The organism is candidate division KSB1 bacterium, assembly GCA_034521575.1.
Lineage (GTDB): Bacteria > Zhuqueibacterota > Zhuqueibacteria > Residuimicrobiales > Krinioviventaceae > JAXHMJ01.
Map to the genome: position 1 here is coordinate 1,441,786 of JAXHMJ010000005.1, position 57,671 is coordinate 1,499,456.

At 47.3% G+C, this 57,671-nt stretch carries 51 protein-coding genes (1 of these 51 running past the window's edge); 24 read left to right on the top strand and 27 right to left on the bottom strand.

The genetic code is table 11. From position 1 onward, the window contains the following. Window positions 1–39 precede the first annotated feature (39 nt). The 5 genes from U5R06_19530 to U5R06_19550 all read left to right on the top strand — a co-directional run bounded on the left by U5R06_19530 (window position 40) and on the right by U5R06_19550 (window position 3,730). Entirely contained in the window at window positions 40–510 is a 471-nt protein-coding gene (locus U5R06_19530) for a PTS sugar transporter subunit IIA (GenBank protein MDZ7724935.1), read from the top strand. A gap of 66 nt (window positions 511–576) precedes the next feature. After that, window positions 577–906, top strand: coding sequence for a DUF2007 domain-containing protein (locus U5R06_19535; protein ID MDZ7724936.1), 330 nt, complete (start codon window positions 577–579; stop codon window positions 904–906). Between the two features lie 15 nt (window positions 907–921). Next, window positions 922–2,175 carry a histidine--tRNA ligase gene (gene hisS, locus U5R06_19540; GenBank protein ID MDZ7724937.1) on the top strand — a complete coding sequence of 418 codons (1,254 nt, stop codon included), beginning with the start codon at window positions 922–924 and terminating at the stop codon, window positions 2,173–2,175. After that, window positions 2,172–2,966: an RNA methyltransferase gene (locus tag U5R06_19545; protein ID MDZ7724938.1), complete on the top strand. Its 795-nt coding sequence runs from the start codon at window positions 2,172–2,174 to the stop codon at window positions 2,964–2,966. The genes hisS and U5R06_19545 overlap by 4 nt, the downstream gene beginning before the upstream one ends. After that, on the top strand, window positions 2,963–3,730 hold the full coding sequence (locus U5R06_19550) for a type II CAAX endopeptidase family protein (protein MDZ7724939.1): 768 nt from the start codon (window positions 2,963–2,965) through the stop codon (window positions 3,728–3,730). The genes U5R06_19545 and U5R06_19550 overlap by 4 nt, the downstream gene beginning before the upstream one ends. Here U5R06_19550 and U5R06_19555 read toward each other — a convergent pair. Then, the gene (locus tag U5R06_19555) at window positions 3,720–4,892 is read right to left on the bottom strand and encodes a nicotinate phosphoribosyltransferase (protein MDZ7724940.1); all 1,173 of its coding nucleotides are present in this window, start codon (window positions 4,890–4,892) and stop codon (window positions 3,720–3,722) included. The genes U5R06_19550 and U5R06_19555 overlap by 11 nt on opposite strands. A gap of 188 nt (window positions 4,893–5,080) precedes the next feature. Between U5R06_19555 and U5R06_19560 the strand changes: the two genes are divergently transcribed. Together U5R06_19560 and U5R06_19565 are read left to right on the top strand one after the other, a co-directional pair. Further along, window positions 5,081–6,406 carry a cobalamin-dependent protein gene (locus tag U5R06_19560; protein ID MDZ7724941.1) on the top strand — a complete coding sequence of 442 codons (1,326 nt, stop codon included), beginning with the start codon at window positions 5,081–5,083 and terminating at the stop codon, window positions 6,404–6,406. Continuing rightward, the gene (locus U5R06_19565; protein ID MDZ7724942.1) at window positions 6,396–6,797 is read left to right on the top strand and encodes a ParB N-terminal domain-containing protein; all 402 of its coding nucleotides are present in this window, start codon (window positions 6,396–6,398) and stop codon (window positions 6,795–6,797) included. Before U5R06_19560 ends, U5R06_19565 begins: the two co-directional genes overlap by 11 nt. Here the strand turns inward: U5R06_19565 and U5R06_19570 are convergent, their stop codons facing one another. The 4 genes from U5R06_19570 to secD form a co-directional block, all read right to left on the bottom strand. Then, window positions 6,798–8,078: an adenylosuccinate synthase gene (locus U5R06_19570; GenBank protein ID MDZ7724943.1), complete on the bottom strand. Its 1,281-nt coding sequence runs from the start codon at window positions 8,076–8,078 to the stop codon at window positions 6,798–6,800. A gap of 75 nt (window positions 8,079–8,153) precedes the next feature. Next, complete coding sequence (locus U5R06_19575) at window positions 8,154–8,489, bottom strand: STAS domain-containing protein (GenBank protein ID MDZ7724944.1); 336 nt, start codon at window positions 8,487–8,489, stop codon at window positions 8,154–8,156. Window positions 8,490–8,497: 8 nt separating this feature from the next. Continuing rightward, window positions 8,498–9,421, bottom strand: coding sequence for a protein translocase subunit SecF (gene secF, locus U5R06_19580; protein ID MDZ7724945.1), 924 nt, complete (start codon window positions 9,419–9,421; stop codon window positions 8,498–8,500). Between the two features lie 14 nt (window positions 9,422–9,435). Further along, on the bottom strand, window positions 9,436–11,481 hold the full coding sequence (gene secD / locus U5R06_19585) for a protein translocase subunit SecD (protein MDZ7724946.1): 2,046 nt from the start codon (window positions 11,479–11,481) through the stop codon (window positions 9,436–9,438). Window positions 11,482–11,721: 240 nt separating this feature from the next. On the opposite strand from secD, the gene U5R06_19590 reads away from it, so the two are divergent. Together U5R06_19590 and selA are read left to right on the top strand one after the other, a co-directional pair. Then, window positions 11,722–12,426 carry a hypothetical protein gene (locus tag U5R06_19590; protein ID MDZ7724947.1) on the top strand — a complete coding sequence of 235 codons (705 nt, stop codon included), beginning with the start codon at window positions 11,722–11,724 and terminating at the stop codon, window positions 12,424–12,426. A gap of 76 nt (window positions 12,427–12,502) precedes the next feature. Further along, on the top strand, window positions 12,503–13,879 hold the full coding sequence (gene selA, locus U5R06_19595; GenBank protein MDZ7724948.1) for an L-seryl-tRNA(Sec) selenium transferase: 1,377 nt from the start codon (window positions 12,503–12,505) through the stop codon (window positions 13,877–13,879). Between the two features lie 90 nt (window positions 13,880–13,969). On the opposite strand, the gene U5R06_19600 is transcribed toward selA, so the two are convergent. The 4 genes from U5R06_19600 to U5R06_19615 form a co-directional block, all read right to left on the bottom strand. Next, window positions 13,970–15,307, bottom strand: coding sequence for a T9SS type A sorting domain-containing protein (locus tag U5R06_19600; protein ID MDZ7724949.1), 1,338 nt, complete (start codon window positions 15,305–15,307; stop codon window positions 13,970–13,972). A gap of 106 nt (window positions 15,308–15,413) precedes the next feature. Continuing rightward, a complete protein-coding gene (locus tag U5R06_19605) occupies window positions 15,414–16,178 on the bottom strand; it encodes a FlgD immunoglobulin-like domain containing protein (protein ID MDZ7724950.1) in 765 nt (254 codons plus the stop codon). Between the two features lie 56 nt (window positions 16,179–16,234). Then, window positions 16,235–18,139, bottom strand: a complete 1,905-nt coding sequence (locus tag U5R06_19610; GenBank protein ID MDZ7724951.1) for a FlgD immunoglobulin-like domain containing protein — start codon at window positions 18,137–18,139, stop codon at window positions 16,235–16,237. Next, entirely contained in the window at window positions 18,102–22,910 is a 4,809-nt protein-coding gene (locus U5R06_19615) for a hypothetical protein (GenBank protein MDZ7724952.1), read from the bottom strand. The genes U5R06_19610 and U5R06_19615 overlap by 38 nt, the downstream gene beginning before the upstream one ends. A 475-nt stretch (window positions 22,911–23,385) precedes the next feature. On the opposite strand from U5R06_19615, the gene U5R06_19620 reads away from it, so the two are divergent. Together U5R06_19620 and U5R06_19625 are read left to right on the top strand one after the other, a co-directional pair. Then, entirely contained in the window at window positions 23,386–24,018 is a 633-nt protein-coding gene (locus U5R06_19620) for a hypothetical protein (GenBank protein ID MDZ7724953.1), read from the top strand. A 13-nt stretch (window positions 24,019–24,031) separates the two neighbouring features. Then, on the top strand, window positions 24,032–24,817 hold the full coding sequence (locus tag U5R06_19625) for an HD domain-containing protein (protein MDZ7724954.1): 786 nt from the start codon (window positions 24,032–24,034) through the stop codon (window positions 24,815–24,817). On the opposite strand, the gene U5R06_19630 is transcribed toward U5R06_19625, so the two are convergent. From U5R06_19630 to U5R06_19665, 8 genes are all read right to left on the bottom strand, one after another. Further along, a complete protein-coding gene (locus U5R06_19630) occupies window positions 24,805–25,122 on the bottom strand; it encodes a MauE/DoxX family redox-associated membrane protein (GenBank protein ID MDZ7724955.1) in 318 nt (105 codons plus the stop codon). The two genes, U5R06_19625 and U5R06_19630, sit on opposite strands and share 13 nt — an antisense overlap. A 95-nt stretch (window positions 25,123–25,217) precedes the next feature. After that, window positions 25,218–25,679 (bottom strand): rhodanese-like domain-containing protein, encoded by a 462-nt coding sequence (locus U5R06_19635; GenBank protein MDZ7724956.1) that lies wholly within the window; start codon window positions 25,677–25,679, stop codon window positions 25,218–25,220. 9 nt (window positions 25,680–25,688) lie between these two features. After that, on the bottom strand, window positions 25,689–26,939 hold the full coding sequence (locus tag U5R06_19640) for a hypothetical protein (GenBank protein ID MDZ7724957.1): 1,251 nt from the start codon (window positions 26,937–26,939) through the stop codon (window positions 25,689–25,691). Next, window positions 26,939–29,959 (bottom strand): acyl-CoA dehydratase activase, encoded by a 3,021-nt coding sequence (locus U5R06_19645; GenBank protein ID MDZ7724958.1) that lies wholly within the window; start codon window positions 29,957–29,959, stop codon window positions 26,939–26,941. The genes U5R06_19640 and U5R06_19645 overlap by 1 nt, the downstream gene beginning before the upstream one ends. 212 nt (window positions 29,960–30,171) lie before the next feature. Beyond that, window positions 30,172–30,783 (bottom strand): FAD-dependent oxidoreductase, encoded by a 612-nt coding sequence (locus U5R06_19650; GenBank protein ID MDZ7724959.1) that lies wholly within the window; start codon window positions 30,781–30,783, stop codon window positions 30,172–30,174. A 107-nt stretch (window positions 30,784–30,890) separates the two neighbouring features. Next, complete coding sequence (locus U5R06_19655; protein ID MDZ7724960.1) at window positions 30,891–31,259, bottom strand: ATP-binding protein; 369 nt, start codon at window positions 31,257–31,259, stop codon at window positions 30,891–30,893. Next, on the bottom strand, window positions 31,240–31,860 hold the full coding sequence (locus tag U5R06_19660; protein MDZ7724961.1) for a hypothetical protein: 621 nt from the start codon (window positions 31,858–31,860) through the stop codon (window positions 31,240–31,242). The genes U5R06_19655 and U5R06_19660 overlap by 20 nt, the downstream gene beginning before the upstream one ends. A 71-nt stretch (window positions 31,861–31,931) precedes the next feature. Further along, a complete protein-coding gene (locus U5R06_19665; GenBank protein MDZ7724962.1) occupies window positions 31,932–33,134 on the bottom strand; it encodes an acetate kinase in 1,203 nt (400 codons plus the stop codon). A gap of 141 nt (window positions 33,135–33,275) precedes the next feature. Here U5R06_19665 and U5R06_19670 point away from each other — a divergent pair, with 141 nt between their 5' ends. After that, window positions 33,276–34,862 (top strand): C69 family dipeptidase, encoded by a 1,587-nt coding sequence (locus U5R06_19670; GenBank protein MDZ7724963.1) that lies wholly within the window; start codon window positions 33,276–33,278, stop codon window positions 34,860–34,862. Between the two features lie 227 nt (window positions 34,863–35,089). Here the strand turns inward: U5R06_19670 and U5R06_19675 are convergent, their stop codons facing one another. From U5R06_19675 to U5R06_19695, 5 genes are all read right to left on the bottom strand, one after another. Beyond that, window positions 35,090–35,443 carry a hypothetical protein gene (locus U5R06_19675; GenBank protein ID MDZ7724964.1) on the bottom strand — a complete coding sequence of 118 codons (354 nt, stop codon included), beginning with the start codon at window positions 35,441–35,443 and terminating at the stop codon, window positions 35,090–35,092. Between the two features lie 161 nt (window positions 35,444–35,604). Next, window positions 35,605–36,282: an SH3 domain-containing protein gene (locus tag U5R06_19680; protein ID MDZ7724965.1), complete on the bottom strand. Its 678-nt coding sequence runs from the start codon at window positions 36,280–36,282 to the stop codon at window positions 35,605–35,607. A gap of 84 nt (window positions 36,283–36,366) precedes the next feature. Next, the gene (locus U5R06_19685; GenBank protein MDZ7724966.1) at window positions 36,367–36,519 is read right to left on the bottom strand and encodes a hypothetical protein; all 153 of its coding nucleotides are present in this window, start codon (window positions 36,517–36,519) and stop codon (window positions 36,367–36,369) included. A 123-nt stretch (window positions 36,520–36,642) separates the two neighbouring features. Further along, entirely contained in the window at window positions 36,643–38,286 is a 1,644-nt protein-coding gene (locus tag U5R06_19690) for an arylsulfatase (protein ID MDZ7724967.1), read from the bottom strand. Further along, window positions 38,283–39,581 (bottom strand): cellulase family glycosylhydrolase, encoded by a 1,299-nt coding sequence (locus U5R06_19695; protein ID MDZ7724968.1) that lies wholly within the window; start codon window positions 39,579–39,581, stop codon window positions 38,283–38,285. Before U5R06_19695 ends, U5R06_19690 begins: the two co-directional genes overlap by 4 nt. A gap of 111 nt (window positions 39,582–39,692) precedes the next feature. Here U5R06_19695 and U5R06_19700 point away from each other — a divergent pair, with 111 nt between their 5' ends. Then, window positions 39,693–40,760 (top strand): DNA methyltransferase, encoded by a 1,068-nt coding sequence (locus U5R06_19700; GenBank protein ID MDZ7724969.1) that lies wholly within the window; start codon window positions 39,693–39,695, stop codon window positions 40,758–40,760. A 90-nt stretch (window positions 40,761–40,850) separates the two neighbouring features. Here U5R06_19700 and U5R06_19705 read toward each other — a convergent pair whose 3' ends face one another. The 3 genes from U5R06_19705 to U5R06_19715 form a co-directional block, all read right to left on the bottom strand. Then, window positions 40,851–41,054 carry a hypothetical protein gene (locus tag U5R06_19705; GenBank protein ID MDZ7724970.1) on the bottom strand — a complete coding sequence of 68 codons (204 nt, stop codon included), beginning with the start codon at window positions 41,052–41,054 and terminating at the stop codon, window positions 40,851–40,853. A gap of 42 nt (window positions 41,055–41,096) precedes the next feature. Further along, entirely contained in the window at window positions 41,097–41,552 is a 456-nt protein-coding gene (locus tag U5R06_19710) for a UPF0158 family protein (protein MDZ7724971.1), read from the bottom strand. Between the two features lie 537 nt (window positions 41,553–42,089). Continuing rightward, a complete protein-coding gene (locus U5R06_19715) occupies window positions 42,090–44,690 on the bottom strand; it encodes a hypothetical protein (protein MDZ7724972.1) in 2,601 nt (866 codons plus the stop codon). Between the two features lie 903 nt (window positions 44,691–45,593). On the opposite strand from U5R06_19715, the gene U5R06_19720 reads away from it, so the two are divergent. The 9 genes from U5R06_19720 (at window position 45,594) to U5R06_19760 (ending at window position 54,620) form a co-directional block, all read left to right on the top strand. Beyond that, entirely contained in the window at window positions 45,594–47,891 is a 2,298-nt protein-coding gene (locus U5R06_19720) for a GH92 family glycosyl hydrolase (GenBank protein ID MDZ7724973.1), read from the top strand. 26 nt (window positions 47,892–47,917) lie between these two features. Continuing rightward, on the top strand, window positions 47,918–48,862 hold the full coding sequence (locus U5R06_19725) for a nucleoside hydrolase (protein ID MDZ7724974.1): 945 nt from the start codon (window positions 47,918–47,920) through the stop codon (window positions 48,860–48,862). A 22-nt stretch (window positions 48,863–48,884) separates the two neighbouring features. Beyond that, window positions 48,885–50,681 carry a hypothetical protein gene (locus U5R06_19730; GenBank protein ID MDZ7724975.1) on the top strand — a complete coding sequence of 599 codons (1,797 nt, stop codon included), beginning with the start codon at window positions 48,885–48,887 and terminating at the stop codon, window positions 50,679–50,681. Window positions 50,682–50,899: 218 nt separating this feature from the next. Further along, window positions 50,900–51,181: a hypothetical protein gene (locus tag U5R06_19735; protein MDZ7724976.1), complete on the top strand. Its 282-nt coding sequence runs from the start codon at window positions 50,900–50,902 to the stop codon at window positions 51,179–51,181. Beyond that, window positions 51,178–51,573 (top strand): type II toxin-antitoxin system VapC family toxin, encoded by a 396-nt coding sequence (locus U5R06_19740; protein MDZ7724977.1) that lies wholly within the window; start codon window positions 51,178–51,180, stop codon window positions 51,571–51,573. Before U5R06_19735 ends, U5R06_19740 begins: the two co-directional genes overlap by 4 nt. 333 nt (window positions 51,574–51,906) lie before the next feature. Further along, the gene (locus U5R06_19745) at window positions 51,907–52,011 is read left to right on the top strand and encodes a DUF2283 domain-containing protein (protein MDZ7724978.1); all 105 of its coding nucleotides are present in this window, start codon (window positions 51,907–51,909) and stop codon (window positions 52,009–52,011) included. Window positions 52,012–52,352: 341 nt separating this feature from the next. Continuing rightward, window positions 52,353–53,942, top strand: coding sequence for an alginate lyase family protein (locus U5R06_19750; protein MDZ7724979.1), 1,590 nt, complete (start codon window positions 52,353–52,355; stop codon window positions 53,940–53,942). 17 nt (window positions 53,943–53,959) lie between these two features. Then, window positions 53,960–54,352 carry a CoA pyrophosphatase gene (locus U5R06_19755; GenBank protein ID MDZ7724980.1) on the top strand — a complete coding sequence of 131 codons (393 nt, stop codon included), beginning with the start codon at window positions 53,960–53,962 and terminating at the stop codon, window positions 54,350–54,352. A 1-nt stretch (window position 54,353) separates the two neighbouring features. Beyond that, window positions 54,354–54,620, top strand: coding sequence for a hypothetical protein (locus tag U5R06_19760; GenBank protein MDZ7724981.1), 267 nt, complete (start codon window positions 54,354–54,356; stop codon window positions 54,618–54,620). Window positions 54,621–54,678: 58 nt separating this feature from the next. Here U5R06_19760 and U5R06_19765 read toward each other — a convergent pair whose 3' ends face one another. Both U5R06_19765 and U5R06_19770 read right to left on the bottom strand, forming a co-directional pair. Next, the gene (locus U5R06_19765; GenBank protein ID MDZ7724982.1) at window positions 54,679–55,644 is read right to left on the bottom strand and encodes an alpha-L-fucosidase; all 966 of its coding nucleotides are present in this window, start codon (window positions 55,642–55,644) and stop codon (window positions 54,679–54,681) included. Between the two features lie 36 nt (window positions 55,645–55,680). Continuing rightward, window positions 55,681–56,316 (bottom strand): alpha-L-fucosidase, encoded by a 636-nt coding sequence (locus tag U5R06_19770; GenBank protein ID MDZ7724983.1) that lies wholly within the window; start codon window positions 56,314–56,316, stop codon window positions 55,681–55,683. A 354-nt stretch (window positions 56,317–56,670) separates the two neighbouring features. Here U5R06_19770 and U5R06_19775 point away from each other — a divergent pair, with 354 nt between their 5' ends. Together U5R06_19775 and U5R06_19780 are read left to right on the top strand one after the other, a co-directional pair. Continuing rightward, window positions 56,671–57,414: a carbon-nitrogen hydrolase family protein gene (locus tag U5R06_19775; protein ID MDZ7724984.1), complete on the top strand. Its 744-nt coding sequence runs from the start codon at window positions 56,671–56,673 to the stop codon at window positions 57,412–57,414. A 244-nt stretch (window positions 57,415–57,658) separates the two neighbouring features. Then, window positions 57,659–57,671, top strand: partial view of a CPBP family glutamic-type intramembrane protease gene (locus U5R06_19780; GenBank protein ID MDZ7724985.1) — the 5' portion only. Its footprint extends 722 nt past the window's final position; 13 of the gene's 735 nt are visible here — the first part of the coding sequence; it begins with the start codon at window positions 57,659–57,661; its stop codon lies off the right edge, out of view.

The following is a 57,671-nucleotide window of genomic DNA, read 5'->3' on the forward strand; positions in this document are numbered from 1 at the left end:
CTTTTTTTTATATATTTCCCTTTATATCAAGGAGACAGAATGAATTTAACCGACATTTTATCGCCCGATGTCATAAAAATCCCTCTTAAAGGTGCAGAAAAAAACGCAGTCCTCGAAGAAATGGTCGATATTCTGCACCAGGCTCAAAAAACCGACAAAAGAGATGATGTTCTTCAGGCGGTCCAGCAGCGGGAACGGATTATGAGTACCGGTATGGGAGATGGTGTCGCCATTCCGCATGCAAAATCAGATGGTGTTGAAACATTAACCGCTGCATTGGGGATCACCAAACAGGGCGTGGATTTTCAGGCCATAGACGGAAAACCTGTAAGAATCGTTTTTTTACTGGTAGGACCCAACGATCAGGCGGGGCCGCATCTAAAAGCACTCAGTCGCATATCGAGACTCATGCACCGAAAAGAGTTCAGACAGCGTCTGGCCAAAGCCCGGAATGCGGAGCAAATATTATCAGCGATCGAAAAGGAAGAACAAAAGCACTTTTCTTCCTGAGATTCTGTTTCTTTGCAATGTGTAGCCAGGGCTGTAAAAGCCCTTTTTTTATTTAAGGAGGTGCGTATGAAACAATGTCCGGATTGTCAGCGCTTGTTTGCAAAAGAGATAAAAGAGTGTCCGCATTGTCATAAAAAACTCGAATCTTCATCTGCCGATGACACACAAGAAACATTCATCGGCCTCTATTCCTTACCCGGAGAGGTGTATGCGAAAATGGTCAAAGAAGTTCTGGAAAATGAAGGCATTACCTGTATATTAAAACAGGATGTCGTCGGAAGCAGTCTGTTGGTAAAAGGCACCAATATATCAGGCGGGTCTTATCAGCTTTTTGTAAAAAGAAAAGACCGAGATCGGGCACAGAATATTCTACATGGAATGATGGATCACATATAAGGAGCAACCAGACGAATGAAATACAAATCAGTCACCGGTGTTCGAGATGTTTTACCGGAAGAACAGCCGTATTGGCGGTTGATTGAACAGAAAATTGCAAAGATCACACAGCTTTACGGATATTTACGGGTAGACCCCCCGATATTTGAAGAAACCCGTTTGTTTGAACGCGGTGTAGGGGATACCACGGATATTGTCGAAAAGGAAATGTACACCTTTCAGGACAAGGGGGATCACAGTTTGACCCTGCGCCCTGAATTTACAGCCGGGGTGATGCGGCTTTATATTGAAAACGGATTACACAAACAGCCCAAACCGGTTAAGCTTTACAGTCAGGGACCGGTGTTCCGATACGAACGTCCCCAGGCCGGACGCTTTCGCCAGCATAACCAGTTTAATGTTGAAGCATTGGGCGAACAGGACCCGGCCCTGGATTTTGAGGTCATGTCCATCGCCTGGCAGATCTACAGCGAACTTGGCTTTACCGGACTGAAATTTCAGCTCAATTCTACCGGATGCCCGACATGCCGGCCCGCTTATATTGGTAAATTAAAAGAATATTATCGCAAACACTACGACAGCATTTGCAAAAACTGTGTAAACCGTCTGGATCGCAATGCCTTGCGTTTATTGGACTGCAAGGAAGAGCAGTGCCAGCCTATTATAGCCAGCGCGCCGGTGATCAGTGAACATCTTTGTTCAGAGTGCGAGGAGCATTTCACCAGATTGCAATCCTATTTAGCAGAAACCGGGCGAACATTTGAAATCAACCACAAACTGGTGCGCGGACTTGATTATTACACTAAAACGGTATTCGAAGTCTGGATTCAGGGCATCGGTTCACAGAATGCCATGTGCGGAGGCGGAAGATATGACGGATTGATCGAGCAGCTGGGTGGCGAACCGACGCCCGGCATTGGATTTGGTTCCGGAATCGAACGTATTATTCTCAGTATGAAGGAACAAGGCATTACACCTCCTGACCTGCCGTCACCTTCCGTTTATCTTTGTCCGCTGGGAGATAAAGTCAGAAATACAGCCGTTCAACTGACGGCATCACTGCGTGAATCAAATATTGGTGTATATCTTGCCTTTGGACAAAAAAGTATGAAAGCCATGATGCGCGATGCCAACCGTAAAAACTGCATCTACGCCGTCATCCTCGGTGAAACAGAACTGGAACAAAGCAACGTCATTGTCAAAACTCTGGAAACCGGCGATCAGCAGACCATGGCGCTGGATGCAGTGGCAGACTTTTTTAAAACATGACTGATCATTTATTCGAAAATGCGCCGAGCCTGTCCCGGAGACAGATTCAATTTATCCGTTCTCTTGCCGGGAAAAAAGTCCGTGATCAATCCGGTCAATTTTTCATAGAAGGTGTGCGAATTTGCGAAGAAGCTTATCAGGCACGCGCAGCCATCGCCTATGCCGTCGCCTGTCCGCAATTGATATCCGAACGCGGTCGGGCATTACTGGCGTCTGTTGAACTCTCGGACATCCCCATACATAGGGTGTCTGCATCAGGATTCAAATCCCTGTCCAGCACCCGCTCACCCCAGGGTATCGGTATGGTCGTTTCCAGGATGCAACCTCATTTAAATCCGGGACCTATAATCATGGCCCTGGATCATATCAGGGACCCGGGAAATATCGGCACGTTGTTCCGGACAGCAGACTGGTTTGGTATTTCATCCATCATCCTGTCGCAAGGCTGCGTTGACGTTTACAATGACAAGGTTGTACGCAGTTCAATGGGTGCGATTTTCAAGGTTCCCTTTACTGAAAATGCAGACCTGATTGACATATGCAACCAAATGAAAACAAAAGGTTATGTCATTTTAGGCACTGCAGCAAACGCTGACACCTCGCTTGTCGATTTTCAAAACAGGGATAAAATATTATGTGCGCTGGGAAGTGAAGCTGAAGGGTTGTCTCCCCCTCTGCTGAATAGTTGTGACGCTGTCATTTCTATCCCCGGCAACGGCAAATCAGATTCACTGAATGCCGCCATTGCAGGTTCAATTCTCATGTACCATTTAACTCTGGAACGCTCATGAATTCTGATACCGGTTACCAGCCGCCCGAGCCGCAAAAAATAATGCTGGTCTTGTTTCTGACCATCATTGGAATCATAGTGCTGAACTTTTTGCCACTTTCCACAGGTCATTTATTATTTTTGCTGGCCGGTGAATTATTTATTATTATACCTGCTCTGCTGTTCGTTTTGAGGACCAGGCATTCTTTATTAAAAGCCTTCCGGATCAAGCCTGTAAAACCGCGAAAGCTGTTTGCAACTGTTCTGTTTTTTGTTCCGATTTATATACTTACGGACGAACTGGATCGACTGGTGATGCATTTTTTCCCGCTTCCGGAAGAGCTGCAGCGTGCAATCACGGAAATGGTGACCTTTACCTCTCTGCCGCAGACCCTATTGCTGATCTTCACGGGAGTGTTCATTGCCGCTATCGTGGAAGAAATGCTGTTCAGAGGCTTGTTCCAGCAATCCCTTGAATACTATCGTGATCCGGCCATTGCCATTGTGCTCTCTGCCGTATTATTTGCAATCCTGCACTTTAATCCCTGGACCTCACTTCAAATTCTTGTTCTCGGCTTAATTTTGGGCTATGTGACCTGGAAGACCCGCTCCATTCTGCCGGCGGTTATCCTTCACGCTCTCAACAACGGCGTATCCATGGTCTTTATCAACCTCCCCCCTGAACAGATGACCTGGTATGCCCGGAATGGTCACGTCAATGTGCCGTGGATTCTTTTTGGAATAGCCGCTATGGTTCCGGCTTTTCGGTTTTTTCTCAAACGGTAATTTCATCTGTTACGGACAAAGTCCCGAGAACCTTTAGAATTTTTTCACGGATACCTGATACAGTCGGCAAATCCGTGATCACGTTTCCATCTTGAATGATCGGTATCAAGACTTCCTTATAGCCTTTCGGCTTTTTGGCCTGCGACGGATGGATAATGCGCTGCTTGCCGTCGTTTTTCTGCAGCAGCGTTTTTCTACCGCCCATTTTACCGCGCTTGGCAAGCGGTTCTCCCTCTATCTCGACAATATCCATGGCAAAGTCAAATACCGGGGCATTGCTGATCGAGGTTCCCACTCCATACGCATCGGCAATTTCATTCAAATTCATGATTGAATATTCATCCAGTCCCCCGGACGCAAACAATTTAATATCCTTGTAACCGCGCATATCCAGTTCCCATCGCACCTCTTTGAGTAAATTCAGAAAATCCCCACGCCGGCTCCCGGGTGTATCAAGCCGGAGCGCATCAACCCGTTTTAGCTGTTCAGCGACACGAATCGCTTCGAACTTTTCATCATTAAACGTATCAATCAATACAACCCGTGGAATCGAATCCGGCATCAACTCGTCAAAAGAACGCGCGGATTCTATCGTATCACCTTTCAGCAAAACCAATGTATGCGGGATCGTCCCGACCGGATCGAGTCCCAGCATCTCGGCGCTTTTGACGGCAGCCACTCCATCACATCCTCCAAGGTAAGCGCTTTTGTCAATCAGGGGAGCAATAGCCGGATGCATGCGCCGGGCGCCAAAACTGTAAACAGGCCGTCCCTGGGCGGCAAGTTTGCATCGGGAAGCTTTTGTGGCGACCCCGGTGGCCTGACATAACATTCCCAAAATAGAGGTTTCATAACAGCCGAATTTTGTATAATCACCTTCTATTATCAAGACCGGTTCATGCTCGTGAAAAAACGTACCCTCCGGTACAGACCAAACATTCACAGGCTTGTTCTCCAGTAATGTTATGACGTCTTCGAGCCCCGTGAACACACCCCATTTGTAGGGTTTCGGGATACTTTTAATGGTGCATTCCATTACCACCTTTTTGTGGATATTCTCGGACTGCAGTATGGTTTTTGTTCGATCAAAATACACATCAGTCACCCTGGCATCAAGAATATCCTGTTGAGAGGCGATATACAGTCTGCTTTTTTCACGCATATAGCAATCCTTTCTGATTCAACATATTTTTGTTATCGACGGAAATGTTCGCGCACAAAAATCCGTTTAGATATATGAACGGTTAAAGATAATGTTACATTCTATAACAACAAAAACCGGTCATTTATTTACTGAAACGGCTCTTGAAAATGAATACTAACTTTATACAAGAACAAACAGGATCCGGTTTGAAAGCATTACTTGTACAGCCTCCATTACAAGATTTTTTTACAACTCCCGGGCGTATGTACCCCCTCGGTCTGCTCTACGTTGCCGCCGTTTTGGAGAAACTCGACATCCAGGTGAAATTACTGGACTGCCTGGCGCCGCACCGAAAACGCCAATTACGGCTGCCAAACGATTTTAATTACTTGCGTCCGTTTATACAGGACAACTCTTTTCTATACAAAGGTTATTATCACTTTGGTATGGACACTGAAACAATTATTCAGAATATCAAAGAACAAAACCCGGACTTTATCGGGATTTCATCAAACTTTACAGCTTATTATTCTGCCACAAAAAAACTGATCAACGATATTTGTTCAGTGACTTTAGTCCCGATCATTGTGGGCGGACACCACATCACAGCCCTGGGAGATCAACTCCGCGGTACACTTCCGGACCAGGTAAAACTTTGCGCCGGAGAAGCGGAAAAAAACCTTCCGGTACTCATGAATCGGATTTTTGGAACCCGAAAAATTTCCCTAAAGTGGCATGACCTTTTTCCTGCCCATCATTTAGCCCAAAACCGGGATTATATGCAAAACGGAGAACCGGCGATTTCCCTCACAGCGAGCCGCGGATGTCCGCATCTGTGTGATTACTGTTCAGTATCGGCTATGTTTGGACACAAATTTCGCAAACGCCCGGTTGACCACATTATTAAAGAAATGGAATGGAATACCGTTCACAAAGGCATAAAAGCATTTAACTTTGAAGATGACAACATTACAATGGACCCGGGATGGTTTGAACAGTTATTAGAGAACATCCTTGCCAGTCGAATATTGTCAGACAGTCGTCTAATCGCACTGAATGGATTGTATTATAAACCTCTCTCCCAGCCTATCTTTGAAAAAATGAAACGGGCCGGATTTGAACATATTTTTCTCTCTTTTACACAACCCCCGGGTACGTGTATTGATGACAATAAAAAACAGGTTAGGGACCTGATTGACCGCATACGCAAAGCTCAAAAATGCGGATTGCATGTACATGTGTTTACGATCATTGGATTGCCCAACCAAAAATTGAAAGAAATTAAAGAATTATTTAACCTGCTTGAATCAGAAAAAGCGGATATCAAACCATCCGTTTTTTACCTGGCGCCGGGCAGTGACTTGTATAAAAACCGGGTCGTTTCTGAAAATCCAATAAATTGGAATTTATTGCGGTCATCGGCATTCCTGTTCGAAAATGAAAATCTTCGCCGGGAACAGCTTTTGGAACTTTGTCGCACCGCGAGAAGCAAACATACACTATATAACAGGAGGATTAAACATGCGTATTGACATTGATGATATCCAGATAAAGGACAGACTACGCCGTGAAACAGGAGATTTATCTCTGCTGATGCGATCGATTAAACAGGTTGGATTAATTCACCCTATCATCGTTGATGAAAACAATCAATTGCTGAGCGGCTACCGGAGATTACAGGCCTGTCGCCAATTGGGCTGGAAAAAAGTTGTCGTCAAAGTCGTACCGGTCGGTGATGATAAAGTGAGGGGATTGGACTGGGAATTTCATGAAAATCTGGGGCGCCGCGATCTCTCAGAGCAGGAGGCCCAGGATTATATCGAGTCACGAAACCGGCTCTTGCATCCGGAGCCCAAAGGAATTTGGCAGCGCATCAAATCTTTGTTCCGAAAATTGATTGGGCTTTTTAAGAGAAAGAAATAGCTATTCTACGAAGAATGTCTGTTCCCGATCAGGCCCCACCGATCCAATAATCAGAGGAACATTCAAAATCTCAACAATACGCTGCAGATATTCTTTGGCAGCGGGGGGCAGCTGCTCATACGAGGTTACATGCCGGGTTGAGGTCTTCCAACCCGGCAGAGTTTCATAAACAGGCTCTGCATTGTATTGCCTTGTGAGATCAGCGGGATAGTCTTTAATAACCTTCCCCTGATAGTTATAGCCGGTGCAGATTTTTAAGCTCTCAAGGGAATCCAGAACATCCAGTTTGGTGATAACCAGGCCGGAAAGCCCATTTACCCGAACCGAATTGCGAACGACGACGGCATCGAACCAACCGCAGCGCCGCGGCCGTCCGGTGGTTGCCCCGAATTCTCCGCCCAGTTCTCTGACGGTCTCTGCAAATTCAGGATCGAATTCAGTCGGAAGCGGTCCTTTGCCGACACGGGTCGTATAGGCTTTGACGATACCCCATATCTCATCGATGACATTCGGCGCGACTCCGGTTCCGGCGCATACTCCGCCTGCGGTTGGATTGGATGATGTAACAAACGGATATGTGCCGTGATCAATATCCAGCATCGTACCCTGCGCGCCTTCAAACAAAACGCTTTTGTTGTCATGCAAAGCCCGGTTGAGAAAAACCGAAGTATCGGTTATGAACGGAGCAATCGTCTCGGAATAGTTTAAAACCTGATCCACAACAGCCTGAACATCCAACGGTTCTTCACCGAAAATTTTGACCAGCTGTTCGTTGGCATACTCGACATTTCGACGGGTTTTTTCATAAAGAACGGGTTCATCAGTCAAATCACAAACCCGGATGCCGCTTCTGGATATTTTGTCCATATAGGCCGGGCCGATACCGCGTCCCGTGGTTCCGATTTTCTGATCGCTGGACAGACTTTTTTCCTTTGCCTTGTCCAGTTCCCGGTGATAGGGCATAATCAGGTGTGCCCGGTCCGAGATGAACAGTCTGTCCTTAAAATCAATATTGTGATCCTTGACCAGCTGCAATTCATCCACGAATACGTCCGGATCAATCACCACCCCATTGCAAATCACATTCAGAGTGTGCGGCCACAAAAGCCCGGATGGAAGCTGATGCAGTATGATCTGTTCCCCTTTAACGACAACCGTATGCCCGGCATTGGGTCCACCCTGATAGCGGGCAACAATGTCCATCTTTTCACTCAGCAGATCAACGATTTTTCCTTTTCCCTCATCGCCCCATTGAGCGCCAATGACCACAGTAGCTCCCATAACACTCCTCTTACATATAAAAGCCCCGTGGCAACGTAACGGAGCTTAAAAATGATACCTATTTCAGACTATTTGCTAAAACGCAGCGACCGCAGACTCTACCACATCATAGATATCAAACACCTTGTCCAGTTTTGTAATCTGTAAAAGCCGCTGGATACGATCCGTAACCGATGCGATTACAAGTTCACCGCCTGCATTGCGGATCGTGGTCAACGCGCCGATAAGAATGCCCAGACCGGAACTGTTAACCCAGCTCACTAAAGACAAATCCACAACCACCTTGAGGTTACCGGATTCGATCAACTCGTGCAGTTTGTCATTCAGGGCTGTCGCATCCGGTCCTCCCATCATCTCACCGGACAACTTTAAAACAACAACATCATCATGTAACTGTTCTTTAATTTCCATAAACACACCTATCGAGATTTACGGCCCGAGCGTTTTTTCGGATCAGAACGCAACTCCCACTCTAAAACAATAGGACTGGCCACAAAAATAGAAGAATACGTTCCAATCACAACACCAACAATCATGGCAAAAGAAAAATCATGAATGACCTGGCCGCCGAACAGGAACAGAACCAACAGCACAAACAAAGTTGTGACTGAAGTGATAACGGTTCGACTGATCGTTTGATTCAGACTGATATTCACCAGGTTTGGAAACGTTTCACGTCTAAGAGTTTTCATATTCTCACGAATTCGGTCATACACCACAATGGTATCATTGAGCGAATAACCGACAATGGTCAGGAAAGCGGCTACCACTGCAAGCGATATTTCCAGGTTGAGCAGTGAAAATATGCCAAGTGTGATCAAAACATCATGAAAGAGAGCCGCTACCGCACCGACGGCAAATTTAAACTCGAACCGCCAGCTGATATAAATCAAAATGCCAAGCAGGGAGATGAGAACAGCCATGATCGCTGCTCGCCGAAGCTCTCCTCCAATTTTGGGGCCGACTTCCTGTACCGAGATGATCTCATACGGATTATCCGACAGATCATTGCCCAGTTCTGTTTCAACCAGACCAGCTGTCTCTGCGCCTTCGTGCTGCTGTTCCACTCGAATCATGATTTCATTTTCTTCAGCAGTCCCCATCTGCTTAATTTCAGCATCCGCCAGACCGATATCTGTAAGCGATTCACGTATTTGCTCCGCGGAAATCGACTTTTCAAAGGCCAGGTGTAATGAAGTTCCACCTGTAAAATCAATCCCGTAACGTGGACCGCCTTGAATGACGAGAGAAATTAAGCCAATGAGTATAAGGACACCTGAAACAACATAGGCGATGTTACGTTTTCCGATCAGATCAATTTTGAGGTTCTGAAAAAATTGCATTACTTTATCCTATATTAAATACTTAATGTTTTAATTTTATAACGAGCCAGAACCAGTTCAAATACCAGACGCGTGACAACAATAGCCGTGAACATACTGGCAACGATACCGATAGACAGCGTCAATGCAAATCCCTGGATGGGCCCTGTGCCGAAACTGTAAAGAACAATAGCGGTGATCAGAGTGGTGACATTGGCATCCAGAATCGTTGTGAACGCACGCCCATAGCCGCTGTCAAGCGCTGCCTGTACGGTTTTCCCCCCGCGCAACTCTTCGCGTATACGTTCAAATATCAGCACATTGGCATCAACAGCCATACCAACCGTTAAAATAATGCCGGCAATACCCGGCAGGGTCAAGGTTGCATGAAATCCGGCCATCACGGCAAAAACAAATAATATATTTAGCAGCAACGCAAAATCAGCGACAAGGCCGGATGCGCGGTAATAAATGACCATAAACACAACCACAAGGGCCAATCCGATCACAGCGGATAGTTGTCCTCTCTGAACGGAATCGCGTCCCAGGGACGGTCCGACCGTGTTCTCAGTGATTGCATACACCGGAGCGGGCAGCGCACCGGCACGAAGCACCAGAGCCAGGTCCTTAGCCTCGTCCATGGAGAACGAGCCGCGGATAACCGCACTGCCGGTGGGGATTTTCTCATCAATATTCGGCGCGGAAGCGACTTTACCGTCCAGCACAACCGCCAATTGACGGCCGACATTCATACCGGTAACGCGTGCAAATATCTTGGCGCCTTCGTTGTTCAACTCCATTTGCACCTGGGGATTCCCCGCGGTCAAACTCGCATCACCGCCGGAGATTTGCACACTGGCGTCCGTTAGCATTTTTCCTAAAAGTTCAGGTTCTTTGTTCAACAAGTAGAGTTTGTGAAATTCCTGTTCATTAAAATTAATCGGCCAGCGTCCAAAGACAAATTCCGTATCATTGGGAATCACATCCTGAACTTCCGGCAGTTGAATGATACGTTGGACGGCGTTCAAATTCTTAGCCGGAACCGCGATATAATTGGCCTGTCCGGATAAACGGCGGAGCAGCGAGGTGAACGGTTTTTCGGAAAAGGTCTTTTCGTCAACAACAACCGTTGTATCCTCTTCTTCAGACATCGTATCCTGATCACCGAATAATTCTTCGAGTGAAACTTCGGATTCGTCCGCGACCTCTCCTTCTTCAAAGGTTGTATCGGTTTCAGTTTCTACATCATCAAGAATTTCTTTACCGGCGCGCTGCGAACGCAACACGCGGTCAATGTCATCCAGAATCGACCACACCATATCTGCTTCTTTTACCAACCTGAATTCCAGTAAAGCGGTCTGACCGATAAGGCGTTTGGCGCGTTGGATATTCTGAATACCCGCCAATTGTATCTCTATACGCCGGTCGCCCTGTTTGGTAATAGAAGGCTCGGAGACGCCAAACTGATTAATGCGGTTACGCAGAACTTCCAGCGTTCGATCAATGGCATCTTCAGCTTCCAGTTTCAGGTCCCGGATAATTTCATCAGGGGTTTCACCCTTGCGGCCAAAATAACGATTCATGGCAAGATCGCGCTTTTCAAAACTCTGTTCCAAAGCGACGAAAAAATCCACACCCTCTGATTCAACGGCTTGACGCGATTCCTGAATGATCTCTTCCAGGCGTCCGTCGGGGTTCTTGGCCAAATCCTGAAGCAGTTCAGGCAGATCGGTTTCATAAACAAGATAAGTGCCGCCCCGCAGATCAAGACCCTGTCGTATGGCTTTGGCGCTGACTTTATCAATTTTTTGGTTCAATTCAATCAGATTATCAGCGGTCTCCAGTGCGATTTCCTGAGAATCTGCAGATACGTTTTTACGCACAAGATTTGCCAATTCACCGGTTACCAACGCATCCGTCAATTGGACCTGGGAAAGACCGGTCATGGCGTTCAATTCACTGAATAATTCCGATTCCTTTTCCTGCAGATCACCCAGCTGAAACGTCGGGTATAACGACACCACTGCAAGAATGATTAAAGCAACTATAAATATCAACCGTGTCACATGTTTTCGTTGCATGAAGACAATTCCTCCAGGAATTTATTTTTCGTAAAGACACAACCGCGAAATATACTTGATTTCCTTGAAAATGTCAAATGGAAATTGGATTTATGCGGGTTTATTCTTAAATTATCAACACTTGAACAAAACAATGCCGTCAAATGCGGCAATTTTTTAATTATCCTATACAATAAGAAATATTTTGCAAGAAACCTAATATTATTTTCTCCGTATAGGCTAAATAAAAGGAGAACTATTATGAACCGACGCAAACAGGATATATTAATCGGCAGCATCATCATCCTTATCGGTGTTTTTTCCCTGCTCAGCCAAATGGACTTTTTTTATTCGCTCAATAATTTCATTTTCGGCGCCCTGTTTTTGATTGCCGCCGGCTATTTTATAAAGCTCTATGCCGGGAATCGAAAACAGTGGTGGAGATTACTGGTCGCATGCGTATTCGGATTTTTGGGAGCAGGTATTCTCTTAGAGAGTTTTCTCGAATTGCCCGGAAGCCTGTACGGAATTCTTTTATTTTTAGCTATAGCCTCTTCATTCGCTTATGTGTATGGCCGGGATACACGTCAATGGTGGGCCGTGATTCCCTCGGGAATCAGCTTTACTCTGGCAACCCTTGTCCTGCTAAATGCCTTTGAATGGTTATCCTCGGATGTTCTGGGGGTTGTTTTCCTGTTCGGCACCGGACTGACGTTTCTCTACCTTTGGGCCCAGCGGTCTAAAAACAACAAACTGCAATGGGCTGTTTTCCCCGCAGCGGTTTTTATTGTTCTGTCCGTCATTGTGTATATCGATGCCAGCAGCTGGCTGCATTCGGATTTTATCTTTCCCCTCCTGCTGATTATTGCCGGCATTTTACTGATATTAAATACGATCCGGTTACATCATAAGGAAACATTGCAAAAAGATGAATCGTTAACAAGCAACAAAGAAAAACAAGAGTAAATGACGGTTGTCGTCGGTTATTGCAGTTGAAAACCATTAGACAGTGACAAGTCTATACCCGCAGAGTTTTTATAATATGAATCCATTGAGCATAATACCGCCTGTCGACGACCTTTTAAATACATCCGAGGCCGTCGCTCTAATAGACGAGTACGGCAAACAGTCCGTCAAAGCTGCCATACAATCCGAACTGGTGCAAATACGAAAAAAGATAATAAACAAATCGGGTCAAACGACAAGAGCAGCATTAATTGAACACATTCTGAAAAGTATCCGGGAAAACCTGACTTTTGAATTCCGCTCACGCCTCGGCTATGTGATCAATGCGACGGGGATCATTCTGCACACCGGATTGGGCCGCGCGCCTCTTTCGGAATCCGCCGGAGAGCATATCCAACACGTCATAAAGGGATATTCAAATCTCGAACTGGATATGGAAAGCGGCAAACGCGGCGACAGAATGACTCATATCCGGGACCTGTTGTGCAAACTTGCAGGTTCTGAAGACGCCCTGGTCGTGAATAATAACGCCGCGGCGGTTTTCCTGAGCCTGAACACACTGGCCTGCGGCAAAGAGGTTCTGGTGTCCCGGGGGGAATTGGTGGAAATCGGCGGATCATTCCGAATCCCTGATATCATGCATAAAAGCGGTGTGATCATGCATGAAGTCGGTACAACCAATAAAACCAAACTCTCTGATTATAAAAATGGTGTATCTGAACACACCGGGGCTGTCATGGTCGCACATACATCCAATTACCGAATAACCGGATTTACAGAGACCGTCGCCTTGAACGAGCTTTGTGATGTCGCACACTCGCATAACATGCCGGTGATTCACGATCTGGGAGCCGGTGTGATACATGACTTGAGAGCATTCAATTTACCGTATGAGCCCCTTGTTCAGCACAGTCTTCACGCCGGTGTTGATGTGGTCACATTCAGCGGTGATAAGGTTCTGGGGGGACCCCAATCCGGTATTCTCGTCGGGTCCCGTTATTATCTCGAGCAGATTTTTGAAAATCCGATTATGCGCGCGGTCAGATGCGGAAAACTGACGCTGGCAGGATTGGAAGGCACATTAAAACTCTTTTTCAAGGCTGAATTCCCCCAAAATCATAAAAGTATGCAACTGTTAACAGATTCTGTTGAACATATTGTAGAAAAAGCAGAATACATAGTATCCCGACTGCATACCGACATCCGGACTCGCTACCGGGTCAAGATTGAAACATGCACAAGCCAGCCCGGCAGCGGCGCGCTGCCCACTGAAGAACTGCCCAGCCGGGCCATCGTACTCGAGCATTCATCACCGCACAAAGTCGCCGAACACTTGCGGAAAAGCGATCCGCCTGTCATTCCATATATCTACAAAGGCCTTGTTTTTTTAAATTTACGTACGGTTGACAAAACCGAACTGGAACCATTAACAAACGTTCTAAATCAGCTATAAAAAAAGCGGTGTCTTAAAGACACCGCTTTTTCAAGAGTTCCCACCCGGTCAATCAATCAAAGTACGGAGTTCGAGGCAAAACCCGTTCTGCTATTTAATCAAAGTCATTTTTCTGATTTTTGTATACGGCCCGGTACTCATTTTGTAAAAATACGTACCGGCGCTCATCTGTGAAGCATTCAGGGTGATATGATGAGACCCGGCGGGCATCGTGCGATCAATGAGTACCTGAATACGTTTACCCAGCAGATCATAGACTTCCAGGGTGACATGCGTCTCTTTTTTCAACTCATAAGAGATGGTGGTTTGGGGATTGAACGGATTCGGAAAATTTTGCTGCAAGGCAAATTCATGGGGAACAGCCTTGAACTCGCGAACCGGAGAATACTCAAAACTTCCATCCGTATCCACCTGTTTCAGGCGATAGTAATAACTCCGGTCTGAGGCGGGCACAGTATCCAGAAAAGAATATTCTTTTGCAGCGCTGGACGTCCCGGCGCCGGGCACAAACCCGATGACTTGCCAATCAGCCTGACTTGCGCCGGCTCGCTGAATCTGAAATCCATAATTGTTGGTTTCCGTCGCTGTCTGCCAGGTCAGCAGGACACCGTCAACGCTTTGTGTGACCGAAAAAGCCGCCAATTCGACCGGGATGACCTGTTCAAAATTTGCGGTATAGGACTCGTCTTCTTCCATAATGAAAACGACCGTTTCATTGGTGTCCGACTCTGCATCCCACGTCCATTCGATAAATTCATACAGTACAGCATCTTTGCTGGCTGCGGCCAGCCAGACGGTATCACCTTTCTGGACGTTATAGGAAGGATCAGCCGCCGAATAGGCAGCCGACTGGGTGAATTTGGCAAGAATATCACCCATCGTTTCGTCATTCACGCTGAGATCAAGATCCAGTTCCTCTGCATTGATTTCCACGGCAGCAGTGCCTTGACCTTCATATTTTAATGAATCAATCGGTATTTCCTCAGAGGTGGAAGGGTCAAGATTGGTCAATTCTTCATCATTGAACACATAAACTTCATCTTCAGCCGCCTTGTAGACGGCCAGTTTAATCCTGTGACCCTCAATAAATCCCAGTTCAGTAATGAGACCACTGGATCGTTCCGCCTTGTAAGCTTCAAACCAGAGTATACTTTCATTCACATCCATGCTGGTGTATGAACTTGTCAGTGTTTTCATACCGACACATATTTCATTACCTTCTACCGTGTCGAACGCGCCTATTTTGTCTCCGGCAACCAGATTCGTTTCATTAAAACCCGCATCAATAGAAACACTGGTTACATATATCTGCATGGGGAATTGTGTACTCTCGGGATTCTCAAACATCTCGGGAGTAATCTCCGCTTGTACTGTACTTGCTACAAAAGTAAGGCAGCACAGCACCAAAGTCCTCAACATACCTTTCATGATTGACCTCATATTTTTGTACATTCTAAATGTAATTTACAATGGTTTCGGTAAAAATTCAAGTTTTTTACCAAGCCTTTGCAAATAAACATCACATCGTTCTTGTTCACCGTATCAGGGACATTTTCCGGGTTTCCTGATACATGTCCGTTGATAATCTGTAAAAAAACATCCCGGATGCGACGGGAATACCCTGCTCATCAGTTCCGTCCCATTGTACAGAATAGGTCCCATTCCTCTGGATATCGTTCACCAGCTCCCGTATATGCCTTCCCGTCAGGTCGAATATATTTAAAGCCACATGACCGGTTCGAGACAGTGAATAGCAAAGAGTGGTCACCGGATTGAATGGGTTTGGAACATTTGCATCTAATCTAAAATCATTGTTAACCTGTTCTGCTTCACTTACATGGCTATGTGCTCCGCCATGGTGAATTTTTATTGCAATTGAACTCATTTCTGTTCTGTAAATCCCATCTACAGGTTCACCGGTATTGGCATTCAAAAACTCAATATCATCATAATCAATTATCGTTTCTTTTTGATCAGAAAAATCCCAAAACCTGAACCGAAGCGTATCGCCTTCATTAAAACCCACCGTATTTGAATCACTCAACCCCGCTCGTAAAATCTCGTATTCATCAGGAGCCGGGGCCAATTGTTGTTCCAACACAAAAGAATCAACCAAAAGCGTATCCGGGTTAAAAACAGCAATTTCATCACCGCTAACCATATGCCGACCGTTATATGTCGCTTCGATCACATAAATGGTCATGGGTTGATACGGATTTTGATCCGGTGGCTTGAAATGCTGTCCTTTCGCCATACCGGCGAGCAAACATACAATTAAAACAAAATACTTGATGCTCAATCTAAACAACCTCATGTTAAAAAGCCGGGGGCGGTTTCAACCGCCCCCGCTTTGCTTTATTTTGCAAACATCATTTTACGGGTTTGAGTAAAGTCACCGGATTTCAGGTGGTAAAAGTAAATACCGGTTGCAACCTGATTGCCGTAACGATCCGTACCGTTCCAGACCACGGTGTGATAACCGGCTTTTTGCTGAGTGTTCACCAGAGTGGTCACCAATTTACCGGTCACATCAAAGATCTGAACGGTTACCTGGTTATCCGCGGGCAGAGCATAATGAATGCTGGTAGACGGATTGAACGGATTCGGGTAATTCTGTTCAAGCGCAAAATCCTCGGGCAGTTCCGCCTGTTGTGCAACTTTTGTGTTGATATTGACAACTGCGGTTCCCATTTGCGAGAACAGAGCCGGAGCCATGGATTCACCGGTTTTCGGGTCGCTGTACTGTACAGCTTTGGCGTCAATGTTCAGCAGTTTGTTTTCCGCCTTGCTCCACAGTTTAAATGTCATCGCGTGACCTTGAACGAATCCCGGAGCATTTCCGTCAGTAGCAGATGCTTTGATCAGCAATGGCTGTTCCTTGGAAACCGGCTGACTGACCACAGCGGCGCCGACGAGTGTTTCGCCGTCATAAACCGCGATTTCATCACCGACCTGAACATCATAGTCATTCACTTTGGCTTCCGTGACATAGACGGCCATAGGCTTGTATGGATTGTCCATACGTTCCATCTCAAAGTATTGCGGCATCTGTTCCACAGTTTGTTCAGCAACTGCCTTGGGAGTACTGCTGGGACAATTGACAGTGAACGTACCGCCGCCATCGACTTTGACGTAATAGCCTTCACCCGCCTGAACATTACCGATTTTGTTCTGCCAGCCTGAGAAGAACAGTTCTTCCAATGGATTACCTCTTTCATCCAGAGCCTTGACAAATACACCCTGATTGATGAGAGTCTGGAAGAATTGCTGCGCATCCTGACTTGAACCCAGGCAGGGATAGCTGACAATGTTCCATCCATCATTCAGCGATATATTTAACGGAGTCTCCAAACGGGTTCCGCTGACATGCAGCACGCAGGGGCCGTCAACATTGATATAATAGCCCTGTTCCGGCTGCCAGTTCCCGATAAAGTTCTGCCATTGACCGAAAAGTACTTCAATAGAACCGATACCGGGACCGCCTTGTACTTTTTCAAGATTGGATTCAATTTGATTCAGAATACCGTCCGAGCCGTTTGTATCGAACATATTATGACTGCCGGTAGGATTGACAGCCAATGAGAAGATATGCCAACCGGCTTTGCTGAATTCAATATACTGGTTGTACATGGCGTCCGCCATCGTAAACTCAATCCGGACAGACTGTCTGTAATCAAATATATACGTATTCGGTGTTGCGGGATTGACATATTCATCCACATTCACTTTAAAGAAATCGACAACCGGTACGATATATTCCTGCTGCTGACTTTGATCCCACACTCGAACCGTAACCTCGTGTCCGGGGGTAAACCCGTCTTTATCAGGCGTGGTTTCATCATCAGCTGAACAGGTAATCGTCAGCGGATTCTGAGGTGATATAACAGCGCTTAGCTGGCTATAGCCTACGCACATATCATTATCATAAATCGCAATTTCATCGCCGTATTCCATAGGAACACCCGCTTCAAGATTGGCGTCTGTGACGTAAGCCGTCAGCACCTGATAGGGGTTTTTACCGAGCCAGATCAACTCGTCACGAAAGTGCGTGTTGGTAATGACTGACTCTTCCAGCCCCAGGGTGAACAAGGCGCCTTCGGATCTCAAACCGCCCAGAGAATTGCGGTTGATGATAACCGGACTGGGCTGATCAACATATTCAGCGTTGTCGTATTCATTCGGGCTACCCTGTAGCCGCCACTGGTTCTCAACATCCTGTTCATTACCGTGACGACGAATGATACGCAGGATCTTCAACATCCTGGTATTCGGTAAATCCGTCGGCAATCAGTTCCAGATCAAAATAGCTTTGGGAATACGTGCCGTTTGCCCGAATATCCCAGTAGAAATCCGGATAACCGCCGATATCGCGATTGGCTTCAATCCCGTTCTCAATCGGCAGACCAACATCGCCTTGAGGGGATTCCGAAACGTGTTTTACAGTCAGTTCAATTCCGCTCGGAATCGTCGGTTGCGCTCCGATCGGCTGGAAGGTAATCACAGCCGGACGATAGGCAAACCGGTTCCCGACCGGAAATTCACTGCGCTGGAAGGTTGAGGTTGCCAGATTACCGGTATTCACCATTCCTTTCCGGACATTGCCGACCACGTGGCTCAAATCATCATCACCGACATCAGAGCGGTCAAATCCCTGTCCGTCCGGCGGCGCGGGAATCACAAAGGCATTGTCATCCTGAGTGGCGAGCAAGCCATTGCTGAAAAAGATAACACCGGTTTCAATGTCTCCGCCCTGCAGTGTGACCATCGAGTCGGAATTGGTTTTTGCCACCCGCAGATTAGCATTGGCAACGCCACCGCCGGTCAGGTCCATACCCGCCGAGGGCACATGAAGCATCTGCGCGTTGGGTCCGGCAAATTCCAGAGGTGCGTGGAATTTACATTTCGGATCCGTGGCAAGATTAAACGCATTGGATTCGTTTGCAAAATATACATCACCCATGGTGGTGATTTTGCCGAATGTCTCTACATTGTTTTTCACATGCAGAGAATTCAAACCGCTTACCACAACCGGGGTCATTACCTGTGTATATTTATTTGCAATATTTCTATATCGGGTAAACTCTAACCGTTCAACCTCCGGCGGAAGTTCCGGACCCGTTACCCGATCCGTACCATTGTTATAATAATAAACCCAAATACCGGAACCGTAATTCGTTGACGCTGTTCCTAACAGCTCCAATGTTCCGTCAACAACTTCAATCACAGCATCGTTGGCAACGGTGAATACATTGCCATCCGGTACCTGAACGTTACCTCTGTAATAATTCATGGTGTCATTAACGGTTCGACTGCCCGGCAACACCATATCAACCGATGCGGCTGTGGCGCTGTCGTTTACCGTCGTGACCAGGGTTGTGGGTGCGGCAGGCCATATCTCATCAGAGATCGGATGATCACTGTCACACACCAGATTCAGACGAATTGTCCCTTTGTAATCCGGTGGATCATCAAACGTACCATCCTCGAAAGTAAAGGTCACGCCATTCGACATGGCAAGTTTGCCGTCATGATTGAACTGATGCCCGTCACCGATACGCAAATCAAAACGCTGGGTGACTGTAAAATCGGCATCTTCGGTTGCGGTAAAATTACCGTTATAGATCAGACTGAGATTCGGTATGGTGAATGCAGTTGCACCCTGTCGGAAGGTATTGGTATTAATAACCAGATACCCTGTTGTTGCCGCATAGGTGCCGTCATCACGATGATAATGCCCGTTCACGGTGATATCAATAGCGCCGAAATTCAGCAGACCATCGCCGTGGCGGAACCAACCATTGACATCCAGAGCCGGATTCGCCTGAGCACCGGACAGATTCACATCTTCCAGAACCGTCAGATGATTCAGACTGGGTGAATCCTCGATCATCATTTCCATGGGCGGTGTTAAACTGGCCAAAAACAGCGTATCTGCACCGATCACGGAACCATCTTCATGGAAATTGAAATGCTTTCCACGCAGATGCAGCTCTCTGAATAATCGAATGGTGCCCTGTATCAGAGTAAAATCACCATCCAGATACAGGTCCCCGGGAGTGCCGACAGGCCGCAGTTCAAGCTTGTTGGCCGCATTATCCAAATTAACCACAACATCCGCATCAATATCCGGATCGTTGCCGCCTATTCGCTCCAAACCAAGACGAACAGTACTCGGATGATCAAACAGGAGATAACCCTCGTCACCCAGTGTTGAGGAACCGCCCTGGAAATTATGTTGTTTGGTACCGGACATGAACCAGTAGACAAAATCACTGACATTAATCGCGGCATCCGCAACGTGTCTCAAGTATCCGCCTTGATTCATATTGGATAACAGAGTCAAATTCGCGCCCGAGCCCATAAAAATATTTTCGATATGAGATTGACTGCTCGGTGCAAAACGGATCGCCAGTGAAGAGATACTGCCGGCCGGGTTGTTCTGAAAGCTCAAACTGCCGCGTACAGCTGATGTGTCGCCTGCGATCAAATTATCATTCATAAAGTATTCCGTGTAGAGAGCCGGCGCATCATAGATCACATTGCCCTGTGACAGGGCGGAAACATAAGTATCGGGCAAACCGCCGGGGTCATCTCCGGGCGCTGAACTCAGACAGTTGATCGTTGTACCACTGGGACGAGACAGCACAAAAATGCCTCGATCAATATAAAGCGGCGGTGTCGGAGTAGCCAGTGCATTTTCTGCCTGAACGCTCTGCTCCTGCGCCGATTCACGTATGGGCACTATGGGTGTATGTTCATTGGCGAGATCACCGTAAATCGTCGCATTGCTGCCCATCATCTGCAGATAGGTACCGGTCGCGATGATCAGCGCCTGATCTTCATTGACATTCAGCGACCCGTGCACGGTGGCATCGCGACTCAGATAAATGGTACCGCGTCCCGGGGCCGTAAGACTGTTGGTCGTTTCAACAGACAGATCGTTCAAATGCGAACCGTCGGATGGAATTTCATACCCGGATTCTTTGTCTTTGCCGATATACGCCACATTCACGCGTGTGGTGTCGCCGCTGTCGTCAAAAAGCGGCAAAGCAGCCAATTCACCGCGATTGCGCACGATGGTCGGCTGAACACCGGTGGTTTCATCCATATTAAAGATAATATAGGCGGGACCGGAATTATCAACTTGTCCCTTGACCAGGTACATATGTTCTGTACATCTCAGCGTATCACCGAGAAAGATATCAAGACCGCCGGCATTGGCGTCGTTGTTAAATGCAATATTGGCAAATTCTCCGTCACCGGTCACAAATTGGGGTGAGGCGTTACCATTCATTTCAACATGGCCCAGGTTCAATGATTTGTAACCCGCGTCGTTGGTAAAGGTACCGTTCGCCATATAGGGCGGTGTATCACTGCCGACGATAAGATGAAAATCGCTTAGCGTAATATCGCCGGTCTGGAAATGCACATCATCCAGAACACGCAGCTGCCCGCGAAAATCATCGCCGATAAACACCACCTCATTGTTGCCGTTATTGATCGTCAACGGACCAAACCAGAGAGCGGCTTTCTGACGGCCGAAAATGTACTGATTGATGCCGCCGTTGAACAGCAGGGTGACGGCATCCATGTCCGTATGATTAAAATCCGTGACCGTGCTGCTGCCGAAGGAATCAGTGCCGAAAATCGTGGTATCGGACTGAATCGACAAGGTACGGGTACCGGAATTAGGTCCCATGCTAAAGTCACCGCCCAGGAACTTGGCCGGGCTGCTTTTGATAATGACAGCAGAATCGTTGGTCGCCGGATTAAATTTGACCAGTCCGTTGACGAGATTCAGCCCGTTGAGGACAACTTTACCGTCATTGCGGAAAAAGATCTCACCGCCGTTCATCTCCGATGTGGTATTATTGGCAATGTAAACATCGCGCGGCGCCGCCGCCAACCAGCTGACCACAATCTCCCCGCGCTCTTCATTGGACAGTCCGTAAATCTCGTTGCCGTCCGTTCCGGAATGCGGGATTTTGACTTTGATCCAGCGGGATTTGTTGGTGACTTTGCCGATGCTTTTGTCGGTTTTGAGCTGCAGAGAGTCCATACCCGTGCTAATAAAGCGGGAGGCCACAATATTGGGCAGTTTGTAATCGCCATCTACTACGACTGTATACCCACCGCTTCCGCCTTCCATACGGAAATACAGGGCGCCGCCGCTGGTGTATTCAAAATCAGCTTCTACAGTATGTTGATCACGCGACCAAACCACCAGCGTATCTTGTAAAATAACCGGACCCTTGTTATGCCAGTCTCCACGAATCCCCTTGACCTGAGCCGAATCCACAAATCCACCCCCTGATTCATTGGCCAGGGCCGGTAATTGATAGGTGGTTCCGGTTTCAATGGTTAAATTATTGATCGGGAAATCGCCACCATTAACATCTAAAAATCTGTGTCCCGAGGAAGAAGTAGGATCAAATGGATTACCATTCTTGTCAATAAAAGGCGCATTCACAACCGGATGCTCGGGTCCTGAAACAATCGTATCTCCTGACAAGGCATAAGTCAGATTGCACCACCCGGAAAACTGCGGTGAAGAGTCAAATGTCCCATCCATCCTCATAATTTGAGACCCGCTGGCCAGAATCAAGTTATACGCATTGACAAACTCACCGCCACCCCAGATTTTCAGGTGTTCATCAATGAGAAACTCGCCAAGAAAGGTGTGCCTGCGGATGGTTTCCCATTTCTGAACGACGGGGGCATCCGATTCTCCCTGGTACGGGGAGAAATACATGTCCTTGTCGTCCGTGGTATCGATATTGACGGGCTGGTATTCGTTGCCGTTCGCGTACGCCACATAGATCGTGTCGTTCGCCGACGCGGCGCGAATCGCATCATTAATAGTCTGTTTGGGTCCCTTGACGCCGTCAATCGGCAGGGAGTAAAGACCATTATACCCGTCGTTCCCCTTCAGGACGTGCACGTACCATTTTTCGGCATGCACCACGCCCAGCATACTCAGTGTAACCAGGATGATCAACACAAAGTACGCTTTTGAGTATCTCAGGTTCATTATGACCTCCACAAAAATAAATGAATAAATTAATGTTTTCGGATTAAGTCAAGCATGTATCTTGTACAGCAGTAAGCAATTTCAGTGCCATGACTTTGCTGCCGTATACTTTAGGGATGCTTTATATAATACTATTTTTATTAGCACTTTACAACACTTTTTTTAATATTTTATAATCCGTTGTAGCATGTGATGGCAAAAACACCGCAATTGTTTGCAATAATGTGACACGATTGAAACAAACTGATACATTTTAGCGTTAAAAACCTCTTTTATATGACTTTTATCGCGGTTGCCATTGTGTTTTATGCAATTATAATGCCACAATTGAATATATTTCATTTTTTTAGACACAACATCCCTTGCAGAGTTTTAAAACAGCCAAACAACCTTGAACAATCCCACAACCTGTCCTTTACTTTATCATTCACTTTTCATATATTAAACGTTCTAATTATTACACGATGACGATTTTATGAAAAAAGACAGTCTCTCTTTTATTTCAAACCCTGTATTTCAAATAATCGGAGATACAGCGGATCAATACGGCGTCCAGGTTTATGTGGTTGGCGGTTATGTCAGAGATCAGTTCCTCGACAACAAATGCAAAGACATTGATGTTGTGGTGATCGGTGACGGACCGCAGTTCGCCCGTCAGGCCGCAAACGCGCTGGGAACCCGACACATCTCTGTTTACAAACGCTTCGGCACCGCCATGCTTCGCTACAAAGATTTCACCCTGGAATTCGTCGGCGCGCGTAAAGAAAGCTATCAACGGGATTCCCGAAAACCGATCGTTGAACAGGCAGAGCTGAGCGATGACATTGCCCGCCGGGATTTTACCATCAATGCCATGGCCATCGCGCTGAACCGGGAAAATCGCGGCGATCTCGTTGATCTCTACCATGGCGTGCATGACCTGGAACATCATCTGATTCGAACTCCGCTAAATCCTGAGCGTACCTTTTTTGACGATCCCTTGCGCATTATGCGGGCCGTCCGATTTGCTTCCCGGTTTCAGTTTAAAATAGAGAAAAAAACACTAAAAGGTCTCAAAAACGAGGCGCACCGGTTATCCATCATTTCCCAGGAACGAGATCACCGATGAACTGGTCAAAATATTGCTCACGCCCCAACCGTCTGTCGGACTTTCTCTGATGGACGAAACCGGCATATTCAAAGTTATTCTCCCTGAAATCGAAAAGCTTAAAGGGGTCGAACAAATCGGCAAACATCGCCATAAAGACGTTTTTGATCATACACTCAAAGTTGTGGACAATATTGCGCAAGTCAGTAAAGATCCGCGCCTGTTAATCACAGCGCTCTTTCATGATATTGCCAAACCGGCCACAAAAGCCTATGTCCCTTCTGTTGGGTGGACCTTTCACGGACACGAAGAAGTGGGCGCCCGCATCTTTGAACGTCTGGGCAAACGCCTGCGCCTGTCCAATGACACCATTCAATATGTCAGCAAATTGATCAGACTGCATCTTCGGCCCATCAGCCTGTCCGAGGAAGGCGTAACTGACAGCGCCATCCGGCGTCTCATTTTCAAAGCCGGAAATGACATTGACGATCTGATCAGTCTGTGCCGCGCGGATATCACCTCGGGAAATCCCAAACGCGTCAAGCAGCATCTGGGCAACTTTGATTGGGTTGTAGAGCGCATTCAAAAAGTCGAAGCAAAAGACCATATCCGCGAATTTCAACCGCCGGTTCGCGGCGACGAGATCATGCGGGTTTGCGGCATTCCGCCCGGCCCGTCGGTGGGCAATATTAAAAATGCCATTCAGGACGCCATATTGAACGGCGACATTCCAAACGAGCATGAGGCAGCATACGAATATATGCTGAAAATTAAAGACCGCTATCTTTCCCGGTCCCGGAGAAACCATCAGTCGGGGTGAGTGCGCTCCAACCGGTAAAGCAGGACAGCTGCCGCCAATAGTACGGCATCCTCTACCAGCCGCATGACTCCGACATTCGAGTCACCCGAAAAACATCCGCACTCGATGTCCAGACCTCGAATCAATGCAGATGAAATCGCTGCCATAAATACAATATTCAATCCTATGAGTATCAGAGCTGTCGGCCTCACCCACCGGTTCAGTATCAGCAATACCGCACAGACCAGCTCAAGCCAGGGAAGAACAATTGCCGTCAGCTTTATCACCAGCGGCGGGATCAAACGATAATTTTCAATATCATTCAAAGTCAGCCGGATCCATGATTTTGCTTACAGCCGCAGCAATAAAAACCCCGGCCAACAACAAACGCAATACAAATTTTATCCCAAAAGCCATTTTATCATTCATGCGCAACCTGCTCAGTTTGTTTCCACTCCTCAATTCCGCTTTTATAATAGCCGACGTATTCGTATCCTAAATTGTACAGTTCATCAGCCAGCAACTCGCCGAGATCACATTCGGGACTGTCACAATACGTGATCAACCACTTTTCCTTTGGCAGGGTTTGAATTTTATCATAGACCATTCCCAGACGTTCAAAAGGAATATTGACAGCGCCAGGAATATGAGCGTCGTTATAGGCATCGGGCAGTCGGGCATCCAGAATCAAACAAGCGTCTTTTTGTATCATTTGTTTCAGATCAGACCGGCTCACAGATACCGGTTGAGCCGGCGGCGCATCGAACTTGAATTCTTTCTGCTCCTGCTCAAACAAAGAAATACCATTGGGATTGATAGAATTGGAAATGAATCCCAATAAAACAGAGAGCGCCAGAATCGCCGTTATTTTTATCATACTCATGCCAAAACCTCACTCTTTTATATTGGCGTTTTGATATTGCCGGGCCAGTTCCATAAACAGTTCCAAATCATTTTCAACAGAGGCCTGGTTGCCGTCAAAATAAAACACCCGCACAGGAAAATTGTTGTGCTCCTGACAAACTCGCGGATATACCGCTTCGGTGACAATACCGTTCATGCAGGAAAACGGGCTGATATCAATCACCCCGGCGGCGCCATGATGATAATACCAAAGCGCTTTGCCCATACTCATCACCATCTCTCCGTTGGAACCTTCGCGCGGCAGATAAGGCCGGGAAAGTTCCAAAATCTCACGAACGTGATGCGGCTCGGGAACATTTTTAAAATCATCTTTAAAAACATTTGTAATCTTTTTCTCATCATGATGCATAACCGCCTGCTTTATTTTACAGCCCAGCATCTGAAAAGACCAGGTTTGACCTGTATCTTTCAAGCGCATTTCTTCTTCATCATGAGTGTACCAAACCCATTCTGCAATATCGGAAATCCAGACCACTCCATTGTATTTCTCAATGTGTCTAAACATATCCTGATTGCTAAAGCTGTTAAACCGGCAAAAGATTTCTCCAACCACGCCGATAATCAGTTTGTCCTGCGAGTAATCAGCAGGGATGCCGCGAAACGCTTCTCTGGCCGCCGATAAAACGTTTACGATCTCGCTTAATCGTTGAGAGTGAGGCAGCGCCCGAACTTCAATAGCAGAACATAGTTCTTTTAGGGACTGTTCAAACACCCGATCCGCATCGCCCGGGTTCAGTTCATAAGGGCGCGTGATTAAATAAAGTTTTCTCAGACAATCCGACGCCACAACTGCCTGCCAACCGGTGCGCACCAGATTTTGTGCTTCTTCGCCGATATCCTGGTATCCATTTGTGCTGGTCGGGGAACAAATCATGACATTTTCTTCCCGGTCGGCAAATATTTTCCGGCAAAGCGGCATATAATGCCCGAATCGGCAGGGACCGTTTGAAGTGGGCAGCATAAACGCCGTATGATCGGGATCATAATCCGGCATTTCCGTTACTTGCAGAAAATTACCCAAAACCACGGCCTGAGGCAGACATTCATCCCCGGAAAGAACTTTTCGCGCGGATTCCAGAGTTTTGGCATCACTTGCCGGTGAAGGCCGGGCATTCACGCCGATAGACCGGAAAGCGGCCGCCATGCACGCAGCGCCCTCATAAGACATTTGCGGAATATATAATGTGCGCTCCTGCAGTGGAATCGATCGGTTATTCATCAGACCAGACTCTTTATTTTTTCCCGGGATTGACCTAAAACATGTTTACTTTGCAAAAAGGCCTCACATCGAGTGAGAATACCGGCATCGTTGCCATGCCCGTCAAATTGCAATGTCAAATAAGGAGAACCCAATGCATCGCGCACAAAATGCTTAATATAGGAATCCGGACCGCACTTGAAATTCGTCAGATAAATCAAGTGTAAATTGTCATGCTGTCCTGTAAATTTGGCGGCCTGCAGGATTCGATATCCATAGGTCCAGAACATATTTTCATGCACATCAGAAACGTTTATATTCTCAATGGGCAGAAAATCCATGGGGATGATATTGATCCCGTACTGTTCTCGGAGTTTGTCAGGAATACTCAAGTTCACCCCGTTATCATAGATGTTATAAGGCCGTCCGACGATCACCACAGCGGATTCGTTGTTTTTTACAATCCGGTCCAGCACGGTTTTTCCGGTCTCTTTGACCCGTTTTTTAAACATCCTCTGAGCATCGTAAGCAAAATCTACAGCCTTTCCACATCGACGCCGTGACACCCCGAGTCTTTCGGCAACCGGATACAACTGTTTTTTGATAAAATCGGGGCCATATCGAAAGCGCAGAACGGGTGACAGCATTTTATCGCGCATGTCCGGGGAACCGGCATTCATCGTCACCAAAGGAAACGTTTGACCCCACGGGCAATACCAGGAAAACACATCGGGGGTTTGCGCTTCCGAGTTGACAGATACCGGTGCAAATATAAAATCCACGTCTTTATCAAAAAGAGTTGCAATATGCCCGTGAGCCACCACGACCGGAAAACAGGGCTCCGCAATGCACAGTTCCCGTCCGGCGCTGATAATCTCATTGTTCGTCGGTTCGGATAAAACAATCTCGGCTCCCAATTGACGGAAAAATGTTTTCCAAAACGGAAAACGATCATAATAGAAAAAAGTCCGGGGAACACCGATTTTTGTATCCAGGCCGTCAGGACCCGGCAGTTCCTCAACCAGCCACTCCCGATAAGCCGCAAACAGATCAGGAATCGTGGGCTGCAATTCCGCTTTCCGACAAGTGCGAAACCGATTTGAACATTTATCTCCCCAAAACGTTTTTTCACCCTCGATGGTAATTTGCTGAATATTGCAGTGATTTGTGCACCCCTTGCAGACAAAATGCCGGATGTCAAAGTCAACTTGATTCAGATCAAAACCGCGAAATCTTGAGCGGACCTGGGTCAAATTTATCTTGTCCCGCGCCAGCAGGGCGGCACCGATGGCTCCCATCACGCCGTTATGAGGCGGCACAATAATCGGTTTGCCCAGAGTGGTCGCAAACGCAGCCGCTACCGCTTTGTTATAGGCCGTCCCGCCCTGAAAGAAAATAGAATCTCCGATTTTGCGTCCACGCACAACCCGGTTCAGATAATTCTGCACAACGGCAAAGGCAAGACCGGCTGTTATTTCTTTAACCGCATGCCCTTTCTGCATATAAGCTGAGACATCTTTTTCCATAAATACGGTGCATCGTTCACCCAGCCGAAGCGGCCGGTCACTTGATAAAGCGTAATCGGCAAACTGCTGTTCAATTGAAATCCCGAGTTTGTCCGCCTGTTCTTCCAGGAAAGACCCGGTACCCGCTGCACAAGCTTCATTCATCGTAAAATCCACGACAATACCATCATCGATCGAAATAAATTTCGAATCCTGTCCGCCTATTTCAAATATGGTGTCAACATTGCCGTCAAGATATGTCGTGGCGATATGGGTGGCGCCCGTTTTGTGCGCGGTAATTTCATCATGGATGACATCCGCCCCGATCAATTCACCAATCAGTTCACGACCGGAACCGGTTGTCCCCACCCCCTCTATTTGTATTTGGTCCTGCCAGCGACGGGCAAGCCTTAACAGTTCTCTTTTGACCACATCCACAGGGCGTCCCTGAGTGGCGGTATAAATTTCATCCAGCACACATCCGGTTTCATCGATTAAAACCAGATTCGTACTGACCGAACCAATATCCACCCCCAGGAATGCATTCAATTTTTCTATGGGTCTGATGGCGTCGGGTTGCGGCGCCTCGATGTACTGAACCTGTTCCAATTGTAACGCGGGGTAACTGGTGTTTTCTTCAAAATCGGTCAACGCTTCCAACCGCGCCCAGCGGCCACGAGACACACCTTTTTCTCCCGCGTTTAGAGCGCAGCCCAGAGCGCCGACAAAGGTATGCAAATCAGGCACAATGAGTTCATCAGTGGATAACCCGCAAATATCCTTAACCGCCTGGACAACCCCGTCATTGGCAGCCACACCCCCGACAAAAGCCACCCGGGGTTCCAGTGTTTTTCCACGCAGGACGGTGCCTTTGAAATTTCTCACCACAGCCTGACACAGTCCCTTGAAAATAACAGCCGGGGAATATCCGCGCTGCTGGGCGTGTATCATATCTGATTTGGCAAACACCGAGCATCTTCCGGCAATAGACGCACCGGTTTCGGCTGTGGCCACCAAATCGCCGATTTCTTTGACATTATACCTGAGCCGTAATGCCTGTTGATCGATAAAAGAACCCGTACCCGCTGCGCAATCGCCGTTTCGTTCATAATCAAGAATCCGAACTTGACCGGTTCCGGGATTTCGGTGCACCTTGAGGAATCGCGAACCATCGCCTCCGATTTCCAGTATCGTTTTTACATCGGGAAACAGTTCAAGAGCGCCAGCAGCGATTGCTTTGAATTCATTCAATACATTCAAATCAAGAACATGTGCAATCTGCACCCCCTGGCTTCCTGTTACTGTGATTTTGAACTCATCTTTAGGAAACATATCAGCAATAGAATCAAACAATATCCGTGCAGCTTTTTGTGGATTCCCCCTGACAGGTTCTTGTGCATAGAGGAATAAATTTTCGCCAAACCTGTATTCACGCCACCCGTTTACCAAAGCATTCGGTATCGTGTTTTTCTCACATATCACCACCGCCTTGGCATTGACGGAACCAACATCCAAACCAATCCTTAAATCCGGCATTTACTCTCTTTTACTCCATTCGTTCTTCCTTTTTTGAATTTCTAAAATAACAAAGTTCAGACTCTCAAACAAGTTAAATATATACTGTTGATTTATCTTTTGTGAATTAATAGCCGAAAAAAGACTCGGATTTGATATTGTTTTCCGATACTCCCAAGCGGTTCAGAATATCCGTCAAATCAGTCACCATCGCCGGCGGACCGCTGATATAATCAGACAGGAACGGTCAGATCATTCACATAATCCCGAACAAAAGCATCATCCAGCATGCGTTTTTCCCCGTTCCAGTCATTATGATGAGTATTGGTTTCAGTCAGTGTCGGAACGTAATTGAGAGCAGGGAAATCTTTTATCATCCGCGTGAAAAAAGAATGGAACGCAGCCGTTTCAGCGGTCTTGTTGCTGTACAGTAACGTCAATGGCGTTTCCACTCCCTCATGATAGTTGTCCAGAATCATTGACCGGAACGGCGTTATTCCAATACCTCCTGTTAAAAAAACAGCCGGCTTGTCCTGATCAAGCACGAGTTCGCCTTTTGCCGGTGTGATTCTGATCTCAGATTCCAGCGGTAATTCTTGCCAGGTTTTTTTGAATCCACTGCCTGTTTGTCGGGTCACAATCAAAAGAGTTCCCGCTCCCGGCGCTGATGCAATCGTGAACGGACGGGACGCGCCTTTTTTGTCTTCATATTTCAACTCGGGCAACTGTACGATGGTGTGTTGTCCCGCTTGAAACCCAAACCCCTCCGGTTTTTCCAGTTCGAATGCCATTGTACCCGCTGCGATGACATATCGGCTCAGCAATTTCACAGCTATCGTTTCCATAGTCTACCCCTTTAAATTTAACCTATAACCTATAACCTCACTCTATTAAACGAAAACAACAATTTTTCTATAACATTCCCCCAAAACTCAAAATGTTTGTCCTGATTTTACAGGGGCAATTCAATTCGAAAACAGGCGCCTCCCAATTCAGAATCAGAGATATCCATACTGCCGCCCAACACATCAACATACACTTTGATCGAGGTCAAACCTAAACCCGTACCCTTTGTCTGAGTTGTATAAAATGCTTTCAGGACATTATTGCGTTCTTCCTCGGGAATTCCCGGCCCGTCATCATGTACCTTGAGCACGGCATTATTTTCATGCCGGTGCAACTCTAATAGTATATGTCCCTGATGATCAATCGCGCGCCCTGCATTAATAATTAAATTGACAAGCAGCTGACGACAGATTGTCGGGCTGCCCTCGATTTCAAACTCTTCTTCCCCTCGATATTCAATGTTGCAATGATTCACTTCCTTGTATTTTCTTAAAAATCCAATCGTTTGCTTGATCAGCTTGGCAAAATCGAAACAGTTCCAGCTCTGATGGCAGGTTCTCTTTACCCGTATTCATCAGACGCTGTGACAATATTTGCAAATCTTTGATCGCTTCCCCAAATTTTTCACGCACCTCATCATCAATCTTTACATCTTTGTTAATTTGGGTGAGCAAATACCAATGGTAATCCAGTATGGTTAAAACATTATTAATATCATGTGCGACGGATGAAGCGAAAATGCCAGCCATTGCCTGGCGTTGAGAAATCAAAAGTTCATTTTTTTGGGCCATTATTTCTTCATGCTGATGAGCCAGCCGTTTAAAAAGAATATATAGCAATAGAAAGATCAACACCGAAGTCACAAAGACAAAGACAACCCCTTTTATTATTTCCAGACTGTAAAAATTTTCTGTATTTGCTGCAATATTTTTGACAACATTCCCCGAGATCCAAATATATGCGACACAGACCACAAAGTAAAAAACAGAGCTGAAAAACGCCCATCTGAATGGTTTTACAAAAAAATAATTTTCAAAAAATTCGATATCCCGGCCCTTGCCGTGTTCAGACTTCAAAGTACTCCCTCCCGTTTATATGGTTATTATACATTCTTAACAACGTTTAGATCACGAATAATCCTGTGTTTTTAAAACAATTTTTCACCTCTCTCTGATTGATCCAGAATGGCCCGGGTATCTCGGGCGATGGCCAATTCTTCATTTGTCGGGATCACCAGTACCTTGACACGCCCTTTGCCGATATCTAAATCATTCCTTTCATTTCTTTGATGATCAAGCAGTAAACCGAATGCATTCAGATTAAATACAATTTTCCCCCGTATATAAGCTGAATGCTCACCGACACCGGCGGTAAAGATCAGAACATCTAGCCCGCCCATCAGGCACATATAAGCGCCTATGTATTTTTTTACGCGATGAGCATAGAGTCTTAGTGCACAATCTGCAGCCGAATCACCGTTTTTAGCGTTTTCCTCTGCAACTCGAAAATCCGTCGTGCCGCACAGGGCTTTTAATCCGCTTTCCCGGTTCAAGACAGTGTCAATTTCTTCTACCGACAATCCTTCATGTTTGGCAATAAAGGGTATAATGGCGGGATCAATATCGCCGCTCCGAGTGCTCATGACAAGGCCTTCCAGCGGTGTAAATCCCATACTGGTTTCCACGCAACGGCCATTTTGTGTCGCGCAAACACTGGCGCCACTGCCCAAATGGCAACTGATGATCCGTAACGCCTCCAGCGGCTGTTGAACGATCTCTGCAGCCCGGCTGCTCACATAGGAATGGGACGTACCATGAAAGCCATATCGCCGTATATGATGTTTCGTTTTCCAGGGTTCCGGGATGGCATAGTCATATGCAGCCTGAGGAAGCCGGGCGCCATAGGCTGTATCAAATACGGCGACTTGAGGTGTATCCGGAAATAATTTTTGACAGGCTGATATTCCTTCCAGATTCGGCGGATTGTGTAACGGACTGAGAGAAATGACGGCGTTGATTGCTTTGATCACCTGTTCAGTAATCAAAGTTGATTGATCAAATTCCGGCCCGCCATGTACAACACGATGTCCGATGGCCGAAATCTCGGTTTTTTTGCCGATCACGCCATACCGCTTATCCAGCAACGTGTCAAGGACGAGTTGAATCGCATGTTCATAAGAGCTAATATCAAGACTCTGTGTCAGTTCTTTGTTATCACCCGTTTTAAAAAAAAGTTGAGAGGCATGGCCGATTTCTTCGACAATTCCCCCGGCCAGTTCGGTTTCATCTGCCATTTCTAATAATTTAAACTTTACAGAAGAACTTCCGCAGTTGAGTACCAGAACTTTCATTTGGCGCCTCCGGTTAAAAGTGTACAGCAGAGAATAACAGGAATATGATAAATAAAGCAGTGAAATCCAAGTCCCGTTTGAAAAAATATTTGGATTTCAGGATTTTGGCGTTAAATTAGTGCTAAAACAAAGGAGAGCTTTATGCCGAAAACATGTATCGTACTATTTACCATTATTCTTCTCATGCAACCACTATCCGCAAAACAGGACTGGGAAGGCGACCGGCCGGACGGCTGTACCAGTATCACGGTAGGAAAACTGGCATCCGACGACGGTTGGGTCAGCACCTCGCATACCTGTGACAGTCACAGAACACGATCCTGGCTGGACATCACAAAACGACAAACCCATACACCGGGATCCAAAGTCACCATGCGGAAGCGGGTCAATGATGACTCTAAAACCATGCCTACGTATAAAAAAATTGAAACCGGACAAATTACTCAAGCAGATACAACCTATGGATTTATCAATACAGCTTATCCCTGTATGAATGAACATCAATTGGCTATTGGAGAATCGACGTTTGGAGGCCGGGAAAGCCTTCGTTCCGAAAAAGGATTGATTGACTGTCAGCAGTTGGTCCAGCTGATGCTGGAACGCTGCAAAACAGTTAAAGAGGCGATCCATTTGTCCGGAACGCTTTTAAAGACCTATGGATGGAATGATTACGGCGAATGCCTGACCATTGCAGACACAGAACAAGTCTGGCACCTTGAAATTGTCGGTCCCGGAAAAGGCAACAAGGGAGCCGTCTGGGCCGCACAACGCGTGCCGGACGACCATGTATCCGTGAACGCCAATGCCAGCCGGATCCGCCAGGTCGATGTGAGCGATAGCGAATATTTTCTCGCCTCGGAAAATTTGACTCAAGTAGCCCGGGACAGCGGGTGGTGGGCTCCGGAAGACGGTCCGTTTGAGTTCTGTTATGCCTACGACCCGGAAGGACGCGAATCTTTTGCCGGACGTCGACGCGAATGGCGTGTTCTCAGTCTCATGGCGCCTTCTCTGAACCTGCATCCGAATGCGGAAAACTTTCCGTTTTCTGTAAAACCGGACGAACCGGTGAGCCTGCAAAAAATCATATCCATTTTTCAGGATTATTACGAGGGCACAGACTATAACTTTGTCAAGAATATCACGGTCACCGATGACAGCGGTTACACGATTCTATCCCCGCTGGCCAACCCGTTTATGCCCTATGATATGAACAAGGTATTCGACATCAACGGCGGCTGGGGATGGCGCGGGGAACGCACGATCGCACGCTGGTATACCATGTACGCCACCATTACACAGTCCAGAGCCGATCTACCCGATGAAATCGGCGGTGTGGTCTGGATGGCGATGGACAATGTCGCCAGTTCCATCTATACTCCCATTTACTGCAGCGCCGCCGATGTGGCGAAACCCTACAAAGTGCCGGGCCGGGTGAACGGCTATACCCGGGAAAGCGCCTGGTGGGCCTTTAATCGGTTGGGCACCCTCACCGCCCAGCGCTGGGGCGATATGCGCCATGATGTACGCGAGGTCTGGGACCCGATGCAGGAAACACTGCTGAACAATCAAAAAGACGTGGAAGCCAAAGCCATGAATTTGTTGAAAACCGACCCGGGGAAAGCGCAAAAATACTTGACGGAATACGGCATCAAATGGGGAAACAAAGTGGTTGAACAGGCTTGGGACCTGGGAGACCTGCTGTGGACCCGGTATGATGAAAAATTTTAGAAATCAGGATGATGAAATACCTGACACAGTCATTTTTCAAAAGTCATAAATTAAGGCACAAATAAAAAATCCCGAAACAGGACTTTTTGCTATCTTGTTTCGGGATTTTAAAATTCTATCGGACAATATAAGCGCTACATTTTGATAGCACAATTTGGGTGAATCTTTTTTCTTTGCGCTCTTTGCTTCTCTGCGTGGTTTGTTTTTTTAAAAGAAACGCATTGATATTATTTAAACAACGGCTGTGTCTTTTCATCCAGCATCACCCAAAGCTCATAAATGCCGATCAGGGTTCCAATGGGAAACTGGATCAAATCCAGAACCGCGATGACGATTGTCAGTATTCTCGCCCAGCGTTGATATTTCAGCAGTCCCAGACCGGCAATGATTTCAGGAATCGCAATCAGCACAAAAAAGATCGCCAGAACGGTGCCCACAATGGAGGTGATTGCCATCGCCTCCGGATCGCCCGAGATCAATCCGCCGCCGGCGATCACGAGAAACAATATCCCGCCAACCATCATTTTGATCACACCAAACACCAAATTCAAAACCGCAACAACGGTAATATGCTTTTCCATTTTTCATCTCCTTTCGTGTGCGTATACGGAGATAATGAGAAAAAGTTTTAGAGCAAATACATTTTTTTCTATTTAAAAGGATATTATCTTGATATCACAAAACCTGTCATTGAAAGACAAACCAATAACGGTTAAAAAAGCGCCTTTAACTTGCTATCAGTCTAGTCATCAACATCCATCTCGTCCCATTCTTCTTTCAAATCATCAATAAACACTGAATTTTCAAAAACCGGATTGGTGATGAGATTGCGTAATTTTTGACGTCTCTCTTCCGAATCTTCAATTTCCTGCAATTTTGTGTATATCACGCCAACGGCAATATCGTTCTCCTGCAATGAGACGGCATCCAGTTTGACCCAGCCTTTGGGTTTATTCTGGTTACCGATAATCTCTAGCCCAATCCCTTCTGATTCTGTCACAGCCACAAAGGACATGGGCTCAAGATTGGTTTCCGTCATGGTAATCAAATCCGGACGCTTGAACACCGGGGTTTTCGACACCACCACACCCGGCTCTCCCTGGGCAATGACGTATTCCGAAGACCAACCGATCGTGCTGTCTGACAGCATAATTTTGTAATAAGAACGTTCAGGTTTGGCCGAATCCGGCTGTGTCATGCCCAACCAGGTTAGTTTTTCTCCGAGAGAAAGGGAGGTGATCCAATCCGCACTCGCAGACGGTCCTTGGCGGACAGAGGCTCCGTCCCAAACACAAACAGCAGGCAAGGAACGGTGTGCCGGCTCGATCGTTTGTTGTTCGACATCATTTTGCTGTTCCGGTTTTGGTTCACAGGCGAAAATTAAAAACAGAACAGCCATCAATACAGAAACATACTTCATAGATCCTCCTTGTTTGCATTCTTTAATTGAATAAAACCCGCACTTTTAAATCCATCCCAATAGTAGTATTGTTCAGACCAGAATTCAGACAACAGCAAAGTCCGCAAAAAACGACAGCCGGGCGCTCGAGTGAGATGGATTGGGGCAATTTTCAGAATCGAAATTCAGACCCTGTTCTTCATGCTCATCCCAGATGGCGCGAGTCGAAACGTCAAGACATTCGATAGAGGCGCACATATCTCCGCGCTCATCTCTTTTAACAAACCGAAAAGTTGATCATTCCCGGTTTGTGGCGGCAATGACCCGGCAATCGATTTGTTTGACTGGGGTGTCAGGGGGCAAATAATTTCATTGTTCAATTCAACCGGGATTTTTAATTTTTTCATGCCAGCCGCGCCCGTCAATGGGATAAACATCATGTTCTTTTGCCCATTGATCCCAGAGCGCCGCCAGATTTTCAACTTTTTCAGGATATTGATCCGCCAGATTTTCAGTCTCCGATCGGTCACGGGACAGGTTGTACAATTCCCATTCGCCCACATAGGGAGGTTCATGCACTTTTTTGGATACCAATTTCCAGTTTCCATCGCGCACGGCCCGATTGGCGGTATGCTCGAAAAAAATGGGTCCGCGTTCAAACACCTCACTGTCAAAATTGGCAACCAGACTTTTGCCCGGCAAGGGATGGATGGGAACACCGTTCCATTCCCGTGGATAGGGGGTGTTGGTAATCTCCAAAAGCGTCGGCATAATATCAATGACATGTCCGATCTGCGGAATGATCTCGCCGTTTGCCTCAAAACGCTGAGGCCAATGCAGGATGAGCGGCGTGGCAATACCGCCTTCATGCACCCAGTGTTTGTACATGCGGAACGGCGTATTGCTGACATTGGCCCACTGTATGCGGTAACTCTGCATGGGATACTCTTGTCCCAGTTCATCAATTTGCTCATAGTCCAGTTCACCGCCCTGCGGTTCATGGCAGCCGCCGTTATCCGACAAAAACAAAACAAGCGTATTTTCCAGCTCACCATATTCTTTTAACACATTGAGCATTTTACCGACGCCCTGATCCATACAATCGATTTGTCCGGCATACACGGCCATGCGCGCATCCCAGATTTGCTTTTCTTTTTCGCTCAAGGACTCCCAGGCGGGAATTCGCGCATCCCGTTCAGACAATGGCCAGGATTCATCCGCTATACCGAGTTCATAAAGACGCGCCAGCTTTTCTTTCCGCATGCGGTCCCAGCCTTTCATAAAAGCTCCGCGGTATTTGGCCACATCTTTTTCCAGAGCATGCAACGGCCGGTGCGGCGCGTAATAGGCGGCATAGAAAAAGAAGGGCTGGTTCTTGTTCGTCTCCATATGCTCGCGCAGGAACTGTTCGCTTTTTTCATTGACCGCCGTGGTCAGATAAAAATCCTCCGGGACGTCCAACCACTCATTGCCCTCAATTAAATTCTTCGGATGATAATAGCCGCCGCCCCCGGACAAATGGCCGTAATAGCGATCGAACCCGCGCTGCAGCGGCCAGTTGTGTTTCGGGCCTTTGGGTTTCATGGTTTTGTCGCTGGTGACATGCCATTTCCCGGTCATATAGCAGGCGTAACCCGACTGCTGCAGGGCCTGGGCGATGGTGATGCAATGTTCATTGAGGTCGCCCGTATAGCCGGGATGTCCCAGATCCGCTACAGTCATCCACCCCATTCCGGTCTGATGCTGATACAGTCCGGTGAGCAATGACGCGCGTGTGGGACAGCACCTGGAGGTATTGTAAAATTGATTGTAAACCAGACCGTTGCGGGCCAGTCGGTCAATATTCGGTGTCTGAATACCGGAGCCCATAAATCCCAGGTCGGAAAATCCCATATCATCCGCCATAATGAGCAGGATGTTGGGTTGTTTGCTCTTGTGAGAATCGGCGCATTGGAAAATTGAAAACAATCCGGCGCTCAATCCCCCGGCTGCAAACTGTTTTAAAAATTGCCGTCTGGATCTCATATCGACCTCCTGTGTTTTGTCATATGTTCATTCACCAGTAACACCAAAGGTTCGTACAGCTGCGCCCGGGAAAACGCAAACTCGTCTACAGCATCATCCCATTCTTTGAAATCCGTTTGAGAAAGATTCACGGCAAAGGTCTCGTGCGCCTTTGTGGTTTCTGCGATCAATTGTTTGTAAAACCGGTAGCGATTTTCCATATCGTCAGAAGCCAATATACTGTCTTTGCTGAACAAATCCCAGAAATTCCAGCCGCCGGTGAGATCCTGCATCAGATGCGCCCATTTGCCGTTTTCCGGCGGATTGATCACCCCCATGGAACCGCAATCCTTGAGCGGCCACAACGCCCAGGATATGGCTTGTTCTTCCAGCACATCCAGAAACCCAGCCAGAGCATCAAAATGATTCGGCAAATGCTGCGGATGACCGGTTTCACCGCAGAATAGCGGCTTGTTCAGATCGCGCAAATGCGCCAACGTCACATCGCGCGCCAGACTCATCTCGATCGGCTTGCGCAAATCGGTTGCATCCAGATCATCAGGGATTTGCAGAAACGGGTAGAGATGAAACGAGTAGGAACAATTTTCATCCGGATTGCTGCGGAACATGGAAAAATCGCGCGCATACACATTGCCCTCGTAGAACAGAATATGATTCGAATCCACTTGACGGATCGAATCTGTACATTGCGAATAAAACCGAAGCATCACCTCGTCATATTCGTGATTAAAATAACAGGGCTCATTCAGCACATCATATCCGCCGATCCATTGCGCATCACTGTAATAATCGGCGATCTTTTGCCAGAGCTCAACCATTTCTGTCTGTGCCGGTTCATCGCCCCAGAACCGGTCCTCCCCGTTCGGATTGTCACTGTGCCAGTCTGGGTTTTGTCCGCCGGGTGCGGTGTGCATATCCAGAATGGCCCAGATTCGATGCTGCTCACAGAATTTGAGCAGTCGGTCGATCTCACGCACCCCTACACTCTTTTCAAACGAACCGGAAAACAAATGGTGATTGACCGGAACACGCACCGTATTTAATCCGAGCGTGGCGACAAATCCCAGGTCCGCCTCATCGGTGTAACAGGTGTAATAGTGATCCCAGAACGCCTGTGCACGCTTTTTCCCAAACGCATGCACAATGGCCTCTCGAATCTGCGCATCCGTGCCTGGAAATCCAAACATAAAATGTTCCAGATTCAGATAGTTGCCCAGTCCGAATCCGCGCAGTCGAACCGGGGCATCATTGTACATGAATGTATTACCGGTGGTCGAAAGAAATGTTTTTTTCATAGTTGGTCCTGTTGTTGTGAGGTGCAAAAAGTGTTTGAGTAAAAATATGTTGCATTATTATAATTCTATATTGTAAAATATTGTACAAGCTTGCTATATTTTGAGGGTGAAATGGCAAACATTTATACTATTCAACAAGCCGCAGAACTCATTGGAGTGAGTAAAGAGACGCTCAGACGCTGGGATAAATCCGGGAAATTCCCGTCTCAAAGAAATCAAATGAACAATTATCGGCTATATACCAAAGAACAAGTCGATAATCTTATTAATGACCTGCAATTGCAATATGGCACAATGGAAATGGGCACGACTCTCGGGCAGCCATATTTCAGCACTGAACTGGGAAATTTATATAACCATGATGTGATTCACTTTTTCAGGAGAACTGACAGCGAGTCCATAGATCTCATATTTGCTGATCCGCCCTATAACATCAAAAAAGCGGAATGGGACACATTTCATTCACAAAAACAGTACGTGGAATGGAGTCTGGAATGGATCAAGGAAGCTCATCGAGTATTGAAACCGAAAGGCACCATTTATATTTGCGGATTTAGTGAAATCCTGGCTGACATTAAATGGGCGGCTGATGATCTTTTTCAGGGCTGCAAATGGCTGGTTTGGTATTACCGCAACAAAGCCAATTTGGGCAATGACTGGGGGCGCTCACATGAGAGCATCCTGCACTTTAGAAAAAGCAAAAAATTCACATTTAACATCGATAATGTCAGGATTCCTTATAATGCGCATACCTTAAAATACCCAAAACGCAGTCAAGCTGAAACGTCTCAATACAACAATGGCAAAGGTAAAAAATATGTATGGGAGCCCAATCCGAACGGAGCCAAACCCAAAGATGTTTTTGAGATTCCCACTCTTTCAAACGGCTCATGGGAAAAAACGCCGCATAAAACGCAAAAACCCGCGGAATTATTGAAAAGATGCATTTTATCTTCCTCCCATCCGGGTGATCTAATTGTTGATCCTTTTGGCGGATCCGGTACAACTTTTGCCGTAGCGGAAGCTTTTGAAAGAAATTGGCTGGGCACCGAACTGAATCAGGCGTATTGTAAAATTATCAAAGAACGTTTATCTGATAAAGAACAAATCAACCGCATCAAACTTGGTAAAGACGAATCAGAAGCGCAAATGAGACGTAAAAAACTACGATCTCAATAGAGTCCATATATCCTCAAGTATAAATTTTGAGAATCTAAAGATATACTGATTGAACGGCGCTTCTTTGGCCTTTTTGGGCCTATCAAAATTCTACTCCTCTACCCGCTTGATTTTCAGCGCCCAGTCCTGCCCGCACAACTGCGGATCATCCGGAAATCCTGACAGCTTTAGCACACCGGCCGTATCAGTCATGGCAACCTGACCGCTTTCCAGCTGCAAACAGTCCTGCGGGTGATACCCGTTCAATGAACAGTCCAAAGGATTGTTGAGTTCATGTAAATCGTTTAAGATCAAAGTTCTTCAGCGGATTTCGATTCGATAGTTTTAAAAAGAGGTTTATTCGTATTCGATGCCGTTCTCCCGGCACCAGGCAATGGCTGCCTGCTCTTGTGCCTGATCCCGGAATTCATACCAATCATCTTCCAGGCCATATCGAATGACAGCATGTTTAAAGCGTTGAAATGCGCCTTTGCCCTGGATCAGGTTGTACAGCTCATTAGCTGTTTTTTCATCAGATACCTTTTGACAAAAGTCACGCAAGAGAGTCCACTCTTCTCTGGCATCCTTTTCCGGAAACTCGATATACTTGTTCGTATCCAGGATATCACGCGCCAAAGCGGCCTGTTCCTGTTCTTCATCAAACAAACCGCTGTCATCATCACTGTCTTCGACATGTAGAAAAATATCATCGGTCACATAGACAATCTCGCCGGTTTCCTTGTTCAGAAAGGAACGTGAAAACTCGCTCTGAAACTCCATTGCTTCCAGAATATCTGAAAGTTTTACATTCATAACGCTCCTCGCAGTTGGTTCACATCAGGCTGACTTTTCATGCGCCTCCTTGCCCTCAATCGAAACACCAAGATTTACTTGATTTTAATTCGGTTTCGGTCATGCGGCCATGCTCCATTTGAAACGGCCTGTCCGTTGCTGACGGCCTCCGGCGCGTCCGTAACAGACAAATTTAAGAAAACAATAACGCAAGCGCTGATGTATCATTGTCCCGGGTTTTCCATTTTAAATAATATTGATATGAACAAAGATTATTAAATAATTTGCACAATATCAAGACTTTTAATGATCATCTTGTAAATATTGACAAAACATAGAACCCCAAAAAGGGTCGCCGGGAGTTGAACTCTTTCCTCACTTTTACTGAAAAAGGCCTGTGGGGCGCGGGCCGGCGATGAAAGTAAATAATTAGACACAACCGCAACACTCCGGTACGATCCGACCATGAACCGCATTCCAGAGATCAGAGCACCATCCAGGCCCTGAAAGGGCGATATCAACACCACTGACCGCACTGCCTCTTGACATACAATCAAATCAACTCGTTTTCAGATTTATTGTTAACTCGTGCGGCCCTTTTCCCTCAACCGCAACACTCAGATAAACCGATTGTTCGACGCTGAGCGTCCGGACCGGAATGTCAGCGGCATTCAGGTGCGCGCTGCGAACCCGGGCGCCTTCCGGCAGCAGCAGGTCCACCTGACTGTGATCCGCACTGCCGGTAAAGGTCAGGGATAATTGTTTGGACGATTGATCGTACCGGTATTCATAGGACACATAACCGCCGGACGCTTCGTACTTTGCTGTGGCCGATACCTTTTTCACCCCCGCTGCGCTCCAGCGCGGCGCAATTCGCGCCCGGTCAAAAGCAGTGCCCGCATTCTGTATGCCCGCCAGGCCTTCCATCAGCGCGTACATGCACTCGGCTGCCGCCCACTGCTGTGGAATCGTGGACACGATACTCGGTTTGAAATACACCTGTGCGTCACACAGCGTGAGACCGAGGATCATCCATTTCACGTCGGATTTCATGGCATTGAATTCAATGGATTCGATCACGTTGTCGGGATTCGGATTGTTCAGGCCAAACACATACACCCCCACATCGTTGGTCACCGGATTTTCTCCCCTCCAGGCGACTTTTATCTGCGGGATGCCTTTGCGCGGATTCGGCACCGACGGCTGCCACCAGTTACCGATCTCTTTTGCACCGACCGTGTACATGTAGCGGGTGTGCGAGCTGCCGTCGGCATAGTGCAGAGTCACGGACCCGGCGCACAATGCGTTGCCCGCGCCGCCGCCCATGGTATGCAAAACATACAGACTGGCGGCTTTTTGATTCAGATTCAGGGTCGACTCTTGTTTGTAATCGGGGTCTCCGGACAGCGCAAGAACCGCGCGCCGGCTGTTTTTCGCCGGATCGATCACCGCAAACGGAATATCGTGAAACACCTGGTCCCCGACCGGCATGTTGCGCAGATCATTGTCGCCCTCACCGGTCCAGCCCGGCACACCGGGCGCGCCGTCGCCATGCAGATCGGCGTTGGCCGCATCCCGCAGATCGAGTGTGGTAAACTCGCGCGGCGGCGGTGGAATAATTTTACCCTTGTAACAGCCCTGAATGACATTGTTGGTCTGTTGCGCCAGATCGTACACACGCCGCAGGATATCGGCGCCATAGGACTCGTAACCGTGCTCCAGCGCACCCCGGGCCAGTTCCCCGGCGGCGATCGGCGACACGCCGCCGTTCATATATTCCCATTTGTTCACATGCCAGCCTTTTTCAAAGGGCGGATAACAGCAGTACCACTCACCGGGCGACGTCTCGGGCATCTGTTCACGGATGCGCTGATAAGTGCGGATAATCGCCACCGCCTGTTCGTGCGTCACACCGTGATTCAGCGCCCAGGCATTCGACAGAGTCACCTGTTCCAAAGTATCCGTATCGCCGAAATCCCGCTGCACCGGATCAATGGGGATCTGATGCGTGTAAAACCGGCCGTTCCAGGACAACTCGTCAATGCGGCGTTTGAGACCGCGCCCCAGTTTTTCCATGCGTTTCGCCTCATCCGCGCGACCGGCCGCCCGCAGCATCTCGGACAAATACAGGCAGCTCTGTGCCAGTCGCACATTGTCGCCGTACATGATGTTGAATTTGGTCTTGTCCAGATATACGCGCATAATGTCGCCGCCGGCGCGTTCGGCGTCCTCAATGCTCTGGAAATCCCAGATATCAATGGTATAGCCGCGTTTGAGCAGTTTGTACTCCTCGGACCAACGATAGGGATCGGTGGTGGCATAATCGACCGCTTTCAGCATGCTGTCCAGTTTTCTCTGCATCCAGTTGAAATCGCCGGTGATCTTCCAGACATCGTACACCGATTCCAGATAGGTAAACTCGGCGATATTCTCCACCGGCACGCGCACATAGATGCAGGAGGAATGCTCATCCTCGGGAACCGTGACAAAATTGCCGTAATCAAAGCGGTCCGACCAGGATGAGGTGTGACTATAGGGGTGTTTGTAATTGTCATGAATCATCCCGTCTTTGCGTTGACCGTCCGTATACAGATTCACGCCGGATTTCAGCATACGATAAAAATATTTTTTGCCTTTGGCGATATACATATGATCCTGGAACCAGCTGGAGTAATAGTGATAGAGTTTGCCATTCATGCGCCGGGTCTGGGCCACGCCATAACCGCTGTGATCCATGGTATAGCGCAGCATATCCATGATGCGAGAAAACTCTTGTTTTTCATCCCGGATTGCACTGTGACAATCGACATGAAAAGCGGCCACGTCCTGTTCTGCTCCCGTTTTCGAGCGCATCACAATGAAATGATGTCCCAGGGTCCCGCCGATGCGGATGCGGTTTTCAGATTCGGATTTAAACTCGTGATACACACTGCCGCGGCTGTCCAGCACCTGAATCTGCCGTCCGGCAGGCGCGGTGAACTGTAATATCTGCAAGGGATGGTAACAGGATGTGTCGGAGATGGAACCGATTTTTAACTCGGCTCCGTCCAGACGGCCGTTGTCCATTGCCAATGCCTGTCCCCCACTCACTGCTGCAGCTGCGCCCATCACAGACACATTCAGCAAAAAAGACCGCCGGTTCTGCTGTGCTGTTGTCATAGTTTCACCTTGATAGTTTTTTGATACAAGTATATCAAGATTATCAAATAATTCTTACAATATCAAGCGTTTTTATACTTGTTTTGTAAAATATTGTCGGTGTCTATAGCCAGAAACCGCCGGGACCCGTTCTGAAGAAAAAGTATACGTACAACTGCTGATGATTTATACGTATACTTTTGCGGGATGATTAGATTTGGGCTTTCAGGAATGACAGTAAAAAGGAGGAAGGAAAGAGTGAAACCCGTTTTAAGTGACAAGTTTTAAGAAAAGTGACCGCTAAATCCATCTCCATACCATAAGATTTAAAGGTGAAAGACTCCCCCTCGATGCAGCCAGGCCGCCCGCTCCATATAATAGTAGGTCGACCAGGCTAGTCGACCGCCGAAACCGGACTGGGTACACCAGACAATCGTCCTGACTCGTTTCAGAATCAAAGCGTTTGCATGAACAATCAAATCAAGACAGAAAAAGTCCCCAAATCCTCCCGTTGAGTTTACCGGATATTAATAACCTGATTTTTAGGGAAAAGTATCCCCCTCCTGAACACAATTCGATTCATCACATCGCGGCTGCCTATCCATTTTTGACAAATTTTTCTCACTCTCCCATGCTCCCGCACCTCGTATCCCTCACCTCAAACCCCGTACCCATACCCGTATTTCATACTGCTGTATCTGATCCCGCCTCAAAATCCTTGATTAATTCAACCATAATGCGTATTATTCCCTACTGGTACATAACAGTCCGATAAACTTGTTCCAGCAGGAGCATCCATGACAAGCATCCTGTTCCCCCTATTTAATATGACTATTGCCATTTTTTACCAGGACATTAGGCTGGCGCGAATCACCACTTGTTTTTTCGACACAAAAAAATACATTATAAAATAAAAGGATCAACATGTCCATAAAAACATTCATTTTAATATTTCTGCTCCCGGTTCTGACTCTACACGCCGGTAAACCGCCGGTTGACCAGGTCAATGTGTTCACCGGCACCTCCAATTCCCGCTGGATGCTGTTCCCGGGCTCCTGTATGCCGTTCGGACTGGTCAAACTGAGTCCGGATAACCAGGAAAACGTCTGGAACGGAGGCTATGAATATACGGTGGGCAGTATTTCCGGATTCAGTCATCTGCATGGGATGAGTCTGAGCGGGGTCAGTTATATGCCAGTGTCCGGGAACCTGGAGTTCGGCGAAGAATACAGCAAACTGTTTCCCGGACAGGCGGACGGTCCGTTCGGGCATATGTGGACAGCCGGTTACCGGTCGCGTTATAAAAAAGAAAGCGAAACCGGATTTCCGGGATACTATTCCGTGCATTTACTGGATTATGATATCACTGTGGAATTGACCGCCACCCTGCGCTGCGGCATGATCCGGGCGACTTATCCGCAGGGCAAAACAGCACAGCTGCTGCTGAACCTGGACATTCCGGCCGAGGAACTCAACGAGATCAGGGCCACACATGTCACGCGGAATTCGGAGACTGAAATTGAAGGCTTTATTGAACAGTCCAATCAGTACGCGGACGATTACGCGGTTTACTTTGTGTCCCGGTTCAGCGAGCCGGTGGCGAGTATGGACGCATGGCAGTACCAGCCCTATAGCGGCGATAATGTCAAATACGGCACCGCCTGGCGGCGTCCGTACCACATCGAAAAGGATGTGCAATCATTCACGTCCGCGGCCAACAGCGGCGTCATTCTCAATTTCCCCGGGAAAGAGGCAAAAACAGTTACGATCCAAACCGGTATTTCGTTTGTCAGTATTAAAAACGCCCGACTGAATCTAAATGAGGAAATGCACGGCGACTTTGACACCGCCGTGCAACAGGCCCGCCAGGCCTGGAACGATTTACTGTCACGTGTTAAAGTGCAGGGCGGTACACAGGACGACCGGGTGAAATTTTACACCAATCTCTACCGCAGTTTCACCGGCAAGAATATTCTCAGCGATGTCAACGGCGAGTACCGCGACATGTGCGAAAAAATCCGCACGATCAAAGCTCCGGCGGACGCGGTGTACAGCGGCGACGGCTTCTGGGGCGCGCAATGGACCTTGATCCCGCTCTGGACTCTGATCGCACCGGAATATGCCAATTCGATCAGCCATTCTTTTTTAGAGTTGTACGACGCCGGGGGCTGGATCCCGGAAGCGCCGACGGCGCTGGAATATGCCCCGATCATGGGCGCGCAGCATCACAATGCGCTGTTGATCAGCTCCTTTCAAAAAGGTATTGCCGAGTTTGATGCGGAAAAAGCCTATCGCGCCATCAAGCACGATTACATCACGCCCGGAATCGAACATCCCTGCGGCGGATTCGCCGGCAACCGGCATCTTGCTCCGTATATGGAATATGGTTATGTGCCGGAAGAATATGGTCCGGTGTCCAACACCCTCGAATACGCTTATGACGACTGGTGCCTGGCTCAGTTCGCCAAGGCGCTGAATAAGGCGAAAGACGTAAAGACTTTTACCGAGCGTTCGATGAATTATCAAAATGTCTACGATGAACAAACCGGATATATGCGGCGCAGACACGCGGACGGCCGCTGGGTTCAGGACTTTGATCCGTTCCGTATGGGCACCGAAGGCGGATGGAACGGTCCCGGATACATGGAAGGCAATGCCTGGCTGTACACCTGGTTTGTGCCGCATGATCTAAAGGGATTAATTGATCTATTAGGCTTGGAAGAATTTAACAGACGCCTCGAAACCGGTTTTGAACACGGCTATGTGGATCTAAGCAATCAGCCCAATCTGCAGGCGCCGTTTTTGTTCAATTATTCCGGCAAACCCTGGTTAACACAAAAATACTCGCGTCACGTGGTCGATGATCTGTTCAACACCTCCCCCTACAGCGGCTGGGTCGGCGAGGAAGATGAAGGTCAAATGGGATCGTTGTGCGCGCTTTTGTCTATGGGATTGTTTGAGATGAAAGGCGGCTGTTCGGTCGAGCCCTATTACGATTTAAGCAGTCCGATGTTTGAAAAAATCATTCTGAATTTACATGAAACCTATTACAGCGGAAACACTTTCACCATTATTGCGCACAACAATTCCAAAACCAACCGGTACATCCAGTCGGCGGAGCTGAACGGCAAAACCCTGAAACAGCCAATACTGTTGCACCGCGATATTGCAGCTGGCGGCACGCTCGAACTGCAGATGGGACCGGAACCGGACAAAAACTGAACTATTCAATAACAGGAGATAGTATCATGAAAGCAAAGTTCGTTATTCTTCTAGTACTCGGTCTCTCGAGTATTCAGGTTATGGGAGCTGAAAAACAGAAAATTATCTTTGACTGCGATCTGGGCGGAGACGTGGATGACGCCTATGCCGTGGCTCTGGTGTTGAGCAGTCCCGAGTTCGAGGTACTGGGACTGGTCATGGACAATGGCAATACGCCGGCACGCGGTCGCGTGGCTTGTCGCCTGCTGTACGAAACCGGCATGACCCACATCCCCGTGGTGCTGGGCCGTCAGACCGATGACAGCCGCTCGCATCAGTTTGACTGGGCGGACGGTTTTGACAAGATAAAGCCGATCAAACAATCCGGCAGCGATTTTATCATCGAGCAGTTGAACCAATATCCCGGCGAGATCATTCTGTTCACCGTGGGACCGGTCACCAATATCAAGGATATCATCGACAAAGACCCGCAGGCGCTGAAAAAAGTCAAACACATCTATTCCATGTTTGGCTCCTTTTACGTCGGTTACGGCGATTCGCCGATTCCCACCAACGAATGGAATGTGCGCGCCGATGTCGAGGCGTCGAACGCCTTTGTCTCATCCGGCGCGCCCGTTACCTATGCGGGACTGGACATTACCCACATCAAATTGACCGAATCGTACCGCGAACGTCTGAATTTGCGCGAATCACCTCTGACCAATGCCGTGGATGCCCTGTACACCCTGTGGCGGTATGAAGATTATGCCCAGCCAGATCCGACGTTATTCGATGTGGCGCCGGTGGCCATGGTATTGTGGCCGGAGTTGTTCCAGACGCGTCCTGCCTATGTGGATGTGGTCGGCGAGGGCTATACCGTGGTTGTGGAAGGCAGAGACCCCAACTGCGAGATCGGTATGTCGGTGAACAAAGATGAACTGTTAAAACGGGTTACCAAACGTCTGCTGAAACAAAATCTGAACCGCTGGTAAACAAAAAAACAGGAATAGTTTCATGGGTTCAAGAATAATCATCATGCTGTTGTTTTTTACAGCCGTTCTTTATCCCCGCCCCGCGCAATTCGTCAGGGGCTGGAATATCCTGAGCGACGATCAGGCATCCGCAGAACAGGTCATCAAAACCGCGGCTGACCGGAACATCAATCACCTGCAGCTTTCGCATCAGCTGGTCATGAATCTCAAAGACCTGCGCAATCCGGAACGCGCTGCTGCAGTAAACGAACTGGTCGATCTGGCACATCAACAGGGCATCGAGGAGGTGACCGTCTGGGATCACGCGCTCTATCATCTAAATTATTATCCGAAGCGATTCCGCAGCGGCCCGGACAGCACCCTTGATCTGGACAATCCGGAATTCTGGTCCTGGCTGAAAGGGGACTATCGGGAGTTGCTGGGCCTTGTTCCGAATATTGACGGGATCATTCTGACCTTTATCGAAACCGGCGCGCATATCGAAGATCAATATTCGCAGACCATGGCGTCCGAAGCAGAAAAACTGGCGGCGTTAGTAGATACGCTTGCCGGCGTGATCATTGATGAACACGCGTTGAGCTTAACGATCCGTACGTTCACCTATACTCGTTCAGAACTCGACGCAATGCTCAACTGTTTGAATCTGATTCGCCATCCGGATGTCAGAGTCATGAACAAAGAAGTCCCGCATGATTTTTTCCTCACGCATCCGCCGGCCGAATTTGTTGCGGATATCAGACAACAAAGCATCATCGAATTTGACGCCGCGCATGAATACAACGGTCAGGGTATTATTGCCGGTATTTTTCCCGGAATTCATGCCGAACGCTGGAAATACTATCTATCGATGCCGCGAGTTAAAGGCTATGTGGCGCGCACGGATCGGTTCAACAACACGTCGATTATCGGCACGCCCTGCGAGATCAATGTATACACCCTGAAGCGCATAGCAGAGGACCCTTCTGTATCGGTGGATCAAATTTACGATGAATTTATCGTCCGGCATTACGGTGAACAGGCGCTCCCCTATCTCAAACCCGCGTTTAAAAACGCTTCGGACATCATTTCATCCTCATTATACACGCTCGGTTTGACCACTACCTCGCATTCCCGACTGGATCCGGAAAACGATTCCGCCTATCAGCGGCATGTCTCCGGAAAGTGGCTGGAACCGCCGGTCATTCGTATCGGGCATGGTGTTAATCAAGAGTTTCATTATTGGAAAGATATCGTCAACCATCTGGCTCCGGCCTGGTACAAAAGTCGGGAAAGCAATCAGCTGGCAAAGGAAAGTGAATGGGTCCTCGAAACCGGATGGCTGACGCCTGGGGAATTAATGAACGAGGAGTGGCTGGAAAAGATCATCACGGAAAAACAATACGGCGTGCGGCTGGCTGAACAGGCATTGGAACAAGTCAGAGAGTCGCAAGCGTACGTGACTGACCGGAATCTGTACAATACAACGCTGCATCTGTTTGAACGCACCCTGCTGACGGCGCGCCTGCATGCTGCCACGAGCCAATTGTACTATTCATATCGGATCTATGCGCGCGGCAAATCATTCAGAAGCAAAGCGGTCAAACATTATATGCAGGATGGACTGCAACGCACCCGTGATAGTGCAGCTGAAATCCTTGTTTATCCTCACAAAGGCCCAACCGGACAGTATGACTGGGAAGAAGATGCCTACCGGGCCTTGATGATTCACAATGGCGTACGCTATCGGCAACATGACCGGTATACCCGTTCAACATTTCCAAAGATGCCTTATCAGGGAATATCCGGGGAGAAGCGTCTTGAAATTCTGAACCAGAAATGAATGGCAAACGGATTTGTGAACAAAAAATTCGGGGAGAGTGTGAATTCGCATAACTGCATTGGTTCGCCCTGATATCCATATTGAATACTCTTGCACTAAATCCTACTTTCCGCTTGAAATGTTGGCAGGAGAGACGAATATGTCTTGACAATAACAACAAATATAACTATTTTATAACTATTATGTAACTTTTATGATTCATATTAAAGGTAAATTGCATGAATATAACAATCAGAAACATTCCCAAAGACGTCATGAGTAAAATCAGAACACTGTCCAAAATAGAAAGACGCAGTCTGAACAGTCAAATACTGTTCGTTTTGGAACGAGGTGTTCAGACTCGGGAAAAACAGCTCGATATTGATAAAAATATCAACAAAGAGATTCAAACCGACATATGGAAAAAGTTATCGAACAGATGGCAGGATAACCGATCCACTCGGGAAATCATTCAGGATATTTATGAAAGCAGAACCCAGGGGCGGGAATTTAAACTATGATTCTAATAGACACGGATGTCTGTATAGAACTATTACGGGGTAATGAGTTTGTCATTGAACAACGGATACGATGTGATGAACAGGTGGCAATTTGTTTTATCAGTGTCGGTGAATTATTTTATGGGGCTCACAGGTCTCAATATCCGGCTGAAAATTTAAATCTTGTTGAAGAATTTATCATGTCTATTGATATCATTCATACTGATTTTGAGATCATGCAAAAATTCGGAGAATTGAAATCCGGTTTATACAACAAAAACACTCGATTACCGGACGCCGATATACTCATTGCATCAACCGCTTTGACAAAATGCTCAAAACTGATCACCGGCAATATTAAGCATTTCCGCAGATTTGAAACACTCTCTCTGGAAAACTGGATTCGAGGCTGAATATCAACAGCAAGCAATCGGGGAAAATAGAAATTCAAGTTCAAAACAACAGCAATTGTCAATGAACTGAATCACACCCGCCAGGCAAAGCCCATTTGCCGTTTGTTCCAGCCAATTACAGTTAATCCAACTCTACTCCATAGTAACTTTTCTGCTTGCATTTTTCCCTGAAAATAAGTATTCTGATTTGAGAGTATGTCGGTTTGTGCTTTAAATGATCAACTTTAATATATCGTCAAGAAATCAAGCGTCATTATTGTCTCTAATAATAATTAATATTAGGTAAATTTAAAAAGAGACAGATAATTTTATCCAAATTCAGATGGCGTTAGTATGAAAATAAAATATTTTGAAAAAACAGACACACTTTATGTCGAGTTATCAGACTCTGATGTTGTAGAAACCAGAGAGCTGAATGAAAACTTTATATTGACCTGAACGCTGAAGGAAAAGTTGCAAGCCTTACGATCGAGCATGCAAAGGAATCCTCCGGGAAATTTGATTTTTCTTATGAAACAGTTGCAGCATAAGGAGGATAATAAATGTCAATTTTTCTTACTATTTTTGCCGGTGTCTCGGTCTTTGTACTCGGGCAGTTCATTCTCAAATTGGTACTTGATCCAATAGTATCCTTTAAAGAGAGCCTGGGAACATTATCGGCATTCTTTCTCAGACATCAAGCCAAGATTACTAATGCAAATGCTTCAGACAAAATGCAGAACGAATTAAAGATTCTCATTTATTATATATGGGGGCACATTAAAAAACCAGGATAAAAAATGCACAAACACACAAAGATTATAATACTTTTAGCAGCGGTTCTTCTATCCTGCACCCCGCAGCCCGAAAAAAGCATGTGGCCGCCCTCTCCTGCCAGTATTGGCGTGGAGCCCAATGACGACGCGCTGGTCCGGGCGATAGCACCAGGTGTTAATTATGGTCAGGACAAAACATTATCCGTTGAACATAACGTCTCCATGGCGTTTCTAAAGTTTTTTATTCCGGGATTTTCCCAAATCGACAGCGCGATTCTGCGCATTCAGACAAAAGATGTGAAATCGACGGGCGTTGTTTCCGTGCACCCTGTTAAACATGCCGACTGGGATGAAACCCAACCCACCTGGAAGAATCATCCGGGAATATCAGACACTATCCTGGTTTCTCTGCATATCAAAGAACCCAACCGCAATTATCAGATTGATTTGACGGAATATGTGCAGCGAAAACTGACGGATAAAGACTATTATATTTGTTTATGTTTCAAGGCGGAACCGGGTACCCATGTCGAATTTGCCAGTGTGGAGGATTATGATAACGACAAGCCGCGTTTCATGATCAGCGGCATGACCGCGGTGCCGTCACCGCCGCCGCAATACGCTCCGGCTGCATTCAAGCATCCGGGCATTCTGGCCACCCGCGATCAGATCGCGTTTGTCCGGGGAAAAATCGCAAAAGACAAATCTCCCTGGAGAGCAGCCTTTACCGCCGCACTCGAGCATAAATCCGCTCAAAAAGATTACCAGCCGTCACCCGTGCAGCAACTCACCCGCAGCGGTCACTATAGCAAAAGCGTCAACAGCGGCTACCGTGAACTGTCCCGCGATGCCGCAGCGGCGCTTGTCAATGCCCAGCTCTGGGCGCTGACGGACAGCCTCGTGTTTGCGGAAAATGCGATCCGGATCATTAATGCCTGGTCCGAGACCAACAAAGCGATCACCGGCGGCAATGACAAACTCACCGGCGGAACCACCTGTATCCAGTTCTGCAACGCGGCCGAGCTTCTCAAACACACGGATTCCGGCTGGCAGCCGCAGGATCAAAAACGCTTTGAACAGTGGCTGCGGGACGTGTATTGGCCTTTATTACGCGACTTTATCCCGGCCTATAACGGCAACTGGGATGCGATCATCGGACAGGGCCTGATTTCCATGGGCATCTATCTGGACGATGCGTTTATCTTTGATCACGCTGTAAATTACTATGTAAACGGCAGCGGCAACGGCAGAATGACCTATTATGTGAGAAATGACAGCACCACCCAGGAAACCCTGCGCGATCAGGGGCATGAACAGATGGGCATCGGCGCTCTGGCCGGGATTGCGGAAACCGCCTGGCAGCAGGGCGTTGATCTGTATTCGATCGAGAATAACCGCCTGCTCAAAGGCATTGAAGGCACGGCAAAACGCGTTCTGGACATCGATTACCGCCGGCTCTCTATCTGGGAATCCATGTACAATCACTATCACAAACGCATGGGCCATGATATGCCGTATACCAAACAAATTCTGACCGCACCCGGAGGATACCGCCCGGAAGGATACAGCGCTTATCGCGGATTCAGTACGTTGTTTTTCTATGAATACCCTTGAAAGGATCCAGTGAATTATTGAACAATCGTGATTTAAAGCACCTTTCTCAAGCGCTGCCCGCCTGCCCCGATGTCATGGCGCGGGAAAAATACTACAACTCGGCTGTACTGGTGCCGTTTGTGTTTCTGGAAAACGAGTATCATTTTTTGTTTCAAAGACGCACGCCGCACATCCGGCAGGGTAAAGAGATTTGTTTCCCCGGCGGCCGGTTCGAAGCAGACCTGGATTCCGATGCCCGGGATACGGCAATACGGGAAACCATGGAAGAGCTGGGGGTCGGTCGGGAAAAAATAAAAATAATGGGCCGCCTGGACACCCTTGTCGCCCCCATGGGCGCCGTGATCGATCCGTTTGTCGCCACTTTAGAAATTGACAGCCTTGACGAATTAATCCGCCGAATATGCGGATGAAGTGGATGAGGTCTTTGCCTTTCCGATATCATTGTTCAGCAAACAAAACGTCAAAGAGTACAATGTGCGTCTGGAAATGCACCCGTCCGTATTTGATCAAAACGGCAAAGAAACGGTTCTACTGCCCGTCAAAGAGCTGGGCCTGCCGGAGACCTATCACCAGCCCTGGCATGGCAGGCCTCATCGAATCCTGGTTTACCCAACGTCCAAAGGCTCTGTTTGGGGGATCACAGCTGAAATCATCAGTGAAATCATAAAGTTATTATAATGCTGACAAATTCCGGATATGAATGACAGCAGAATAGCGAGCATCCAAAGTTTGGATTTCAAAACTCATTATTCCGATCATAAACGAATTTCAGCACCCAGGCATATTTGCAGGGACGCTTGTCCGGATCGTTGAGCATAGATTCCGGGATCTTGGCGGACAACGCCCAATGCTGCAGACCGGTATCCACCCAGTCCAGCGGCTGATCATGACCCAGCATATACACTTTGGTCTCCCATTTCATATTGGCATTCTGACAGATGAACGTATCGCTTTTCGGCCAGTCCAGGATGATCGCATAGCCATAGGTACTGTCCTTGCTCATCGTATACCAAACCGGCTGCCCCAATTGGGTATTATCACACAAGGATTCATACGGCCGCGTCGCGTAAATGGCTTCACCGTTCACCTTCAACCAGTCACCCAATTCTTTCAAAAGATCTTGCTGAACCTGCGGAATCCGGCCGCTGCTCTCCGGATTGACGATGAGATTCAGATTACCGCCTTTGGCCACAATCCGGACCAGCATTTCAATCAACTCATCCGCTGTCAGATAATTCTGCAGTGAATCCATACGGTTATAGCCGTAGGATTCGCTCATGCTGCGATTCTCTTCCCAGGGATGATGCAGAGGAGTGACCACCTCGTCGGTTTCGCTGGTGTAAAAATCACCATAGTGCCGGCGGGTTTCCTGCCCCATTCGGTCATTGGCCACCACCGGTTTGTCCGCCTGATTGTAAAAATAGGCCACTATATCCGGGGTTCGATAATAAGCGGCCGGGCGCTGCCACTCACCGTCAAACCAGAGGATATCCGGATCATAGTTGTCGATGAATCCCTTGGCCTGAGGTACGATATAATCATTAATAAAATGCTTGACCGGTATTTTGCCGGACAAAAGACGATTGTGATAATCCGGATCAAAATCAACGTAAAACTCCCCCTCTGTTTCAGCGACCCCCGCGTTATCCGGCGCCATATTTTTTGACCACAGACGCACTTTGAGTTCGCCGTTTTGATCCATGAGCGGATATTCGTATTCCTCAACAGAAAAGTAAGATCAACGATGTTGCGGTCCTGTGTTTTTACAGCGACGAATTGCCCCCGCCGTCGAATCCCGGCCCGGGGACATGTTTACGGCATCGCGGTGCGTATAGGCACAATCCCAGAGACAATAGCCGTCATGATGTTTGCTGAACGGCACCAGATAGCGCGCTCCGGCTTGATTGCATAATTCGACGACCTTTGCGGCGTCAAAATGTTTCGCCGTGAACATCGGGATAAAATCATCGCGTTCAAAATCCGCACCCCAGGTTGTTTCATGATAATCCCGCAGGTTGGTGTACATATGATGCAGATACCAGTCCGGGTAGCGGGCGCGGCTCCAGCCTTTTTCGCCGTACCCGGCAACGGAATAAAGCCCCCAGTCAAAAAAGATTCCCAATTTAGCATCGATATACCAGTCCGGTGTTGGATGTGTTGCCAGCGAAGGGAGCTCTGCCTGATAATCACCACTGTTATTGGCCTGTTCAAGCTCCTGCATGTCCCGCCGCGCTTTATTTATCACATCCCGGGAAAAACATTGCCGCAATTCCTGAACAGAGTATTTGTAGTCAAAGGGTTGAAAATGTTCCGGACGCTGCTGAGCGCTGACCAGCACACTGATAAAAATAAAAAGCATGACAAACTTCATCATTGACCTCACACAAGTTGTTAAATATTACAAGAGTATCTGAATAAACCTGCTTTTTATTTTTAACATTCAGATGGTTTGCTCATAATAATACCATTTTTTAAAAATAAAAAATATAGTTCTAGTATGCAAACATTTTATAACATTTCAAGATTCATAAATCTCAGTCGTATTAACTTTCTATTCAGTTATGTTCCCAATCGAGGAAAAAACATTTTATTCATTTATTGAAATATAATTTGGAATACGGTACCAGGTAGCAATCCAAATTGTAAATTAATCTTGTTTTCAATAAAGTTTATGATTATGTTAATGCCAATTGTTGAATTGTTAAATTAATTTTCCGGACCTGAACCCATGATCCTTGCAGCCGCCCAGACACAACCTGTTGCAGGCGACGTCCCTGCCAATGTGGATGAACATTGCCGATTGATCCGATCTGCAGCAGAACACAAAGCTGATCTTATTGTGTTTCCCGAACTGTCGCTCTCGGGATACGGGCAAGAATCCGCGTCCGCCTGGGCATTCACGCCGGAGGATTCCCGGCTGCAGGTGTTGCAGAAATTGTCTGCAAAACATAAAATCATTGTAATTGCCGGCGCCCCTATCCGAATGGATGCGGGACTGTATATTGGTTCATTCATCCTGTATCCGGACGGATCTCAATCGATCTATACCAAACAGTTTTTACATTCACACGAAAACCGGTTTTTTGAAGCATCCTTTTCATACAATCCGGTCATTTCTCTGGGACAAGAGCAATGTTCGTTGGCCATTTGCCTGGATATCGATCAGCCGCAGCATGTCGAAAACGCACACCGGGCCGGCAGCAGCCTGTATATCCCCAGTCTTTTTTTCACTGCAGACGCAATGTCTGATGCTTACAACACTCTGAAACATGCCGCTGCAAAGTACTCTATGAATATTCTGACATCCAATTACAGCGGAGACGTCTGGGGACAGCAGGCAGGCGGTAAAAGCGCCTTTTGGAACAAAAACGGTGAACGAGTTGCCGACCTCGGCGAAACGGATGCAGGTTTATTATTGATCGATGATACCGTAGAGAGATGGAATGGAAAAACAATCGTTGACCCGAAATAAAAACACGCTTATGAATAAATCCATCATTCCGGAACCTCCGGATGCAAACTGTTTTAATCACACACCTGTATTTTTGAATTTTCCGGCATCTCATCGGTCCATCGGAACATGTTTAGACCTGTATGCAATAATTATCGTGACCAGCTAAAAACTTGGCCAATGGGGTGAAAAACTTGTTGAATCAAGCCAGAGTTACCTACTCAGCGCCGAATCCTAAAACAAGGTCTCAAGAAGGCTATACTACATGCAGGCTCTGA

Excerpts from the sequence above, each read along its gene's own strand:
- U5R06_19710 (MDZ7724971.1), bottom strand. The coding sequence starts at position 41,552 with ATGAATGTAAAACTTTCAGATATTCTGGAAGCAATGGAGTTTCAGAGC.
- U5R06_19670 (MDZ7724963.1), top strand. The coding sequence starts at position 33,276 with ATGCCGAAAACATGTATCGTACTATTTACCATTATTCTTCTCATGCAA.
- U5R06_19740 (MDZ7724977.1), top strand. The coding sequence starts at position 51,178 with ATGATTCTAATAGACACGGATGTCTGTATAGAACTATTACGGGGTAAT.
- secD (MDZ7724946.1), bottom strand. The coding sequence starts at position 11,481 with ATGCAACGAAAACATGTGACACGGTTGATATTTATAGTTGCTTTAATC.
- U5R06_19640 (MDZ7724957.1), bottom strand. The coding sequence starts at position 26,939 with ATGAATAACCGATCGATTCCACTGCAGGAGCGCACATTATATATTCCG.
- U5R06_19635 (MDZ7724956.1), bottom strand. The coding sequence starts at position 25,679 with ATGAGTATGATAAAAATAACGGCGATTCTGGCGCTCTCTGTTTTATTG.
- U5R06_19610 (MDZ7724951.1), bottom strand. The coding sequence starts at position 18,139 with ATGTTGAAGATCCTGCGTATCATTCGTCGTCACGGTAATGAACAGGAT.
- secF (MDZ7724945.1), bottom strand. The coding sequence starts at position 9,421 with ATGCAATTTTTTCAGAACCTCAAAATTGATCTGATCGGAAAACGTAAC.
- U5R06_19720 (MDZ7724973.1), top strand. The coding sequence starts at position 45,594 with ATGTCCATAAAAACATTCATTTTAATATTTCTGCTCCCGGTTCTGACT.
- U5R06_19665 (MDZ7724962.1), bottom strand. The coding sequence starts at position 33,134 with ATGAAAGTTCTGGTACTCAACTGCGGAAGTTCTTCTGTAAAGTTTAAA.
- U5R06_19535 (MDZ7724936.1), top strand. The coding sequence starts at position 577 with ATGAAACAATGTCCGGATTGTCAGCGCTTGTTTGCAAAAGAGATAAAA.
- U5R06_19750 (MDZ7724979.1), top strand. The coding sequence starts at position 52,353 with ATGCACAAACACACAAAGATTATAATACTTTTAGCAGCGGTTCTTCTA.
- U5R06_19700 (MDZ7724969.1), top strand. The coding sequence starts at position 39,693 with ATGGCAAACATTTATACTATTCAACAAGCCGCAGAACTCATTGGAGTG.
- U5R06_19770 (MDZ7724983.1), bottom strand. The coding sequence starts at position 56,316 with ATGATGAAGTTTGTCATGCTTTTTATTTTTATCAGTGTGCTGGTCAGC.
- selA (MDZ7724948.1), top strand. The coding sequence starts at position 12,503 with ATGAATCCATTGAGCATAATACCGCCTGTCGACGACCTTTTAAATACA.
- U5R06_19565 (MDZ7724942.1), top strand. The coding sequence starts at position 6,396 with ATGCGTATTGACATTGATGATATCCAGATAAAGGACAGACTACGCCGT.
- U5R06_19775 (MDZ7724984.1), top strand. The coding sequence starts at position 56,671 with ATGATCCTTGCAGCCGCCCAGACACAACCTGTTGCAGGCGACGTCCCT.
- U5R06_19545 (MDZ7724938.1), top strand. The coding sequence starts at position 2,172 with ATGACTGATCATTTATTCGAAAATGCGCCGAGCCTGTCCCGGAGACAG.
- U5R06_19715 (MDZ7724972.1), bottom strand. The coding sequence starts at position 44,690 with ATGACAACAGCACAGCAGAACCGGCGGTCTTTTTTGCTGAATGTGTCT.
- U5R06_19675 (MDZ7724964.1), bottom strand. The coding sequence starts at position 35,443 with ATGGAAAAGCATATTACCGTTGTTGCGGTTTTGAATTTGGTGTTTGGT.
- U5R06_19555 (MDZ7724940.1), bottom strand. The coding sequence starts at position 4,892 with ATGCGTGAAAAAAGCAGACTGTATATCGCCTCTCAACAGGATATTCTT.
- U5R06_19680 (MDZ7724965.1), bottom strand. The coding sequence starts at position 36,282 with ATGAAGTATGTTTCTGTATTGATGGCTGTTCTGTTTTTAATTTTCGCC.
- U5R06_19645 (MDZ7724958.1), bottom strand. The coding sequence starts at position 29,959 with ATGCCGGATTTAAGGATTGGTTTGGATGTTGGTTCCGTCAATGCCAAG.
- U5R06_19590 (MDZ7724947.1), top strand. The coding sequence starts at position 11,722 with ATGAACCGACGCAAACAGGATATATTAATCGGCAGCATCATCATCCTT.
- hisS (MDZ7724937.1), top strand. The coding sequence starts at position 922 with ATGAAATACAAATCAGTCACCGGTGTTCGAGATGTTTTACCGGAAGAA.
- U5R06_19765 (MDZ7724982.1), bottom strand. The coding sequence starts at position 55,644 with ATGGATCAAAACGGCGAACTCAAAGTGCGTCTGTGGTCAAAAAATATG.
- U5R06_19615 (MDZ7724952.1), bottom strand. The coding sequence starts at position 22,910 with ATGAACCTGAGATACTCAAAAGCGTACTTTGTGTTGATCATCCTGGTT.
- U5R06_19695 (MDZ7724968.1), bottom strand. The coding sequence starts at position 39,581 with ATGAAAAAAACATTTCTTTCGACCACCGGTAATACATTCATGTACAAT.
- U5R06_19685 (MDZ7724966.1), bottom strand. The coding sequence starts at position 36,519 with ATGTGCGCCTCTATCGAATGTCTTGACGTTTCGACTCGCGCCATCTGG.
- U5R06_19735 (MDZ7724976.1), top strand. The coding sequence starts at position 50,900 with ATGAATATAACAATCAGAAACATTCCCAAAGACGTCATGAGTAAAATC.
- U5R06_19600 (MDZ7724949.1), bottom strand. The coding sequence starts at position 15,307 with ATGAAAGGTATGTTGAGGACTTTGGTGCTGTGCTGCCTTACTTTTGTA.
- U5R06_19690 (MDZ7724967.1), bottom strand. The coding sequence starts at position 38,286 with ATGAGATCCAGACGGCAATTTTTAAAACAGTTTGCAGCCGGGGGATTG.
- U5R06_19725 (MDZ7724974.1), top strand. The coding sequence starts at position 47,918 with ATGAAAGCAAAGTTCGTTATTCTTCTAGTACTCGGTCTCTCGAGTATT.
- U5R06_19620 (MDZ7724953.1), top strand. The coding sequence starts at position 23,386 with ATGAAAAAAGACAGTCTCTCTTTTATTTCAAACCCTGTATTTCAAATA.
- U5R06_19745 (MDZ7724978.1), top strand. The coding sequence starts at position 51,907 with ATGAAAATAAAATATTTTGAAAAAACAGACACACTTTATGTCGAGTTA.
- U5R06_19730 (MDZ7724975.1), top strand. The coding sequence starts at position 48,885 with ATGGGTTCAAGAATAATCATCATGCTGTTGTTTTTTACAGCCGTTCTT.
- U5R06_19570 (MDZ7724943.1), bottom strand. The coding sequence starts at position 8,078 with ATGGGAGCTACTGTGGTCATTGGCGCTCAATGGGGCGATGAGGGAAAA.
- U5R06_19530 (MDZ7724935.1), top strand. The coding sequence starts at position 40 with ATGAATTTAACCGACATTTTATCGCCCGATGTCATAAAAATCCCTCTT.
- U5R06_19550 (MDZ7724939.1), top strand. The coding sequence starts at position 2,963 with ATGAATTCTGATACCGGTTACCAGCCGCCCGAGCCGCAAAAAATAATG.
- U5R06_19650 (MDZ7724959.1), bottom strand. The coding sequence starts at position 30,783 with ATGGAAACGATAGCTGTGAAATTGCTGAGCCGATATGTCATCGCAGCG.
- U5R06_19575 (MDZ7724944.1), bottom strand. The coding sequence starts at position 8,489 with ATGGAAATTAAAGAACAGTTACATGATGATGTTGTTGTTTTAAAGTTG.